Below are 48,146 nucleotides of genomic sequence, written 5' to 3' on the forward strand. Positions count from 1 at the left end.
ACATGGAAGAGCCGCAAGGTTTGGAGTGGACGGGTACTAACCGCCGAGAACTTAACACAACACTACGGCCAGCGAAAGCCGGATAGAACGAGACATTCACGCACGCTATGCGATTCTGAGACAACACGCTCAGGCTCGAACCCTCACCGGGAGCCCTGTCCGGGGTGACTGGTGGTGGTGTTCGCCGAGCAGACCCGTCTCGAGGGTTTGTTTGGTGGTGAGAGCGGAAGTGACACACCCGGTCCCATTCCGAACCCGGTCGTTACGGCTTCCAGCGCCGATGGTACTGCACCCGAGGGGGTGTGGGAGAGCAGGACACCGCCAAACATGAACATGAGAGAGAAGGCCCCCACCGCAAGGCGGGGGCCTTCTCCGTGCGCCCTGAATTCGTATTGCGCGATAGGATTCGGCCTGTGGTTGACCAGAGTGCCCGTCGTATCGGGGTGTTCGGCGGGACTTTCGATCCGCCGCACCTCGGGCATCTCGTCGCCGCCAGTGAAGCCGCATTCGAGTGCCGATTGGACGAAGTGGTGTTCGTCCCGGCCGGCGACCCGTGGCAGAAAGCCCATATCAAGGTCACCGATGCGGCTGCGCGGCTGGAGATGACGCGGCTCGCGATCGGATCCGATCCATTGTTCCGGGTGAGCACTTGCGACATCGACCGCGAGGGCGCCACGTACGCAGTGGACACGGTCGCCGATGTGCGCGCGGAATACGAAGGGGCGGTCGAGCTGTTCTTCATCATCGGCGCCGACTCCCTGGAGAACCTCCACACCTGGCACCGGGTCGAGGAGCTCGTGAAGGCCGTGAAGTTCATCGCGTTGAACCGGCCGGGGCATTCGCGGCGAGAGGTGGACACCTCGTTCGGCATCGACGTCGAGTTCATCGACATGCCGGCCGTGGACCTGTCCTCGACCGAATGCCGGCAGCGGGTTCGGGACGGGCAGCCGGTGCGGTATCTGGTGCCGGAGGCGGTCGCGGCGTTCATCGAGGACCGCGGGATGTACCTCGGCTGAAGGCTGGGACGTGTTGCACAGCGACCGGCGTGAAACAGGGAGGTCGGCGTCGGACCTCACGTGTAAAACTAGAGCTGAACCGGTGCACTGCCGGTGCAGATCCGTCGACAGGAGCGTTCGTGACCGCAAGCGAAACCGCCAAGACCCTGGCCTTCTCAGCAGCCCAGGCGGCGGCCGACAAGAAGGCCTTCGCCATCAACCTCCGGGACGTCACCTCGAAGATCGCGCTCACCGACGTCTTCGTGATCGTCTCGGCCTCGAACGAGCGGCAGGTTCACGCGGTCGTCGACGCGGTCGAGGAGCGGCTCATCAAGGAGCACGACACGCGCCCCCTGCGCCGTGAAGGCAAGGGCGGGGAGCAGTGGGTGCTCCTGGACTACAACGAGATCGTCGTGCACGTCTTCCACCAGGAGGCCCGGGTATTCTACGGCCTGGACGGCCTGTGGAAGGACTGCCCCGAGATCGAGTTCGTCGACCAGGCCGAGGCCGAGCGGGAGCGCCGTACCGACACTGGCGGGGACGAAGGCGGGGAAGCGCGGTGAACCGGCTCCTCGTCGTACGCCACGGGCAGACCGAATGGAACGTCGCGGGTCGCATCCAGGGCTCTTCGGACATCGACCTCGACGAGACGGGCCGGAAGCAGGCGGTCGAGGCCGGTCCCGAGCTGGCCCGGTACGAGCCGTCGCGGATCATCTCCTCGGACCTCCGGCGCGCCGTGGACACGGCCCGGCCGGTCGCGGAGATCACCGGGATCGAGATCGAGCTCGACAAGCGGCTCCAGGAGCGCGGTTACGGGCCCTGGGAGGGGCTGACGGGCTCGGAGATCGCTGAGCAGTTCCCCGAGGACCACCGGCGGTGGCGGGCCGGGGAGCCGTTGCAGCACCCCGAGATCGAGACCTGGACGGAACTGCACCGGCGCACGGCCGAAGCGGTGCGCGACATCATCGAGTCGGACGTGGAGGGGACCGCGATCGTGGTCTGCCACGGCGGCTCGGCGCGGCAGATCGTCGGCGGCATCCTCGGCTGGGACCAGGCGCCGACCAGCAGCCTCTCGGGCATGGACAACGCGCACTGGGCCGACCTGCGGCGGATGCGGTCGGGGAAGTGGCGCATGTTCGGCTACAACCTGGGCGTTCCGGCCCCGCACACCATCGGCGCGAGCCCGCTCGCGAAAGGCCAGCTGGCCCGGTAGCGCGGGGGTTTCGCGGCCGACTCCTGGACCCGGGCCCGCCCGGGGATTTACGCTTCGGTCGTGGTGCAACCGCGCCGGGACCGGAGGCGTCGAACCGTCATGGACACGCATACATCCCGAATCAGACGAATCGCGAGCGGCGCCGGGCTGGTGGCCGGCGGGCTGCTGCTGGCGCTGCTCACTGCGTGCGGTGCAGGCGGGGGCGGCTCCGAGGACGACGCCTCGGCCACACCCACGACCAGTCCCAGCGAGTCGCCGACCGGCGCAACGACCGAGGAGACCTCCGTGCCAGAGAACAGCCCGTCCCTGCCGCCGCTCGACGAATCCTCCAAGCCCGGGTCGACCTCGGAGCTGACGATCACCGGCACGGTCCAGTCGGGGGTCGAGTCCGGCTGCCTGATCCTCGAGCATGAGGGCACCGTGTACGGGATCTACGGCAGCTATGACTCGTCGATCGTGTACGCGGGAGCCGAGGTCACGCTCCACGGCGTGATCGACGAGGGCATGATGACGACCTGCCAGCAGGGCACCCCGTTCGTGGTCTCGGAGGCCGAGACCGCGGGTTAGGTACTGTGACCGGGTGACCGTCGTCGTCGTAACCGATTCCACTTCGGCCCTGCCTGCGGAGCTGCGCGCTTCGCACCGGGGCCTGACGGTGCTCGGCATCCCGGTCCTGATCGGCGGCGTCGAGCACCGCGAAGGCGTGGACGTCACCGGCGAGGCGATCCTGCGCGCGATGCGCGAGAGCCAGACGGTGACCACCTCCGGCCTGCCGCCCGAGGAGTTGAAGGCCACGTACACGCGGCTGCTCGACGAGGGCGCCGGCGGGATCGTCTCCGTGCACCTGTCCGGTCGGCTCTCCGGGACCGTCGCGGCCGCCGAGGCCGCCGCCGCCGGGTTCGGCGGCCGGGTCGCGGTCGTCGACTCGCTCGGGGCGGGCATGGGCGTCGGCTATCCGGCGCTCGCCGCGCTGGAGGCGGCCGAGAAGGGCCTTGACCTGCTGTCGGCCGCCGCGGCCGCGCAGGAGGCGATCGGGCGGACGACGACGTATTTCTACCTGGACACCCTCGAGTACCTGCGCCGCGGCGGCCGGATCAGCACCGCGAGGGCGATCGTCGGGACCGCGCTCTCGGTGAAACCCATTCTGGGCGTTGAGGACGGGCGCATCGACGTGGTCGAGAAGGTCCGGACTCCCACGCGCGGTCTGCAGCGCCTCGCGGCGCTCGCGGTGGCCGATGCGGGCGAGGCCGAGGTCGAGATGACCGTGCACCACTTGGGCGCCGAGCGGCGCGCGGAGGCGCTCGCGGGCTGGCTCAAGGAGCGATTCGAAGGCCGCCTGCGGCGGATGGACGTCACCGAGGTCGGCGCGGCCGTCGGCGCGCACTGCGGGCCGGGGCTGGTCGGCGTCATCACCCGCCGCCGGCCCCGGGTGATCTGACCCCTGCGAGGTGCGGCAGGCATTGTGCCAGGGCCGGAACCGCTCCGTCCACACTTCCCGGGGTTGTCCACAGGTGTCTCTGCGTTATCCACAGGCCGGAAAAATCGCAGTCACGGCCGTGACCATCGCTCGTTGACCCGGGTATGGAACGCGAACGACCACCCGAATCAGAGGCCCTTGCTGCGCGGCTGCGCCTCAAGCTCCATGCGACCGGCGACGGGGTCTGCAAGGAGACCGTCGACGCCGACAGCGGCGAGAGCCGGCCCGAACCGGTACCCGGGGCGCCGCCGGCGCGCCGGTTCGAGGACCGGCTCGAGCGCCTCCAGAACCGCTTCGGCCTCTCGCACCTGAACCGGTGGGTCCTGGCGATCGTCGGTGTCCTCGTCGCGGTCGTCGGCCTCTCGGTGACGATCCTGTCCTGGCCCGAATCCGAACCGGCCGCGACAGCTCCGGCGGCGGTGCCCGAGGCGGCGGAGCCGTCGCCGGAGACGATCGTCGTGTCGGTCGCCGGCGCGGTCAACAGGCCCGGGATCGTCGAGCTCGAACCGGGCTCGCGGGTCGCCGACGCCATCGAGGCCGCGGGCGGCCTCACCGAAGGCGCCGATCCCGGGTACCTCAACCTCGCCCGCGTGGTGGCCGACGGCGACCTCGTCGCGGTGCCCGACGCCTCGGCGTCAGGAGCACCACCGGCTCCCGGTGCCGACGGCAGCAGCGGCGGCGCGGGCGGGCTGGTCAACATCAATGTCGCCGACGCGCAGGAGCTCGACGCCCTCAACGGGATCGGCCCGGTGCTCGCCGAGCGGATCATCGAGTACCGGGAGTCCAACGGCAGTTTTCAATCCGTGGACGAGCTGTCCGAGGTCTCCGGCATCGGATCGGCGCTGCTCGAGCAGCTTCGCGAGCAGGTGACCCTGTGAGGCGCGCGGCGCGGACCGGGGCCGAGCGGGCAGGGGCCCGGTCGTGAGCGCCGAGTTCATGCTGCGGCCCGCGCCTTCCGAAGTGGTGCGGCGGGACTGGCGGCTGCCGCTCGTAGCCGCCGGCGTGTGGGCGGCGGCGCTGGCCGGCCTGTACGGCGGTGCCGTCAGCGGTCTGCTCACCATGGCCGGGTGCATGGCGCTGGCGGCGTTGGGGTTCAAGCACGATCACGGGTTCGGGGCGGCCGTCGCCACGGTCGCGTTCGGGGCCGTGCTCGGCGCGGGAGTGACGGCTGCGCATGTCGCCGTCCGCGACCATGCCGGGCTCGCCGCGCTGACCGCGTCCGAAGCGCACGGGGAAGCGGAACTGGTGGTGCACACGGTGCCGAAGCAGTCGACGCGTCGACCGGAGACGGTCACCGCGACCGCCCGGCTGCGTTCCTTCAGCGCCGACGCCGGGACCGTCGAAGGGAACTGGCAGGTCCTGCTCGTGGCGAGCGGCGGCGAGTGGCTGGAGGTCGACGCCGGGCAGCGCGTCACCGTCCCCGCGGTGCTTCGGGAAGCGGAGCCCGGTCGGCTCACGGCCGCGGTCGTCGGCGCACGCGGGCCACCCGAACTCGTCGGCGCGCCTACGCTTCCGCACCGGTTCGCCGCCCAGGTGCGCGACCGGCTCGCCGCGGCCGTCGAGGCGGTGCCGCAGCCGGAGGCCGGGCTGATCCCGGCGCTGGCGGTGGGTGACACGTCGATGATGGATCCGGAGCTGGCGGCCGATTTCCGGTCGACCGGGCTGGTGCACCTCGTGGTCGTCTCGGGGTACCACCTGAGCCTGATCGTCGGGGCGGTGCTCGCGGTGGCCGTGGCGTGCCGGGCCGGCCCGCGCGGACGGGTGGCGGCCGGAGCCGTGGCCGCGGCGGCGATCGTGGTCGTCGCGGGACCGCAGCCGAGTGTGCTGCGGGCGGCGGTCATGGCGGGGATGACGCTCCTGGCGCTGGCCGCGGGGCGGCCGCGGGCGGCGATGCCGGCCTTGGCCACCGCGGTCCTGCTGGTGGTGCTGGCGGATCCGGACATGGCCGCGCAGCCGGGGTTCGCGCTGTCGGTGGCCGCCTGTGTCGGGCTGCTGCTGCTGGCGTTCCGGTGGGCCACACCGCTGGAGCACCGCGACTGGCCGCAGCCGGTCGCGCTCGCGGTGACGATTCCCGTGGCGACCCAGGTGGCGGTGACACCGCTGCTGGTGGGGCTCGGCAGCGGGGTGAGCCTGGTGTCGGTGCCGGTGAACCTGCTGGCGGCGCTGGTGGCCGCGCCGGTGGTGGTGCTGTCGGTCGGTGCCGCGGCCGCGGCGGCGGTGTGGGTTCCGGCCGGCGAGGTCGCGGCGCAGTTGGCCGCGCTGCCGGCACGGTGGCTGATCTGGCTGGCGCGCACCGGAGCCGAAGTGCCCGGGGCGCTGCTTCCGGTTCCGGGCGGTGTCCGGTGGGGGATCGGGTCCGCAGTGGTCCTGGCGGGAGTGGTCGGTCTCCTCCATGTGCGGCGGCTGCGGCGTGCGGTGCTGGCGGTGATCGCGGCCGCGGGACTCGGCCTGGTTCCTGCGTGTCTCTTCACCGGCGGCGCGCCCTCCGGTTGGGTCGTCACCATGTGCGATGTGGGCCAAGGGGATGCGCTCGTGCTGCCGGCCGGGGACGCGGCGGTGGTCGTCGACGCCGGACCCGACCCGGCGCTGATCGACGCGTGCCTCGAGGCGCTCGGCGTGGAACGGGTGGCGCTGCTCGTGCTGTCGCACTTCCACATCGACCACACCGCCGGCATCGGCGGCGTGATGGAGGGCCGTGAGGTGGCCGCGATCCTCGCGCCGCCGCCGGGGGAGGCGCGGTACGGCTTCGCGCTCGTCGAGGAGCGGGCCGGTGCCGTGCCGCTGCTGGACGCGGTTCCCGGCGCGGTGTTCGAGTTCGGCTCGACGCGGTTGGAGGTGCTGGGGCCGCCCGCGGAGCCGCTGCGCGGCACGCGGTCGGATCCGAACAACAACTCCGTGGCGCTGCGGGCGGAGGTCGCCGGGACGAGCGTGCTGCTGTCAGGGGACGTGGAACTCGAAGGGCAGCGGGCGCTCCTGGACCGTGCGGCGGCGCTCGACGTGGACGTGCTGAAGGTGCCGCATCACGGGTCGTCGTTCCAGGTGCGCGAGTTCCTGGAGGCGTCCGATCCGGCGGTGGCGCTGGTCGGGGTCGGCGCGGGCAACGAGTACGGGCACCCGGACCCGGGGCCGCTCGGGATCCTGGAGGACCGGGGCGCGCTGGTCTTCCGCACGGACGAGGACGGCCGCATCACGGTGTCGCGGAACGAGGGACGGATCGAGGTGAGGACCGAGGACTGAAGTGAGGGATTGATTACGGGCGACGCCGTTCGGGTGATTGGAAGGAGGACGGGTCGCAGCGATCCGGCACGGGGCGTCATGAAGCGGGCGTTGGGAGGAAGGCGCCGGACCGGTCGCCGCCCTCACCGGGCGGCGCGGCGTGGGAGGATGGTGCCGTGGCTGCACTCGAACCCATCCGCCTGATCCTGGGCGATGACGAATTCCTCGCCGAGCGGGCCGCCGCCGACTACATCAAGGCGGTGCGCGCCGAGATGCCCGGAACCGACCCCGCCCCCGCCGTGAACCGGATCGCGGGCGCCGATCTCACCAGCGGTGCGCTGAACGAGCTCACCAGCCCGACCCTGTTCGGCGGTGCGGTCGTCGGCGTGATCGAGTCCGGCCAGGACGTCGACAAGGACACCATCGCCGCGGTCCTCGCGTACGCGAAGCAGCCCGCGCCGGACATCTACCTGGCGGTGTGCCACAACGGCGGCAACAAGGGCAAGGCGCTGTCGGAGGGGCTCAAGAAGCTCGACGTGCCGATCGTGCGGGTCTCGAAGATCAAGCGGCAGCCCGACCGGGTCGCGTTCGTGCGCGGCGAACTGCGCGACGCGGGCGCGTCGCCGCGGTCGGCCTCCGCGGAGATCGCGGACACGATCATCCAGGCGGTCGGCTCGGACCTGCGCGAACTCGCCTCGGCGTGCGCGCAGCTCGTGGCCGACACCGACGGGAAGATCACCCAGGAGAGCGTCGCCCGGTACTACTCGGGCCGCGCGGAGGTCTCGGGCTTCACCGTCGCCGACGCGACGATCGCCGGCGACGCGTCCGAGGCGCTGGGCGCGCTGCGCTGGGCCATGCAGGTCGGCGTCGACCCGGTGCCGATCGCGGACGCGCTCGCGATGGCGGTGCGGAACCTCTCGCGGGTCGCGGCCGAACGCGGCGGTGCCGCGCAGCTCGCCGGCCAGCTCGGCATGGCGCCGTGGCAGGTCGAGAAGGCCCGCAAGCAGGCCCGCAACTGGACCGCCGACGCCCTCGCGGAGGCGATGCAGGTGTGCGCGCGGCTCAACGGCGAGGTGAAGGGCGGCGCCGACGACCGCGGCTGGGCGCTGGAGCACGCGATCCTGCAGATCACCCAGTTGAGCGCGACGGGGAGGGGCCGTGTCTGAGTACCGCCACGGACGGGTCAGCCGCCCCCGCCGGCCCTGGTACTCGCGGGCGCTGGGAATCAGGCACCTGTACCTGTCGAACGTCATGTGCGTGCTGCTCTTCGAGGGGTCGGTCGCGCTGGCGGTGCTGATGGCGCTGACCGAGCTGGTGTCGTGGTGGGTCGTGCTCATCCTGCCGCTCGCGGTGGCGGCCATGGTGAAACTGAACGACTTCGTCGCCGGGGCCTTGAACCGCCACGGCTGACCGAGCGTCGATGTTCGGGTACGGCGAGAGCGGTACCGGGTCGACCCGGATGCACGGTGCCTCGAAGTGGTGGCCGCGTGGGCTCGGGGATTGGAGTACCACGGGCGGTGTGCGTCCCGGATGGTTTTCGGGCACGGCGAGAGGCAGACGAGGCCGGATCGAGTCGCCCCCGAGTCGATGGTGCCCGGCGGGTGTGACAACGCCGAAGCCTGCACGAGGGCGATTCCGGTGTGGTCGCCATCAGGCAGGGCAGAGCATTCAGGCCCGGTCATGGCGCCCGAATGAAGACTGCGTGCGAGGTGTGAGAGTGCTCCGGTTCGGAGCGGCCCGGCCCCGTGGCGGGATTCGCGGGCAGTGGCGGCGCGCCCGCCGGCGCGGGAAGAGACGTGGCCGTTCGGGATTCGCGGAGACGCCGAAGGCCCGGGGCGATGCCCCGGGCCTTCTGAAGCTTTATCGCCGGTCGGCGCGCGCTCAGGCGTTGGCGGCCAGCTTGTTGTAGGCGGCGGCGAGCTTCGACTTGCGCTGCGCGGCCTGGTTCTTGTGAATGACGCCCTTGGTCGCGGCCTTGTCCAGCTCGCGGCTGGCGGCGCGCAGGTGGGTCTCTGCAGCTGCGACGTCGCCAGTGGCCGACGCCTCACGGAACTTCCGGACGGACGTCTTGAGCGACGACTTCACAGACTTGTTGCGGATACGGCGCTTCTCGTTCGTCAGAATGCGCTTTTCCTTGGACTTGATGTTCGCCACGCGTGAAGCCTCAGTTTCGTGATTGCTTGGTTCCTTAATTGATCGCGTCAGAGGCAGAGGGCACTCCGAGCGCCTGTCAACGTTACCAGGACCCGAGCAACACGCACGCCCTGGGAGCATGACCGCGAGCCAGGTTACACCAGGTCGCGGCCAGCGTCCGCCTCCCGGTCCCCGGCTGTAGCCCCGGTAACTCCCCGGCGCTCGGATCGGCGGTCCCCGGGCGCCGGCGACGGCTCCGGGGCGGGCTCCGCCGCTTCGGCCGGCAGGTTCCTCCTGTAGTGCAGCGCAGGCAGAAAGACCTGGTCGATGATCTCCTCGATCGCCTCGTCGGCGATGGCGCCGGTGATGAGGAACTCATTGCGGGCCAGATCGATCGGCAGGCGCCGGAGCCGGTCGGTGAGCTGGGATTCGGTGATCTCGCCCCGTGCGACGGCGCGGTCGAGCACGGTCTCGTTCATGAGCTCCACCAGCCGGTCGATGAACTTGTGGAGGAACTCCCGGCGGAACGTCGGATAGTGCGTGACCTCGCCGACCAGCGTGACGATGACGATCGGCCCGACCGCGCTCATCCGGTCGCGGAGCTGGGTGAGCAGCTCGACGGCGTCCCCGCGGAGCGACCCGGTGTCGGGGACCGACTCGACGGTGGGCATGCGGCTGACGGCGCAGGCCATGATCAGCTCGGTCCGGTCCGCCCAGCGCCGGTACAGCACCGGCTTGCTCGTGCCGGCCCGCTTCGCCACTCCCTCCATCGTGAGCTTGGTGAAGCCGACCGCTTGGATCTCCTCCCACGTGGCGTCGAGGATCGCCTGCTCGAGGACTTCACCTCGCCGCCGGACGGCGGGCGTGCGTGACATCAGCGACCCTCCTAGATACTGACCGTTTCTTATGGTATATCTAATCCTATCTAAGATACTGGCCGTATCTTACGAAGGATTGGAAACCGTCATGACCACCTCTACACCCGCCACCGCAACGAACACCCCGATCGGGCGCGTGATCGGCCTCAGCGTCGGCCTCGCGCTCATCGTCGGCGTCATCACGCTCGCCTTCGCCTGGCCCTCGGCCGACATGGGCCCCAACGAACTCCCGATCGCCGTCGTCGGCCCCGAAGCGGCCGCCGAGCAGGTCCAGGACCAGCTCGACGAGGCCCAGCCCGACGCCTTCGACGTCACCGCCGCCGCCGACGCCGGCGAGGCCGAGACGCTCATCCGGGAGCGCGAGGTCTACGCCGCCCTCCAGATCGCCCCCGACGGGGTCACCGTCTACACCGCCTCGGCCGCCTCGCCCGTGGTCGCCCGCCTCGCGACGGGCATCGCCGACCAGATCGCCGCCCAGATGGGCCAGGCGAGCGGGCAGACCGTCGAGGTCACCGTCGACGACCTCGTGGCGCTCCCGGCCGACGACCCGAACGGGGCCGGCCTCTCCGCGTCCGCACTGCCGCTCGCCATGGGCGGCATCGTGGTCGCCGCCCTCATCGGACTGACCGTGCGCGGTTCCGGACGCCAGGCCGCGGCCGCGATCCTCGCGCCCCCGGCCGTCGGCGCGGCCGTCGCGGCCGTCCTGCTGTACGTCCTCGAATCGCTCGACGGCGACTTCCTGCCGATCGCCGGCGCGCTCGCGCTCGCGATGGCGGCCACCGCGTGGTCGATCATCGGCCTAGTCAAGCTGCTCGGCCGCGCCGGACTGGCGCTCGGCGCGGTGATCGTGATGCTCGTCGGGAACCCGCTGTCGGGCATGACCAGCGCGCCGGAGATGCTCCCCGCGCCCTGGGGCGAGTTCGGCCAGTACCTGACGCCGGGCGCGGGCGGGACGCTGCTGCGTTCGACCGCGTACTTCGACGGCAACGGCGCCTCGACGGCGGTCTGGGTGCTCGCCGCCTGGCTCGCCGCCGGCGCCGTGCTGTTCGTCATCGGAGCGGTCCGGGCCAAGGTCAGGGCCGTCGGCGCCGACGAACCGGAGCGCGCCGAGGTCGCCGTCTAGCACCGCCGCGGGTCCGGGGCCGCTCCCGCCCGCCGGCGGGGGCGGCCCGAGCGTTCGGCGGGCTCCGGCGCGCCGGTAGTGAGCGGGGCGCCTTTTCCCGCTGGCTGTGCAGGGTGCTCTCGGCCGGTAAGGCAGAATTGGCACGCCCACCCATCCGATCAAGGAAGGTCAACGTGACCAACGCGCCAGGTTCGACCGCGCCGGAGTCGATCCGGAACTTCTGCATCATCGCGCACATCGACCACGGGAAATCCACGCTGGCCGACCGCATGCTGCAGATCACCGAGGTCGTCGACGCCCGCCAGATGCGCGCGCAGTACCTCGACCGGATGGACATCGAGCGCGAGCGCGGCATCACCGTGAAGTCCCAGGCCGTGCGCATGCCCTGGCAGGCCCGCTCCGGCGAGGCCGAGGGGCGGGACTTCGTCCTGAACATGATCGACACCCCCGGGCACGTCGACTTCACCTACGAGGTGTCCCGCTCGCTCGCCGCCTGCGAAGGCGCGATCCTGCTGGTCGACGCCGCGCAGGGCATCGAGGCGCAGACCCTCGCGAACCTGTACCTGGCGATGAGCAACGACCTCACGATCATCCCGGTGCTCAACAAGATCGACCTGCCCTCGGCCGACCCGGACCGGTACGCCGAGGAGCTCGCGAACCTCATCGGCTGCGAGCCCGAGGACGTCTTCCGCGTCTCCGGCAAGACCGGTGCCGGCGTGGCCGAGCTCCTGGACGCGGTCGTCGCGCAGGTCCCGCCGCCGGTGGGCGACGCCGACGCGCCCGCCCGCGCGATGATCTTCGACTCCGTCTACGACGTCTACCGCGGCGTGATCACCTACATCCGGGTCGTCGACGGCAAGCTCAGCGCCCGCGACCGCATCCGCATGATGTCGACCCGCGCCGACCACGAGCTGCTCGAGATCGGCGTCATCAGCCCCGAGCCGGTCGTCTCGAAGGCCCTCGGCGTCGGCGAGGTCGGGTACCTCATCACCGGCGTGAAGGACGTCCGCCAGTCCAAGGTCGGCGACACGGTCACGCTCAACAAGAACCCGGCAACCGAGGCGCTGCCCGGCTATACCGAGGCCAAGCCCATGGTCTACTCGGGGCTGTACCCGATCGACGGCTCCGACTACGGGAACCTGCGCGAGGCCCTCGACAAGCTCCAGCTCAACGACGCCGCGCTCCAGTACGAGCCCGAGACGTCCGCCGCGCTCGGCTTCGGCTTCCGCGTCGGCTTCCTCGGCCTGCTGCACCTGGAGATCATCCAGGAGCGCCTCGAGCGCGAGTTCAACCTCGACCTGATCTCGACCGCGCCGAACGTGGTCTACCAGGTCGTCAAAGAGGACGGCGAGCACGTCGAGGTCACCAACCCCTCGGAGTTCCCCGAGGGCAAGATCTACTCGATCACCGAGCCGATCGCCAAGGCGACCATCCTGACGCCGAAGGAGTACATCGGGACGGTCATGGAGCTGTGCCAGACCAAGCGCGGCGTGCAGCTCGGCATGGACTACCTCTCGACCGACCGGGTCGAGATCCGGTACACGCTGCCGCTCGCCGAGATCGTCTTCGACTTCTTCGACCAGCTCAAGTCGCGCACCAAGGGCTACGCCTCGCTCGACTACGACATCGAGGGCTCCCAGGAGTCCGACCTGGTGAAGGTCGACATCCTGCTCCAAGGCGAGCGGGTCGACGCGTTCGCCGCGATCGTCCACAAGGACCAGGCCTACGCGTACGGGGTGCGGTTGAGCGAGCGGCTCAAGAAGCTCATCCCGCGCCAGCAGTTCGAGGTGCCGATCCAGGCGGCGATCGGCTCGCGCATCATCGCCCGCGAGACCATCCGCGCACTGCGCAAGGACGTCCTCGCCAAGTGCTACGGCGGCGACATCTCCCGCAAGCGCAAGCTCCTCGAGAAGCAGAAGGAGGGCAAGAAGCGCATGAAGAACATCGGCCGCGTCGAAGTCCCCCAGGAGGCGTTCATCGCCGCGCTTCGGACCGACGAGGAGTAGCGGCCGCGAACGACGCGATGAGGCGGCCGCCCCCGGAACCGGGGGCGGCCGCCTCGCTCTCTTCGGGGTCGGTGCCTACAGGTCCACGACGTTGCCGCCGATGGTCACCACGAGCGTCCCGCTGGAGTTGAAGCTCCAGCTCAGGCTGCCGCTGTACGCCGAGCACCGGGATCCGTTCGATCCGGTGTCCCACTGGTTCGAGCCGTCCGAGTTGCCGACGATGCGGTCGTTCGAGCCGCTGTCGCAGGAGGTGTTCCCGCGGAAGACCGAGCTTCCGGCGTCGAAGTTGAAGTTGCGTTCGCCGTTGCGGATGCTCAGGTTGTTCGAGATCGTCATGGAGCCGGGGTTCGAGTTGTAGGTGAATCCGTGCTTGCCGTTCTCGAACGCGATCGTGCGCACGACCGTGTGGTCGACGGCGATGTCCTCGCCGCCCAGCTTGAACCCGTTGCGGTCGCCGGCGCCGGCCTGGCCGCCGTTGGAGAGGGTGCCGTTGTCGTACGCGAGCGAGTCCTCGATGGTCACTTCGCCGATCGGGCCGGTGTCGGACTTGGTGTACAGGTCCCAGCCGTCGTCGATGTTGTTGTGGGCCACGCAGAACCGGAACACGTTGCCGTCGCCGGAGGTCAGCTTCGCGGCGAAGCCGTCGGCGTCCTCGCCGTCGGAGTCGACGTTGTCGTGCGACTCGGCGCTGAGGATGAGGTTGTTCGCCGGCCATTCGCTCGAGGGCGCGCCCGCGGTGTACCGGGCGATCTGGAGTCCGGTGTCGGCGTTGTGCCGGGTCACGACCCGTTCGATGACGTTGTTGCTGCCGCCGACCAGGATGCCGTTGTCGCCGGCGTGCTCGACCACGAAGCCCTTGAAGTGCCACCAGTCGCCGCCGAGCGCGATGCCGCGGTTGGCGGAGTTCTCGGCCTGCGCCGAGAAGTTGAGCACCGGCTTCTCGGTGCCGTAGGCGAACAGCTCGGTGCGGTTGCCCGAGGTGCCGTCCTTGCCCGGCGGGATGTCGATGGTGGTCGACAGGTTGTAGGTGCCGCCGCGCAGGTAGATGGTGCCGCCGGGGTTGATCCGGCTGATCGCCGAGGCGAGCGTGGTCGGGTTGGCGATCGAGCCGTCGGCGCTCGCGGAGCCGTTGGGGGCCGCGTAGAGCGCGTCGGAGGACGGCGGGGGCGTGGTGCCGGGGTCGTCGGGGGTCGTCGGGTCGTCCGGCGTCGTGGGCTCTTCGGTCCCGCCGCCGTCGGGCGTGCCCGCGTAGGTCTCGAACTCGGCGACGCGCGGGGTCGCGCTCGCGCTGGTGATGACGAAGTTGATCTTGGTGAGGGAGGTCGCCGCGAACGTGATGGTGCCCGCGCCCGTGCCGGAGGCGAGCACGGACCCGTTGCCGTTGTAGACGACCTGCCAGTTGCCGATGTTGCCGACCGCGCCCGCGGCCTCCTTGATGACGATGGTGGAGACGGTCTGCGCCGAGCCCCATTTGACGGAGATGCGGCCGGTGGTGCCGCTGGGGGACCAGTAGGTGCTCGCGTTGCCGTCGATGACGTTGCCGTAGCTGGTGCCGCCGGCCTTGCTGGTGCCGTCGGCGCCCGCGCCGAGGCTGAGGTTCGGGCCGAGCGCCTGGGCCGAGTAGGACGGGCTCGCGGCCGGATCCGCCGCGGCCATCGTCATCGACATGGCCGTCCCGGTGATCACCACCGCCGCCGCGGCCAGGGCCGCTCCGATCCGGAGTCTTGCCGTGCGTCGCATTCGCTGACTACCTCTCAGTAGGGGAAGATATTGAGGCATTTGAATGAATCTAAGGCAAGGGCTTTCACGGCGTCAATAGTTTCGGTGCAACCGATTGCCTAAACTTTTCGAGGATCGCTCGCAAGCGCTTCCCGCAGGCGTTGGAGAGGCCCCGGGCATGGCGAAGGGGCGAAACCGAATCGGCTCCGCCCCTTGGGCTTTCGACGTGCTACTGCTGCGGGTAACCGGGCGGCGGCGCCTGGTGGCCGGGAGCCGGAGGCTGCTGTTGCGGGTGCCCCTGGGCCGGGGGCTGCTGCGGGTAGCCCTGCGGGGCCTGCTGCTGGTACCCGGCCGGAGGCTGCTGCTGGTACCCGCCCTGCGGCGGCGCGGCCGGCGGCTTGGGCTGGTTGCCGGGGCGCGAACGCAGGTAGTGCTCGACCTCGGGCTGGGTGAGCAGGTAGAAGCCGGCGCCGACGGCGCCGAGGCGGGCGAGTCCGATCAGGACGCTGAGCGCCGCGAGCCAGCCCCAGCCGCTCCACAGGCCGCCCAGCGAGAACAGGCCGAGGAGGCCGAGCCCGACGTACAGCGGGATGCGCGGGTCCTGGGCGCCGAAGACGCCGAGCTTGTCCTTCGTGATGAACCACGCGATCACGACCGAGAGGGCGTGGAAGACCAGGCCGACGATGCCGGTCACCACCAGGAAGCCGACGCCCATCCACCACGGCGCGGTCGCGACGCCGATGATCGAGAAGACGAGCATGAGCACCGACAGGCCGAAGTAGGCCCACAGGAGCTGCGTGAGCTGATTGACCTTCTTGGGGCGCGCCGGGTGCTCCTTGATGCCCCATTCGGTGGCGAAGTCGCCGGACGGGCCGGGCTGCGGTCCGGGGCCGCCGGGGCCGGGGGCGGCGCCGTACTGATTCGGTTCGTGCGATTGGGGCGGATACGTCATAGTCGCTGCTCCGGGCAAGAGAAGGGTGGTTATCACCGCTCACTGTAGCCGCTGCGCGCCAGGCCCGGGGGCCGCGGTGCCGCTGCGCACGCCCGTCCGACACGGCGATCGGAGGACCGGGCGGCAGGTCCCGTCACCACCTGAATGGACGGTGAAAGGGCGGCGCCGGCGGCGCCGCCCTTTCCATTGCGGGAGGCTAGTTCAGGTAGTCGTCCGCGTTCTCGTCCGAGTTCGCGAACGGGCTCGTGTTCGTCGACATCGCCGCCGCGTCAACCGGGCGGTCGTACGTCTGGTGGAGCGTGCGGTCCCGGTCGGCGACCGTGTACGACCGGCGCGTGTACACCGGCGCGTCCTGCACGGTCACCTGCGGGACGACCTGGAAGTTCACGTCCATCTGCTCGGGCGTGATCACCGTCTCGACGTAACCGCGCTGCGCGTTGCGGAACTTGATGTGCGGGTTGATCTTGAGCACCGAGTTGTCCTCCGGCACCGAGTCGGCGCCGTTGCCGCCGGACGTGATCGACGTGGCCACCAGCTCCACGCCCACCGAGTCCCCCTGCGCGTCCGGGAAGTCCGGGAGGATCTCGCCGGCCCAGTGCGTATGCACGTCGCCGGTGAGCACCACCGGGTTCCGCACCCCCGCCTCGACCCAGCCGTCGATGATCCGCTGCCGCGAGGCCGCGTACCCGTCCCAGCCGTCCATGCTCGTGCGCAGGACGTCGGCGGCGGCGCTGTTGTCGCGCTGCGTGAAGAACACCTGCTGCCCGATCACGTCCCAGCGGGCGCGCGACTCGTGGAAGCCGTCGATGAGCCACTCCTCCTGCGCCGCACCGGTGATCGTGCGGGACTCGTCCCACGCGTCGGCGCAGTTGCTCTGCGTCCCGTCGCCGCACGCCTGGTCGTCGCGGTACTGGCGGGTGTCGAGCATGTGGAAGTTCGCCAGGCGCCCCCACCGGACCCGCCGGTAGAGCTGCATGTCGATGCCGTCGGGCACCGAGGAGCGCCGCAGCGGCATGTTCTCCCAGTACGCCTGGAACGCCGCGGCCCGGCGCGCCAGGAAGTCCTCCGGGTCCGGCGTGTCCGAGCCGGCCTCGGGGACCTCGTCGGCCCAGTTGTTCTCGGTCTCGTGGTCGTCCCACACCACCAGCCAGGGCGCGACGTGGTGCGCCGCCTGGAGATCCGGGTCGGCCTTGTACTGGGCGTGGCGCTGGCGGTAGGTCGCGAGCGTCACCGTCTCGGGCCCTTCGTGGTCGCGCACGTTCCCGTTGGGGGAGTTGTACACGCCGGCCTTGTACTCGTACTGGTAGTCGCCCAGGTGGAGGATGAGGTCGGGGCGGGAATCGGCCATGTGCCGGTAGGCGGTGAAGTAGCCGTGCTCGTACTGCGAGCAGGACGCGAACGACATGCGCAGCTCGTCCGGCATCGCCCAGCGCGAGGGAGCGGTGAGGGTCCGACCGACCGGGGACGTCCACCGGCCGGTCTTGAACCGGTAGTAGTACTCGCGGCCCGAGTCCAGGCCGTCGACTTCGATGTGGACGCTGAAACCGACCTGGGCGGCGGTCTGGACGTGCCCGGAGGCGACGCGGCGGCGGAAGTGCTCGTCCTTGGCGACCTCCCACTTGACGTCGAAGACCGCGTTCGGCATGCCGCCGAAGCCGTCCTCGGCGAGCGGGTCGACCGCGAGGCGGGTCCACAGGACCACGCCGTCGGGCTCGGGGTCGCCCGAGGCGACGCCGAGGGTGAACGGGTCGGATTCGAGGACGGGGTGGATTCTCGTCTCGGCCCAGGCGGCGGTGGGGACCGCGGCGGCGGCGAGACCGGAGGACGCGAGCAGGATTCGGCGCGACAAGCGCATTATGGACCTCGCTTCGGGGGAGTTGAGCGGGTTTGCGACCCCCACAGCCCAGCAAGGTAGCGTGGATTGCCCGGAACGCCCGGTCGACACGTCGGTGAACCGGGGCGGAACTCTGCCGAGCCCGCGCCGGATCAGGCCGCGGCGAAGGTGATGATCACCGCGGAGTGGCTGTCGTTCGCGGTCTGGACCGCGGCCTCTCCGTGCGTCTCCGTCTCCGGCGCGGTCCAGTCGTCTTCCCCTGGGGTCCAGACCATCCCGCCGTACGCGACGCTCGCGACGGCGTGGTCGTACGCGCGCGCCACCGCCCACGCGGCCCGGTTCCAGCCGTCCGCGGCGTCGCTCGGGTCGATCACCACCGTCGAACCGTCCGTTTCGGACACCTCCGCGCCCCACTGGTACGCGTACGCCTCCGCGAGCGCGGCCGGGTCGGCGGCGACCTCGTCGGCGCTGCCCTTCACGCACCCGATGCCGCCCTCCTGGCCCCCGGCGAGCACCGCGGCGATGACGACCGCCTCGTCCTCCCACTGCTTGTACAGGTCCGGGTAGGCGCTCACCTGGACCGCCTGCGCGGCCTGGGCGAGCGTCATGTCCCGCCAGCCGTCGGTGCGCTGCAGCTTCTCGTAGAACTTGAACGAGGCGTAGACCGGGTCCATGAGCTCTTCCTCGCTGCCCCAGCCCATGCTCGGGCGCTGCTGGAACAGGCCCAGGGAGTCGTCGTGCCCGTAGTTCACGTTCACCAGCTCCGACTCCTGCATGGCCGTGGTGATCGCCACGGCCACGGCCCGCTCGTCCATGCCGTCGCGCAGGCCGACCGCGGCGATCGTCGCCGCGTTCGCCGCCTGCTCGGCCGTCAGGTGCGCGGACGCGCCGCCCGACGTGAAGTAGCAGCCGGTCCGGCTGGGGCGCAGGGCGTCCCGCGCGTCCTCGGTGCAGCCCGCGAGGATCAGGGCCGCGAGGAGCGCGGACAGGGCCAGGAGTGCGCGCAAGGGTGACTCCGATCTGGTCGGTCGGCGGCTGGTAAGCCTACCCAAGAAGGGGTGCGTTTCTCAATGAACGAACGGACCCCTTCCCTCCCCTCTTCGGAGAAGAAGTATTCGGCCGTAAGGGCGGCCGCCTCGCGCAGCCGCTCACGCAGATCCGGTGCGGCCGTAAGCGCTTTGATTCCGGCCTGGGCCGACGGGCCGCCCGCGAGCAGGCGCTCCACCAGATCGCGCTGCCGCTCCTCGACCGAGCCCGCGTCGACCGCGACCGTCACCAGCTCCCATGTTCCGGCCCGCACCGCGTCGAAGGACTCGCCGGTCAGGAACAGCCGGCGCATCAGCCCCGGGCTCAGCTTCCGCGCCACCACCGGCGCGATCACGGCCGGGACCACGCCCAGCCGCACCTCGCTGAACGACATCGGCGCATCGTGGATCGCGACGACCAGGTCCGCCGCGGCGATGAGGCCCATGCCGCCGCCCTTCGCGCCGCCCCTCGCCACCACGACCACCGGCTTCGGGGCCTCGCACATGTCCGCGAGCAGCTCGGCCAGGTGCGCCGCCGGCAGCTCCTCGAGGCCCGCGGCCGCGGCCGACTCCTTCAGGTCCGCGCCCGCGCAGAACACGGGCCCGGTGTGGTCGATCACGATGACCCGCACCTGCGGGTCGGCCACCGCTGCCGCGACGGCCTCGCGAAGCTCGCCGATCATGCGGGTCGAGAGCGCGTTGCGCCGCTGCGGGGCGTCGAGGGTAATCGAGGCCACGTTCACGTCGGCGCGGTACTTGACGAGAGCTGGGTTGCCGTTCACGCAAGTACCGTAGACAGCGTGTCCACCATGCCCGCAACCGGCGCCGCGACTTCGCCCGCCGCCGACATCGCCGCGGCCGCCGCCGACCCCGCCACCGGAACCGCCGGCTTCGGGTTCTACGTCCACGTGCCCTTCTGCGTCTCCCGCTGCGGCTACTGCGACTTCAACACCTACACCGCCGCCGAACTCGGCGGCGGCGTCTCCCGCGACACCTACGCCGCGGTCGTCCGCAGCGAGATCCGCGCCGCCGCGGCGCAGTTCGGCACCAGGCCGAAGGTCGACACCGTCTTCTTCGGCGGCGGCACCCCCACCCTCCTGCCCGCAGCCGAACTCGCCGCGATCCTCGCCGAGATCGACCGCGAGTTCGGTCTCGCCGACGGCTACGAGGCCACCACCGAAGCCAACCCCGAATCCGTCGACGCCGACTACCTCGCCGCCCTCCACGACGGCGGCTTCACCCGGCTTTCTATCGGCATGCAGTCCACCGCCTCCCACGTCCTCAAGGTCCTCGACCGCGAGCACTCCCCGCAGAAGGCCCTCGACGCCGTCGCACACGCCCGCACCGCCGGGTTCCACCACGTCAGCCTCGACCTCATCTACGGCACCCCCGGCGAACGCGCCGCCGACTTCGCGAACAGCCTCGCCGCCGCCGTCGACACCGGCGTCGACCACGTCTCCGCGTACGCCCTCATCGTCGAAGACGGCACCGCGCTGGCCCGCCGCATCCGCGCCGGCCGGGTGCCCCAGCCCTCCGACGACGTCGCCGCCGACCGCTACCTCGCCGCCGAGGCCGCGCTGACCGCCGCCGGCTTCTCCTGGTACGAGGTCTCGAACTGGGCCAAGGACGACGCCGCCCGCTGCCGCCACAACCTCCTCTACTGGGAAGGCGGCCACTGGTGGGGCGCCGGCCCCGGCGCCCACTCCCACCTGCCCGGCGTCCGCTGGTGGAACCACAAGCACCCCGCCACGTACGGCACCGCGCTCGCGGCGGGCCTGCCCGTCGCCGGCCACGAACGCCTCACCGACGACGACCGCTACCTTGAACGCGTGCTCCTGCTCACCCGCCTCGCCGACGGCCTTCCGCTGGCCGAACTGCGCCCCGACGGCGCGGCCGCCGCCGAACGCGTTGCCGCCGAAGGGCTCGCGGTCATCGAGGCCGGACGGCTCGTGCTCACGCTCCGCGGCCGACTCCTCGCCGACGCCGTAGTGAGAGACCTCACCGCCTGACGACGACCAAGCGGGCGCCCCGTAGATTTGAGCCGTCACCGACGAGCCTGCGACCCCGCAGACCCGTCCCGGCGGCCCGGTCCCGACCGGCCGCCGCGGGCCGCGCCGACCCCTCGGCACCCCCGGCCCCGACCCCCCGTCCTCGACACCGGAGCCCGAACCACCCATGCAGACGCCTTCCCCCGCCGCCACCCGCCGCGGCGTCCTCGCCGCCTCCTTCGCCGGCCTCGCCCTGGCCGCGTGCTCCGAGGAGGAGCCGCCCCCGGCCGACGACGGCGGCGCCGGCGCCGCCGAGGAGTCCCCGTCCGCGTCCCCCTCGCCCGAACCGCCCCGCGAGTTCACCCTCACCGCCGTCGGCGACACCATGCCCGGCTCCTACCCGAACCAGATGGCCTCCGACGACGGCGCCAGCTTCTTCGACGGCGTCCGCGACAACCTCACCGGCGACATCGTCCTCGGCAACCTCGAAGGCGCCCTGTCGACCCTCGAGTTCGACAAGTGCGGCGGCGGCGAGTGCACCTACTTCCGCCTCCCCTCCGACTACGCCCAGGTCTTCGCCGACGCCGGCTTCCACGTCCTCAACCAGGCCAACAACCACGGCTGGGACGCCGGACCCGACGGCGCCACCGAGACCCAGGAGGCCATCCGCGCCGCCGGCATGGAGATCTGCGGCATCAAGGACGAGGTCTGCCTCGTCGAGACCCCCAGCGGCCTCACCGTCGGCTTCGTCGGCTTCGCGCCGTACACCTTCTACACCGACCTGCGCGACCTCGACGCCGTCGCCGCCCTCGTCTCCGCCGCCAAGGAGCAGGCCGACATCGTCGTCGCCACCGCCCACGTCGGCGCCGAAGGCACCGACAACCGGCACGTCCCCGAAGGCGTCGAATACCACATGGGCGAGGACCGCGGCGACACCCGCGCCTTCACCCGCACCTGCATCGACAGCGGCGCCGACATCTTCATCGGCCACGGCCCCCACGTCCTGCGCGCCATCGAGCTCTACAACGGCAAGCTCATCGTCCACTCCCTCGGGAACTTCGGCGGCGGCCAGAACCTCTTCGCCATGGACGGCGCCCTCGGCCGGTCGGCGATCCTCTCGGTCACCATCCGCGAAGACGGCACCCTCGTCGCCGCGAAAGCCCAGGCCAGCCGCATGAACGGCGACGGCTACCCGGTCATGGACGACGACCTCGGCGCCTTCGACGACTTCAACGAGCTCGCCGAGGACTTCGGCGAGAACGGCGTGACCGTCGACGACGACGGCACGCTCGTCATCCCGGCCGTCTGACCCCCCACGTACACTGGCACTCCTGGACGAGGAGTGCCAGACTTGAGTCCGGCAGACTGAGCTTCCGCCCGGCCGCGGGCCGCACCGAAACGAACCGGTGCCCGCCCCGCCGAGCGGCACCGCCCGGCCTGCCGGACCGACGGCATCGAGACTGAGGGGACGTGGCGCCGATGGACGATCGCAAGCTCGAAGTTCTGCGCGCCATCGTCGAGGACTACGTCTCGACGCAGGAGCCCGTCGGCTCCAAGGCCGTCGCCCAGCGCCACTCCCTCGGCGTCTCCGCCGCCACCGTCCGCAACGACATGGCCTACCTCGAAGAGGCCGGCTACATTCAGCAGCCGCACACCTCCGCCGGCCGCATCCCGACGGCGAAGGGCTACCGCCTCTTCGTCGACCGCCTCGGCAAGATCAAGCCGCTCTCGGCCGCCGAGCGCCGCGCCGTGCACCGCTTCCTCTCCGAGGCCATCGACCTCGACGACGTCGTCACCCGCACCGTGCGCCTGCTCGCCCAGCTCACCCACCAGGTCGCCGTCGTCCAGTACCCGAGCCTCAACCGCTCCTCGGTGCGCCACCTCGAACTCGTCTCGCTCACCCCGACCCGGCTCATGCTCGTCATGATCACCGACACCGGACGCGTCGAGCAGCGCTACGTCGAGACCCCCGCCGAACTCACCGAGGACGACGTCCTCGACCTGCGCCGCCTCGTCAACGAGCAGCTCCAGGGCAAGGCCCTCGCCGACGCCCCCCGCATCATCGCCGGACTCGACGGACTCGCCCGGCCCGAACTGCGCGCCACCGCCTCCGCGCTGGCCCGCGTCCTCCTCGAGTCCGTCGTCGCCCGCACGGAGGAGCGCGTCGCCGTCGCCGGCGCCGCGAACCTCACCCGCAACGGCAACTTCTTCGCCGGATCCCTCCGGCCCATCCTCGAGGCCCTCGAGGAGGAGGTCGTGCTCATGCAGCTCCTCGGCCGGGCCGACTCGAACGCGCTCCTGACGGTGCGCATCGGCGACGAGAACGAGATCGACGACTTCCGCGAGGCGACCGTCGTCACCGCCGGGTACGGGCCCGGTTCCGTCGTCGGGCACATGGGCGTGCTCGGGCCGACCCGCATGGACTACCCGGGCACGATCGCGGCCGTCCGCGCCGTCGCCCGCTACGTATCAGAGATTTTGGAACAGAACCGCTGACAGGACGATGAGAACCCACGTGGCAAAGGACTACTACGGCATCCTCGGTGTCGAGCGCAACGCGACCGAGGACGAGCTGAAGAAGGCGTACCGGAAGCTGGCGCGCAAGTACCACCCCGACGTCAGCGACGAGCCCGACGCGCAGGAGCGCCTCCAGGAGATCAACGCCGCCTTCGAGGTCCTCATGGACCCGCAGAAGCGGGCGATCGTCGACGCCGGCGGCGACCCGTTCGCGCGCGGCGGCGCCGGCGGCGCGGGCGCGCCGTTCATGGGCTTCGAGGACATCATGGACGCCTTCTTCGGCGGCTCCATGGGCGGCTTCGGCCGCCGCGGCCCCCGGTCGCGCACCCGCCCCGGCAACGACGCGCTGCTGCGCCTCGACCTCGACCTCGAAGAGGTCGCGTTCGGCACCGAGTCGACCCTGACCGTGGACACCGCGATCCTGTGCGACGCCTGCAACGGCTCGTGCACCGAAGGCAGCACCGAGCCGCAGACGTGCTCGACCTGCGGCGGCTCCGGCGAGGTCCAGGTCGTGCAGCGCACGATCCTCGGCCAGGTCCGCACCGCGCGCCCCTGCTCGGCGTGCTCGGGCTACGGCACGATCATCACCGACCCGTGCCGCAAGTGCGGCGGCGAAGGCCGCGTGCGCTCGCGCCGGCGCATCACCGTCAAGGTCCCCGCGGGCGTCGAGGACGGCATGCGCATCCGCCTCTCCGGCGAAGGCGAGGTCGGCCCCGGCGGCGGCCCCGCCGGCGACCTGTACGTCGAGGTCCACGAAAAGCCCCACGAGGTCTTCACCCGCGAGGGCTCGGACCTGCGCTGCCGCGTCCGCGTCCCGATGACCCAGGCCGCCTTGGGCACCAAGCTCAACATCCACACCCTCGACGACCAGGTCGAGGTCGACGTCACCCCGGGCACGCAGCCCGGCACGATCAAGAAGGTCCGCGGCCACGGCGTCCCCAAACTCCGCGGCGGCGGCACCCGCGGCGACCTGTACGTCGAGCTCGACGTCCGCACGCCCACCAAGATCGACGCCGAGCAGGAAGAGCTCCTCCGCAAGCTCGCGACCCTCCGCGACGAGGAGATCAAAGAGGTCAAGGGCGGCAGCGGGTTTTTTAGCCGCATGCGCGACGCGTTCAACGGGCACGCGTAGCGGGGGGGAGCAAGGCCGAAGCGGAAAGCCCGAAGACCGCCGACTGACGGCATCCCTGACCGCTTCGAGCGGAGCGGCGAGTGTCGGCGTCGGTCCTCGGGCTTCGATCGGCCTGGCGAACCGGCCATAGGATGTGACTCGTCCCTCATTCCTTTACAAGGACGACATTCGTGGAACCAGACTCCTCTGAGGCCGGAGGCTTTTACTTCCTGGTCTTCATCATCATCCTGATCGTGCTCCTCGTGACGTTCGTCAAGACGGTGATCCGCGGCCGCCCCGCCAGCCCGAACGACTTCTGGGTCCAGGAGGGCCTCCGGAACCGATGGCACGCGGACCAGCCGCCGCCACTGCTTCCCGCCCCGCCGGGCGGCCCCCAACCGCGGGAACGTTGGTACGCCAAGTTCCCGTTCGAGGAGGACCCCAGCCAGACGAAGGACCGCCCCTGCCTTGTCATCGGATACTCCGGCAAGGGGTACTGGGTCCTCAAATGCACGACCCAGGGGCCTCGCCACCCGGGTCGGCGTGTGCCGGTGGCGGCAGGGTGGTGGGCTCCGCCCGCCAACAAGGACGGGTTCGTAGACCTCGTGCCCCAGCATCTGCCCCGCAGACTTCTGCAGCACCGGTTCGGCAGACTCGCCGGGACGCCCCTGTACCGGCAGATCACCGATCGCGTCCAATGGGACGCCGCCCTGGACTTCATCGACTGACTAAGCTGTCGAGGTGAGCGATCCGGTCTTCCTCGTCGACGCCGTCCCCGGCCCCGGCGCCGGCGGGTTCACCCTCGACGGCCCCGAAGGGCACCACGCCGCCGACGTGCAGCGCCTCCAGCCCGGCGAGACGCTGCTCCTGTCGGACGGCGCCGGCACCGTCGCCTCCGCGCGCGTCACGCACGCCGAGCGCGGGCTCCTGCGCCTCGAGATCCTCGACCGCCGCACCCTCCCGGCCCCCGACCCGAAGCTCACCGTCGTCCAGGCCCTCCCCAAAGGCGACCGCGGCGAGCGCGCCGTGCAGATGCTCACCGAGATCGGCGTCGACGAGGTGATCCCCTGGGCCGCCTCGCGCTCCATCGTCCAGTGGAAGGGCCCGCGCGGCGACAAGGCCCGCGCGAAATGGGAGGCCACCGCCCGCGAGGCGTCCAAGCAGGCCCGCCGCGCCCACCTCGCGCGCGTCGCCGAGCTCCACACGACCAAGCAGCTCGTCCAGCGCCTGCGCGAGGCGGCGCAGGTCGTCGTCCTCCACGAGGAGGCGACGCTCCCGCTCTCCCAGATCGAGCCCGCCGCCTCCGGCGAGATCGCCCTGGTGATCGGCCCCGAAGGCTCCATCAGCCCCGACGAGCTCGCGGCCCTCGCCGAGTTCGGCGAGCCGGTCCGCCTCGGCGACACGGTCCTGCGCACCTCCACCGCGGGCCCCGCCGCCCTCGCGGTGCTCCAGGCGCGCCTCGGCCGCTGGTGACCCGGCGCCCCTCTTAAGATCAGCGGATGACCGACTGCATCTTCTGCAAGATCGTCGCCGGGGACATCCCCTCGACCAAGGTCCTGGAGACCGAGCGGGTCCTCGCCTTCCGCGACCTCTACCCCAAGGCCCCCACCCACGTGCTGGTCATCCCCAAGGACCATTACGCGAACGCCGCCGAGCTCGCGAAGGCCGACCCGGCCCTGACCGGCGAGGTCGTCGCCGCCGCGGGCGAGGCCGCCGCCGCCGAAGGCGTCGCCGGCACCGGGTGGCGGCTCATCGCCAACACCGGCCCGCACAGCGGCCAAGACGTGTTCCACGTCCACTTCCACGTCCTCGGCGGGAAACCGCTCGGACCGATGGTTTCCGCCTGAAATCACACCGGCGCATCGATTACTCGTTGTCCCTTGTCGCAGGCAGGAACTACCATTGGGGCATGGAACCAGCGGCCGCACGGGCCGCTTGAACTCTCTTTGAGGAAGCAGGTGGCGAACAGCCCTCGCGGCGAAGCCTATGACCGACCGCTCTGACAACGGCAGCAACGCATCGACGATCACGTCCACGATCACCGTCGGCGACCAGAGCTCGCTCATGGCTTTGCTGGGCCGCGCCGACGAGAACCTGCGCTACATCGAGCGCCGCCACCCCGGCGTCGACCTCCACGTGCGCGGCGACACCATCACGCTCACCGGCCTCAACGGCGCGCTGCACGCCGCCGAACGACTCGTGAAGGAGCTGCTCGCCTTGATCGAGAACGGCGAGAACGTCGATCCCGACATCATCCGGCGCACCGAGAACATGCTCAAGTCCGCGCCCGGCGAGCGCCCCGTGGACGTGCTCACACAGAACATCGTCTCCAAGCGCGGCAAGGCGATCCGCCCCAAGACCATCGGGCAGAAGCGCTACGTCGAGGCGATCGACGCGAACACGATCGTGTTCGGCATCGGCCCGGCCGGCACCGGCAAGACCTACCTCGCCATGGCCAAGGCCGTGCAGGCGCTCCAGTCGAAGGAGATCAACCGGATCATCCTCACCCGCCCCGCGGTGGAGGCCGGCGAGCGGCTCGGGTTCCTGCCCGGCACGCTGTTCGAGAAGATCGACCCGTACCTGCGCCCGCTCTACGACGCGCTGCACGACATGATCGACCCCGGCTCCATCCCGAAGCTCATGGAATCGGGCACGATCGAGGTCGCGCCGCTGGCCTTCATGAGGGGCCGCGCCCATCCGGTATTCACCAATGTCCTGACTCCGGACGGCTGGCGCCCCATCGGCGAACTCGAAGTCGGCGACCTCGTGGTCGGTTCGAACGGCGAACCGACACCGGTGCTCGGCGTCTTCCCGCAGGGGAAGAAGGAGATGTACCGGGTCACCGCTCAAGACGGCGCCTCGGTCCTCGCCTGCGCCGAACACCTGTGGGCGGTGAAGACCGCGTCCGACAAGCGTCGCGGAAAGCCGTACCGGATCCTCGAGACCCAGGAGATGATCGACGACCTCCGGGTCCATCACCAGCGCAAATACGAGTTGCCGCTCGTGAGCAAGCCTGTCGAGTTCCCCGAGCGCGAGGTTCCGATGGATCCTTACGCACTCGGTCTGCTGCTCGGCGACGGATGCCTGACCGGTTCGACGACGCCCTCGTTCAGCACGGGTGATCCGGAGCTTGCGGCAGCGCTTGAGTCGGCGCTTCCGGGAATCGAAGTGCGGCACAAGTCGGGGCCGGACTACATCCTGAACCGCATAGCCGCGCCCGGCGACGTCATCACGATCGCCAACCCGGTGACCGCAGCCCTGCGTGAGCTCGAGCTCTTGGGAACGATGTCGCACAACAAGGACATCCCCGAGCGCTACCGCTTCAACACGGCCGAAGTTCGCCTGGCGCTGCTCCAAGGCCTCCTGGATTCCGATGGCGGACCGGTCACGCAGTCCGGTCGCACCTGCCGGATCCAATACACGACCACCTCGATCGTCCTTCGCGACCACGTGATCGAACTCGTGCAATCGCTCGGCGGCATCGCTTACAGCCGTCGCCGACCCGCTGCCGGGCGTAAGCCGGGCAGCGCACGCGGTCGAGACGTCGCGCACCGACAGGACTCGCACGTCATCGACATCCGCCTGCCCGAAGGCATCGAGCCGTTCCGGCTCAAGCGGAAGGCCGACAAGTACCGCGAGTTCGGCGGTGGCGGTCGTCCGATGCGCTTCATCGATTCGATCGAGTACGCGGGCGAGGAGGAAGCCGTGTGCATCCAGGTCGCTGCGGAGGACTCGCTCTACGTCACCGAGGACTACCTGGTCACGCACAACACGTTGAACGACGCGTTCATCATCCTCGACGAGGCGCAGAACACCACGCCCGAGCAGATGAAGATGTTCCTCACGCGCCTCGGTTTCGGGTCGAAGATCGTCGTCACCGGCGACGTCACCCAGGTCGACCTGCCCGGCGGCACCACCTCCGGGCTGCGCGTGGTCCGCGACATCCTCGAAGGCGTCGAGGACGTGCACTTCGCCACGCTCCGCGCCGAAGACGTCGTCCGTCACCAGCTGGTCAGCGATATCGTGAACGCCTACGAGAAGTGGGACGCCGCAGCGGAGAACCACCGCGGCAATGCCGGGAAAGGGCACCGAGGGAACCGTGGGCATCGAGATCATCAATGAGTCCGGCCGCGAGGTCGACGAGTCGGGCATCCGCGCCGTCTCCGAGTTCGCGCTGCTCGAGATGGGCGTCAACCCGCTCGCCGAACTCTCGGTCCTCATCGTCGACATCGAGCACATGACCGAGCTCAACCGCCGCTGGATGGGCGGCACCGGGCCCACCGACGTCCTCTCGTTCCCGATGGACGACGCGATGCCCGGCCGCCCCGACTCCTCCGAGCCGGGCACGCCCATCCTCGGCGACCTCGTCCTCTCCCCGGAGGTGGCCGAGGCCCAGGCCAAGGACGCCGGCCACTCGACCGCGGACGAGCTGCACATGCTCACCGTCCACGGGGTGCTCCACATCCTCGGCTACGACCACGCCGAACCGGAGCAGGCCAAGGAGATGTTCGGCCTGCAGAACCGGCTGCTCGACTCCTGGCGCGCCAAACGCGCCGCCGCAGCGGCGGAGAGTTAGGCCCCGATGTACACCCTGCTGGCAGCCGCCGTCGCGCTCATCATCGTCGCCGGCGCCGCCGCCATGGTCGACTCGGCGCTCACCGCGGTCTCGCCGGCGCGCGCCGCCGAACTGGCCGAGCAGCGCCACCGCGGCGCCGCGTCGCTCGTGAAGATCACCGAGGACCTGCCCAGGCACCTCAACCTGCTGATCCTGCTGCGCCTCGCGTGCGAGGCCGCCGCGATCTCGATCGTCGCCGTCCTCGCGTTCCACACGTGGGACGACTCGTGGACCGCGGTCGCCGTCTCCGCCGCGGTCATGACCGTGGTGTCGTTCGTCGCGATCGGGGTCAACCCGCGCACGCTCGGCCGACAGCACGCCTACCCGATCGCGCTCGCGGTCGCGGGCTCCGTCGCGATGCTCGGCACCGCGCTCGGACCGCTCGCGAAGGTCCTCATCCTCCTCGGCAACGCGCTCACGCCCGGCAAGGGCTTCCGCGAGGGGCCGTTCGCGACCTCGGAGATCGAGATCCGCGAGATGGTCGACGCCGCCGAGGCCCAGGGCACCGTCGACCACGACGAGCGCGACATGATCGCGTCCGTGTTCGCCTTGGGCGACACCGTGGTCCGCGAGGTCATGGTGCCGCGCACGGCGATGGTGTGGGTCAGCGTCGAGACCGCCGCGGACGAGGCCAAGCAGGTCGCGCTCCGCTCCGGTTTCTCGCGCATCCCCGTGATCGGCGAGGACCTCGACGACCTGCGCGGTGTCGTCTACCTCAAGGACCTCGTGCGATTGGACGACGACGCGAATCCGCCCGTCGGCGAGGTCATGCGCGCCGTCTCGATCGTCCCGGACTCGAAGCCCGTCGACGACCTGCTGCGCGAGATGCAGACCGCCCGGATCCACATCGCGGGCGTTGTGGACGAGTACGGCGGCACCGCCGGGCTGGTCACCATCGAGGACATCCTGGAGGAGATCGTCGGCGAGATCACCGACGAGTACGACCAGGAGCTCCCGCCCGTCGCCTGGCTCGACGACCGCACCGCGCGCGTCACCGCCCGGCTCTCGGTCGAGGACCTCGCCGAGCTCTTCGCGGTGGACCTGCCCGAGGTCGACGTCGACACCGTCGCCGGCCTCCTGGCCGCCGAGCTCGGAAAGGTCCCGCTCGCCGGGGACCGGGCCCGCATCGTCGGCCTGGAGCTCACCGCCGAAGGCACCGTGGGCCGGCGCAACCGCATCGAGACGGTCCGCGTCGCGCGCCTTCCCGAAGCCGACGACGAGACTCCGGAAGCCGCGACCGCACCTGACGAAAGGCACGAAATCAATGTCTGACCTGCACGTCGACGACCTCGACGCCGAGGACGCGAAACTCGTCACGCTGGCCCGCGGGGCCGCCGGACGGGTCCAGCGCACCACCGGCGCGGCCGTCCGCGACGGCATCGGCCGCACCTACGCCTCGGCGGCGGTGGACCTGCCGTCCCTGCAGCTCACGGCCCTCCAGGCCGCGGTCGCGCAGGCGTTCGCGGCGGGCGCCGACACGCTCGAAGCGGCGGTGGTCTTCGGCGCCGAGTCCGACGACGACGGCCTCAAGGCCGCCCGCGAGATCGGCGCCGGCGTCGCCGCCTACGCCGTCGTCGGCAAGGCGGTGACCCGTCTTGCCTAGCAGCAAGGAGTTCCACGCCGGCTTCGCCTGCTTCGTCGGCCGCCCGAACGCCGGCAAGTCCACGCTCACGAACGCGATCATGGGCCAGAAGATCGCGATCACCTCGAACCGGCCGCAGACGACCCGGCACGTCGTCCGCGCGATCCTGCACCGGCCCGACTCCCAGCTCATCCTCGTGGACACGCCCGGCCTCCACCGGCCCCGCACGCTCCTGGGCGAGCGCCTGAACGACCTGGTCCGCCAGACCTGGTCGGAGGTCGACGTCATCGGCCTGTGCCTGCCCGCCAACGAGAAGCCCGGCCCCGGCGACAAGTTCATCACCGGCGAGATCGCCAAGCTCGGCGCCAAGGTCGTCGCGGTCGTCACCAAGATCGACCTCGTGTCCAAGGACGCCCTGGTGCGCCACCTGACGAACGTGGCGGCCCTCGGCGAGTTCGCCGACATCGTCCCGGTCTCGGCCAAGACCGGCGAGAACCTCGACGAGCTCGTCGACGTCCTCTCGGGCCACCTGCCCGAGTCGCCGCAGCTCTACCCCGACGGCATGATCTCCGAGGAGCCCGAGCGGGTCATGATGGCCGAGCTCATCCGCGAGGCCGCCCTCGAAGGCGTCCGCGACGAGCTCCCGCACTCCCTCGCCGTCGTCATCGAGGACGTCGAGGACGAGGAGTCCGAAGGCGGCCCCCGCAAGAAGATCTGGGCCGAGATCTACGTCGAGCGCGACTCCCAGAAGGGCATCGTCATCGGCAAGGGCGGCGAGCGCCTCAAGCGGGTCGGCACCAAGGCCCGCAAGGGCATCGCCCAGCTCATCGGCGGCCGCGTCTACCTCGACCTCCACGTGCGCGTCGCCAAGGACTGGCAGCGCGACCCGAAGATGCTCGAACGCCTCGGCTTCTAGCGCCCACCGGCCCGGCCCCGTCGGGGCCGGGCCTTGCTCTCGTTCCCCACCTGCGTCGACATCCCCGTGAACACCGGGTGACGGCCCTCACCGAACCCGCTGTGGCAGGTGGTTTCCGGGATGATGTACTCTTTACATACCGACGCGGGATAGAGCAGCTCGGTAGCTCGCCAGGCTCATAACCTGGAGGTCGGTGGTTCAAATCCGCCTCCCGCTACCACGTCAAGCCAGTGGGCCGGATTCTTCGGAATCCGGCCCACTGGCGTTTCGCCTCCTGTACGCGGGTGGAACTCCGGTCGGCCGGCGCTCGCCGGCCCGGACATCGGTCGAAGGTGCGCCGGTCCTCGACGGCGGCCATGGCGGCGAATCGGCATGCCCGGGGATCCTCCTGTGCCCCATGCGCCTCCTTTGTGCATGCAGCGAAGATTCGCGGCATTGCAGAAGGTCTGAACCCTGTTACCCTGAGGTACGGCACCCTCAATTCCAAGGATCAGCGCCTCTTGATCGTCGGCATTGTCTCGAGCGTGGCGGCCACGATGATCGTCTGGGCCGCCGCCGTCGCCTGGAACCACCGCGGGCACCTGGTCGCGTGGTCGTATTCAGTGCTCTTGCGGTCGAGGGTCAGGGTCTCGGTCGCCGCGCTGATCCGGCTCGAGATCGATGGGCGCTTCGTCCTGTTCCACACCAAGCGGCATCCCGGCACATACGGGCCTCCCGGTGGGGTGTTCAAGTTCAGGGAGTCGGCGAGACCGGTCCTGGACCGGATCCAGTTCGAGGAGGAGCAGCAGCCACGGGAACCGAAGTCGGCGTATCGCGACATCCGCGGGTACATCCCCGCCGTCGCGATCGGCGGATTTCTCCGATGGATCGCCTCAGGGGAGGGCCGCGAGTCCGCGGTCGAGTGCCTCAGGCGGGAACTCGGCGAGGAGCTGGGGGAAATCGGCCTGCCGGAGCTCCGCGAGTACGTGCCGCAGTTGTGCTTCCGGTCGGTGCGGCGGATCGTCGAGACACCCCGAAAGGTCCCCGGCTGGGCGTACCGGCAGCTCCGCCACATCGAAGTTCACGACCTCGATCTGGAGAGCGAGGGCGCTTCGGCATTCGTCGAGGCGCTCCGCTCCGCCGAGGCGGCCGGACGTGGGGAGATGCTGCTGGTCACGGCCGAGGACATCAATCACGGCCGTGACGGACTCGCGATCCTCGGCTCGCAGAGCTGCTATCTGATCCGGAACCGCAAGCTCCGGCAGGACATCCCGAGAATGTCGCGCTGAATCCATTGCGTCACGGGAACCGCATCTGACGCCGATAGTGCAGGCGCTCAACGGCAATCGCATTCGCCTCATCGCGAAACGCGGTCTGCCGCATGGCGAATATCTATGCGACAATGGGCATTCCGCTCGACCCCCCTCGGGCATGGGAGGCTCCAATGCGCATCACCGGCAGCCATGAATCCGTCGCCAACGGCGATATCAGATACGTGATCACGCAGACGCTGCAGCACAAGGTCGAACTCGACGACCTCAACGTGCGCCTTTTCGACAAGGGCTTCAGCGGCGCCATTTCGGCCCTTTGTGCGGTGAACGGGCTCGACCAGGTGGTGATCAAGGCGGGTCCGACGGACGAGATCGAGCGCGAGCACAAGAACCGTCTTGAATACGTCGGAGAAGACCCGTGGCTGCGCGAACACGACCTCCACCGGGTCCACGGTCCGATCGAGATCGACTTCGACAGCCGAAAGGCGCAGTGGTCCGCAATCGTCTACCGGTACATCGGCGGCCGCACCTTCGCGGAATTGACGCATTTCGGCGACTTCGAGAAATTCCTCGGCGACTACCTGTGGGACACCGATCGCGACTCCACGCCCGCGGACGACACGGTGAGCGAGTGCTTCAGGGAGACCGCCAGGATACTCGGAAAGGAGCGGAACCTCATCGAGCAGGGCCAGGGGCGCGCGCTCTCCGACTTCGTCCCACCGGTGCCGTGGGAATCCGGCGTTGCCGCGGTCATCGACACCGCGCAGTCGTTCGTGCCCGACCTCCAAGAGCTCCGCGGATTCCGAGAATGGTGGGAGGAGTGGATAGAGAAGGTCACGGTCGCCCCCGTAGCCGATGGCCGGCAGCTCCACGGCGACGCGCGGTTCGCCAACATCATCGTCGACCGGGTCCATTCCAAAGTAGAGGTCATTGACTTCGCGAACGGACGCCACGGGCACGTCTTCGAGGACTTCGCCCGATTCGAGCTCGATCTGCTCCTCCAGACCGTCCCCAACGTCGCCGGGACCGATGAGATCGACCTCGCACGGCTGCTCCAGATCGTCGGCTACCTGCTCAAGGACGAGCTGAGCCTCGGCAGTGAACCGGTGGAGGACCGCAGCCTCAAATGCCTCAAGCTGTGGCGCCAGGCCATGGCGCAGTCGCTCCCGCAGATCCTCCAACCGGGAGCCCTGGTCATGTACCGGTGGTTCCTGCTCCGGGAGTGCCTGCGGCGCACCCTCTGGACCAACGCCCACAAGCCCGCGCTGATCTACACCATCTGCGCGCTCCGCCAGCGGCTCTCGGGGACAGCGGTCCTGGACTCCTCGCTGATCTCCACCGCACCGCAGATCCTGGTCTCCTCCCTGAACTGCCGCGCGGTCTACGTGCCGACCCGCGGCTCCGAGCCGCTGGTCAACGAAGCCCGCAACAACGCCAAGAAAGCGGCGCTCGCGATCGACCGCGACCGCATCTCCACCGTCCGGCTCATGGCCGAGACCGGCCACTCCTTCCTGAACTCGAGGGGCGAGTTCAGGAACGAGATCCGGAGCCTGCTCGAGCACGGCGGCAGCTTCCGGGCGGTCATCTACAACCCGCTGCTGCCGGAGTACCTCGGGCTCTCCGCGAGCTATAACCGGGTCGACGACGGGCGGTACGTCGTCAGCGACGTCCTGTCACAGAAGACCCTCGAGAGCATTCGCGGCTACAGGCTCCTCAAGACGGAGTTCCCCGATCGGATCGAACTCCGCCTGGCGCGATTCGGGTTCGACGCGACGGTCCTGCTCACCAGCGAGAACCTGTTCTACGAGCCGTACTTCAGAACGCCTCGGCTGGAGCGGGAGCGCTACCTCTTCGACTCCTTCGAAATGGAGTTCGGCGCGTCGGGCGCCCACAGCGGCAGGCTCCTCGACGAGACGTTCGACTTCGTGTGGCGAAACTCCGACGACGTCTCGATCCTCGACACCCGGAAGGACGCCCTCGAAGCGGTCAGCGGGGCGTTCGCGGCACTCTGGAGGCGCGATGCCGACTCATGACGCACGGTTCGGCGAACCGCACATGGTGGCGGAACACGACACCTGGATAAGTCTCGATCCCGTCATCGGCTGCCCCGCCGATTGCGCATACTGCTACCTCGGGCCCCTGCGACTGAAGGCGAGGCGGCCGATGCAGCGAGTCGACACGGCGAGCGCCGGGGGCCTGCTGCGAGCCTACCTCTACGGCAGAAGATCCGAGCTCATCGATCCGGACACCGATACGACGCCGATCTGCCTGGGCAATTACACCGACATGTTGATGACCCGGGACAACCGCCGGGCGCTGCTCGGCATTCTGGCCGAGATCACCAGTATCCTCTCGCCGCGATTGCTCGTTCTCATCACGAAGTCCGCGCTCGACAAGGAGACGGTCAACGCCATCGACGGATTCGGCTGGCCGGTGCTCTGGTTCTTCAGCCAGTCGTTCGCATTCCTGAAGCAGGGCCGGCTCGAACTCGGCCGCGTCGCGGACTTCGACACCACGATCGGCAACGCCGAACTGGTCACAACCACAACGAATCAGCGCGCCGCCCACTTCTGGCGTCCTTTCGTGCGGGAACTCATTCCCCCCTTAGCCGAGCGGCATCGCATCGTCGAACGGCTCAAGGGCTCCGGAATGCAGTGCTCGGTGGTCCTCGGCATGGCACGGGGCCCCGGCACCCCCGCGGAGGATCGGCGTCTCCATGAGGCGATGCCGTCGGCGTTCGAATCGGATCCGGTCGGCAGCGAAGTCATCGACCGCGAGGCATGGCGCGAGATCAGCACTGTGGCGCGCCGAGCGGGGTACCCGATGTACCGGCACTCCTCGTGCGCCATCGCGTTGGCGCAGTCGCGTCCCGAGCAGCTCGGCACCTGGGGCGGCGTCGCCGCATCGGAACGCTGCCTCCCGTGCCAGTGCCCGAGCGTCCAGCGCCGCCGATGCGGCTCTAGGAAAGAGCAGGCGGCCGACCAGGTCCATATGCGCAGCTTCGCGGACGAAGTCGCCAAGTTCCTGGAACTCGAAAGCGGCGAAATCACATACGACGTCGCAAAAGGACTGATACATATACACGCAAGTGTGGCCGAGTTCGACTACAACACGATCCTCCATGCCGCTTCGGGCCGCTATCTGATCAGCGCGCGCTCGATCGCGACGCAGAAGGCATGGCAGGGATCCTTCGCCACCGTCTATTCCAAGCAGAAGGATTGAGCAGATGTCGTACATTCAGTCTGTCGAGGCCACCTGGGCCCCGCAGTCCGCCCGATTGTCCCGGCGGGTATCGCGATTGCGCAACATCACCGGCTTCGTGACCGTCTTCGACCAGGCCGGCGACGGACGGACCGCGCTCTTCGCCCGATTCGGCCACGTGCAGCGCGTCGCCGCCGTCGCCGGGCTGCTGGCCGAGCAGGACCGGGACCTCGACACCGGGGCCATCAGACGGCTCGTCTGGACCCATGACCTCAACCGCTGGCCCTTCGCCCACAACAGCGAGCGCGACCGCTTCGACCAGATCGCGAACCTGGACGAGTACTTCCGGCACGAAGACGAAGTCTCCGACACGGATGTGGCGGATTTGAAGGGCATCAACCGCAAAGACCCGCGCGGCATCTCCGACGAGGCGAAGGTCGTGCTGCTCGCCGACGCCGTCACCGGCATGGTCGAGGACCCGCTCTTCGCGGTTGTGGGCCTGAACGTCAGCCCGCACTGCATTCCCGGGCCCGTCGACGAGCTCGTCGGGTACTCGCTTGCGGGCGAACCGAGGCTGTTCGACAACTGCAGAGAACTCACCGAGGAGTTCCACCGCTCCGGCGCCTCCCTCGCCGCCGACTTCCACCGGCGGATCGGGGACCTCTTCCACGAACTCGTGGAGCGCTTCCTGAAGGAACGCTGCCAAGCCGACCTCTGGACGAGCTACGGCGGCCTGCTGGACGTCTCCAAGCTCGTCAAGGAGTCGTTCATGCGCAAGACCATCTTCCCGATCAACAACAACCTGGTCTGCCACGCCGACTGGTTGCAGTCGACGGTGATGCCCTGGTTCTTCGCGAACCGCGACGACGCCTCCGACCGCCTCCTGGAGCTCGACGAGGACGCGTTCGTGGCCGAGGCGACCGCGCCCGGCGCCCCCTTCAGCAGCGACCAGTTCCGGCCGGACCTGGAGGTCGTCGCCCGCGAGATGCCGCAGGACGCGTTCATCCGCGTCTGATCCGCTCCCCTCCCAGGACGCGTTCCGGGGATCAGGGGCGGCAGTATCATGGCGGGGGCCTCGGATCCGCGGGCCGGAGCGACGGGAAGACGTGCCCAGCCGTCCCGATCGACGTCCGCCGGGTCGAGGTCTTCGCCGTGTCCGCCCGTTTCATGCCCGAGGTCGCCCGAGATGCAGCAGTACGCCATGTTGATCGCCCCTTCCGCGAACCGGGTGTACTCGCAGCAGGCGACCCGCATGGTCGCCAACGAGATCGCCGTGCTCGCCCTCGGTGCGTTGAGCGGTGCGGTGGAGGACCTCGACGAGGCGGTGTTCGGCGGGGTGCCGTACCTGACGTTCCGGTCGGCGACCTTGAGCGGGCGGGACCTGCGGCTGCTGTCGAACGTGTCGAGCCTGTTCGCGCTGTTCGAGGTGCACGGGACGATGCTGGAGCCGGTCCCGGTGCAGCGCATGGACCGGTACGACGACGACCTGGTGTCGATCCTCAAGTACGTCGGGAAGACGAACGAGCAGTTCACGAAACTGCTGCTGAACGTGACCGCGGCGAGCGCGTTCGACGCGGAGCGGATCCTCGCCGGGGGCCTGAAGGTGCTCGACCCGATGTGCGGGCGGGGGACCACGCTCAACCAGGCCGCGATGTACGGGTTCGACGGGTACGGCGTCGAGGTCGACAAGCGGGACTTCGAGGCGTACGGGGCGTTCATCCAGCGCTGGCTGAAAGACAAGCGGCTCAAGCACAAGGCGCTGACGAGCCGGGTGAAGCGGGACGGGCGGGGCGTGGGGCAGCGGACCCGGGTCGAGTTCTCCGCCACGAAGGAGTTGCACCGCGCCGGCGAGACGCAGGTGCTGGAGATCGTCAACGCCGACACGCTGCGCAGCGGCGAGGTGTACAAGAAGCGGAGTTTCGACCTGATCGTGACCGACGCGCCCTACGGCGTCCAGCATGCCGCGGTGCGCGACTCGCGGTCGCTCTCGCGCCGCCCGACCGAGCTGCTGGAGGCGGCGATACCGGTCTGGGCCGAGCTGCTGCGCCCCGGCGGGGCGATGGGCGTCTCCTGGAACACGTACACGACCGAGCGGTCGGCGATCGCCGGGATGCTCGAGGCGGCGGGCCTGGCGGTGATGGACGCCGGGCCCTATCTCGACTTCGAGCACCGCGTCGACCACGCGATCAACCGCGACCTGATCGTGGCGCGCCTGCCGAAGGAGCGCTGAGCCGCCGGGCGGGCGCCCGGCGGCCCTGCCGTTCCGCTAGCGGCGGCCGCAGTCGGTGCGGAGGTCGAGGCCGCTGTGCTCGGCCACGTCCTCCCAGGCGAGGTATTTGAAGTTGGTGCTGGACTCGTCGGCGCCTTCGGGGGTGTTGTCGCCGTCCTGGACGACGAGGAGGCCGCCTTCGTAGCCGGGGAGGCTCGCGTTGACGACGTCGGCGCCGTCGCTGTGCTGGGTGGAGTCGACCGCGCCCGCTTCGATGGTGAAGCCGCCGAGGTAGGGGTTGGCGCCGCGGAGGTCGTAGACGGCGAAGCTGTCGTCGCCCTGGGAGGAGGCGAGGAGGTAGCCGGAGCCGCGGCCGGTGGCGTAGATCGTCAGGCCCTCGATGTCGGTGTGGAGGACGTCGCCGCCGTAGCCGGGGTCGGGGCCGTACGTGCACTCGTCGGTCTCGGGGTCGTACGTGCCGGGGAGGCCGAACTCGACGGCGGTGTCGACGAGTTCGGGTTCGCCGGTGAGGTCGGCGGCGATCTTCCAGATGCCGACGAGTTCCTGGCCGAGGTAGGCGGTGCCGGTGGCCTCGTCGACGACCATGCCTTCGACCTGCGGGTCCTGGCCGGTGTCGTCGCACGGCTTCCAGGTGTCGCCGTTGGGGAGGTCGAATTCGGCGGGGAGGTGCAGCGTCCGGACCTTGTCCCAGGTGACGTGCTCGCCGTCGGCTCGCAGTTTGAGCAGGGCCACTTCGGATTCGGCGTTGCGGCTGACGAGGGCGTAGGCGCCGGAGCGGTTCTGGAAGGTCGCGAGGCCGTACGCGGTGTGCTCGCCGTTGACCTCCTCCTGGGAGGCGGTGAAGATCGTGCCGGCGTCGGGGTCGGTGACGTCGACGAGTTCGCCGTCCTCGATCGCGAAGATCCCGAGGTCGTCCATGCCCCGGTCGGAGGCCACGGCGAGGTCGACGCGTTCGCCGTCGAGGCGGAAGCCGGTGACGAGGTCCACGTTGTTGTACCGGCCGGGGGCGTCGTCCTCGCCGGGCGCCGGGCGCGGTTCGATGTGCTGGACTTCGTCGCCTTCGAGGTCGTAGACGTAGATGCCGGCCTCTTTGGCGGTGGTGATGACGAGGCTGTCCTCGGGGTCCTCCTCGTCGATCCAGATCGCGGGGTCGTCGGCGTCGGCGTCGTCCTCGTCGTAGAGGGCCGGGGTCTCGAGGATCGCGGTCAGCGGCTCCTCGCCGGCCGCTCCGGCCGCGGAGGCGGTGAGCAGGACGGCGATGGAGCCGAAGGCGGTGAGGGTGAGCAGGCGGGGCGGCACGGAGCCTCCAAGGGGGAGGGGGTTCATCGGTCGGATCGATCCTCGACCCCGCCGATGAACCCCAGGTGAATCCCGCTCGTCCTGTGCCCCAACGCTCTCGCGGCCGCCTCAACGCTTCGGCGACCGCTTCGACCTCAGGCGGTCCTGGTGCGGGTCCGCCACAGCAGCCACACGAAGTACGGCGTCCCGATCAGTGCGCACACGAGCCCGGCCGGGAGCTGCGCCGGCGCGATCACCGTGCGGCCCAGCGTGTCCGAGAGGCTCACGAGGAGCACGCCCAGGAGCACCGACACCGGCAGCACCCGCGCGTGGCGGCTGCCGACGAGTCCTCGGGCGAGGTGCGGCGCGACGAGGCCGACGAACCCGATGACGCCGACGACGGCGACGGCGGCAGCCGTGAGCACGGCGGCCGCGCACAGCAGGAGCAGCCGGGTCCGCTCGAGCCGCACCCCGAGGGTGCGCGGCGTGTCGTCGTCGAGCGAGAGGAGGTCGATCTCCTTGCGGTGGGCGATGATCAGCGGCAGCACGACCACGAGTGCGGCGACGAGCGGGATGAGCCGGTCGGCGGTGCGTCCGTAGGTCGTCCCCGACAGCCAGGTCATGGCCTTCGGCGTGTTCCACGGGTCCGACGCCAGGATGAGCAGCGTGATCGCGGCCATGCCGAGTGACCACACGCCGATCCCGATGAGGACCAGGCGGGACGTGTCGAGTCCGCCGCGCCACGCCGTCGCGTACACGAGCGCGAACGCGCCGAGCCCGCCCGCGGCCGCGACGCCGGTGACCGCCCAGGGACCCGCGGAAGGGGCCCAGGTGATGAGGGCGACCGCGCCGATGCCGGCGCCGGCGGTGACGCCGAGCAGGCCCGGTTCGGCGAGCGGGTTCCGCAGGATCCCCTGCGTCACGGTGCCGGCGCACGCGAGCGCCGCGCCGGCGAGGACCGCGGCGAGGACGCGCGGGTAGCGCTGCTCGATGATCCACGTGTAGCTCGCGCCGGTCCTCCCGGCGACCCAGTTGACGAGGTCGCCGCCGAGGAGCATGGTGTCGCCCGAGAGCATCCCGGCGAACAGGGCCCCGACCGAGGCGGCGGCGAGGCCGCCGACGACGGCCAGGAACGCGAGCCGGCTCCGGTTCGCCGCGCCGTGCAGGATCGCGGGCCGGTCCTCCGAGCCGGCGCTGGTGACCGAGCGCGCCAGCCACACCATGACGCCGGCGCCGAGGATCGTGGTGGTGACGCCGACGGGGATCTCGATGCTCTTGTCGGCGCCCAGGATCGCGCGGACGGCGAGGTCGGCGCCGACGATGACGAGCGCGCCGCACAGGGCGCTGAACGGGATCAGGGCCCGGTGGGCGAGCAGGACCGGGAAGCGCCGCGCGACCTGGCGCGCGATGACCGGGGCCGCGAGGCCGACGAAGCCGATCGGCCCGGCGACGGTGACCGCGCACGAGGCCAGCAGCAGCGAGCAGACGACGGCGACCGTGCGGGTGCGCCGGACGTGCACGCCCAGGCTCGCGGCGGTGTCGTCGCCCAGCCGCAGCAGGTCCAGGCGCGGGGCCGCGAGCATCGCCACGGCGATCGCGAGGAGCACCAGCGGCGCGGCCTGCCCGGTCGAGTCGAACCCGGCCAGGTTGAGACTGCCCGAGCCCCAGGCGAACAGGCCGGTCGTCTCCTCCTGGAACAGCAGGATGAGCAGCGACACGAGCGAGTTCCCGGCCATGGCGGCCGCCGACCCGGCGAGGATCAGCCGGGTGGTGGCCGATTCGCCGCCGCCCGCCGACAGGGCGAGCACCAGGCCCGCGGTCAGGAGCGCGCCGGTGAAGGCGACGCCGACCCCTGACAGCAGCGGCAGCGTGATCCCGAAGGCCGCCACGGCGGTCACGGCCAGGTACGCCCCGGCGTTCACCGCGAGCGTGTCGGGGCTCGCGAGCGGGTTGCGCGCCACCGACTGGAGCAGCACGCCGGAGGCGCCGAGGGCGATCCCGACGAGGACCGCCCCGGCGAGGCGCGGCAGCCGCGAGCCTTCGAGGACGTTGAGGACGCCCTCGTCGGCGGTGCCGGCGACCAGCCGCAGCAGGTCGCCGGCGTCCACTTCGGACGTTCCTTGGGTGAGGTGGAGGGCCGCCAGCACGACCAGCGCCCCGACCGTGCCGGCGAGGACCGCCGCGGCCGGGAGGAGGCGCGGGGCCCGCCGGGCCCGGGCCTCCGGTCGCGCCGGCGGGCTCAGCGTGCTCAACTCGCGTAGACCTCGGCGAAGTAGTCGAGGATGGCCTCGGAGGACTTGGGGCCGCCGAAGGTCCAGGTGCCGGCGGGCAGCTCGTACACGTCGCCGTTCTTGACGAACGTCAGGTTCTCCCAGATGGCGTTGCCGGCGACGCCCGTGGTGAAGATGTCGCTGCCGTCGGCGTTGTTGTTGATGAACTTCAGTTCGGTGTCGGTGTACTGGGCCATGCCTTCGACGTCGGTGCCGCCCAGGCCCCACATGCCGTCGGTCTCGCCGGTCCAGGCGTTCTCGAGGCCCGCGGCGGTGCCGAGGGAGCCGACGAGGGACCCGGCGCCGAAGGGGCGGATGGCGACGGCGTCGCCCTCGATCCAGCCGTCGGCGAACAGGTAGGGGATGTCGCCGGTGCCGGCGGCCTCGATGGCGGCCTTCGTGTCCGCGACCTTGGCCTCGAAGTCGGCCCAGAGGGCGTCGGCCTCGTCGGTCTTGCCGAGGAGCTCGGCGATCATGTCGACGTCGCGCTGCATGCGCGCGAGGTTGTCGGTCTCGTTGGAGCCCTCGGTGACCAGGACCGGCACGAACTCCTCGATCGAGGCGATGAGGGCCTCGTCGTCGGTCTCCATGACCACCAGGTCGGCGTTCAGGCCCGCGATGGCGTCGACGGACGGCTCGGAGCGGGTGCCGACGTCGGCGACGGTGTCGTCGAGGGGCACGGTCCCGCCGACCCACGTGTTGTAGCCCTCGAGGTCGGCGACGCCGACGGGCATGACCCCGAGGCTCGCGACGATCTCGACCTCGGCCCATTCGAGCGCCACGACGTTCTCGGCGGGGGCGTCGAGTTCCACGGTGCGGCCGAGGAAGTCGGTGACCGAGACCGGGCCGGCCTCGGTGTCGGCGCCGCCGGAGTCCTGGCCGTCCTCGGTGGTGCCGCACGCGGCGGCGGCGAGGACGGCGGCCAGTGCCGCGGGCACGGCGAAGGTCTTGAGGTTGGGGAGTCGCATCGGGTTCCTTCTATTCGGTGGTGGTGGCCGCGAACCTGCGGGTATGGCGGCCGATCGGCCTGGCCGTGAGCAGGCCGGTCGCGGGGTCGGCGTCGACGCGGATGTCGATGCCGTATGCGGCGGTGAGGTTCTCGGCGGTGAGGACCTCGGCCGGGGTTCCGGCGGCCGTGACGCGGCCGTCGTGGAGGAGGACGGCGTGGTCGGCGACCGCGGCGGCCTGGTCGAGGTCGTGGAGGACGACGCCGACGGCGGTGCCGTGCTCGTCGGCGAGATCGCGGACGAGGTCGAGGATCTCGACCTGGTAGCGCAGGTCGAGGTGGTTCGTGGGCTCGTCGAGGAGCAGCACGGCGGTGTCCTGTGCGAGGCAGGAGGCGAGCCAGACGCGCTGGCGCTCGCCGCCGGACAGGGCCTCCATGCCGCGTTCGGCCATGTGCTCGACGCCGCAGATCTCCATGGCGCGCTGGATCTTCGCGGGGCCGTCGTCGTCGCCGTGGCGCCAGCGGCCGCGGTGCGGGTGGCGCCCGTACCCGACGACGTCGAGGACGCGGATGCCGCCGGGGACGGGCCGGGACTGGGAGAGGAGCGCGACGCGGCGCGCGAACTCCTTGGGGCTCAAGGCGGCCGCGTCGGTGCCGTCGGGGAAGCCGACGCCGCCGGACTCTGGCCGGTGGAGCCGCGCGAGGGAGCGCAGGAGGGTGGACTTGCCGGACCCGTTGGGGCCCAGGAGGGCGGTCACCTCGCCGCCGCGCATGACGATGTCGGCGTCGTGGACGACGGTGTCGCCGAAGTAGGCGAGTCGGAGGGCGCGGCCGTTCAAGCCTGCGTCATCTGGCATGTAGGTAAGGCTAACCTATGCCGATCTCGATTGCATCTCGCAAGGTCACAGAGTGGGAACACTCCGCCGGAGTGGCGCGTTCCGGCTTTGCGGCATTCGATCGGGTTCGCCCCCAATCGATTGCTCATCCGGTGAGGACGCGCACACCACGCGTACGAGTGAATACCGGCGGGTCGCTCTTTACTCGGACGTGCCGCGTGGGGTCGACTGGTCCTTGGCAGCGTCGCGCCGATGCACCCCGTGTCGGCGCGGGACGCCGGAAAGGACGAACATGACACCGAATGCGAAGGTGGGGCCTTCGAGTGTCGCCACCATCGACGACATCTGGACGGTCGAACGCGTCAAGTCGCTCGGCGTGATGACGAATGTCGAGACCGCCGCGCAGATCCTGGGGATCGGGCGGACGGTCGCGTACCGGCTGGCGAAGGACGGCGACTTCCCCGTCCAGGTCCTGCGGATCGGCCACAGCTACCGGGTGCCGGTGCTGCGGCTGCTGGAGGTGCTCGGCGCCGACGGCGACCGGATCGACTGAGCGGCAGGGGACCCGGTCGGCGACGACCGCATAGGTGAACGCGACGCGGCGGCGCAACCCACGGGGAGGAAGGTTGCGCCGCCGTCTGCATCCATCATCGCTTGCGATGCTTGTCCTTGTGCTGGAAATGCACGAAAAGTCTGCCGAAGTTCTTGGAGTCCTTGTCGACCCGGTGGTACAGGGCCTTGATCTCCTTCTGGTCCAGGAACCTCAGGACCTTCTTCTTGAGCTGGCCCGATCCCTTGCCGGGGATGATCTCGACGAGGTCGATCCGCTTCGCGACCGCCTCCTCGATGACGTCCCGAAGCGCCTTCTCGATCTGGTCGCCCTTGTTGAAGATGTCGTGGAGGTCCAGCACCAGTTTCGCCATGACCGCAGCCTATTCCGCCGCGCCCCCGGCCGCCGGGGCGTCGGTGCCGACGGCCTCCGGCGAGCGGTGGATGTCCGGCTCGATGTAGATGAGCTTCGCCTTGGGGACGGCGGCGCGGATGCGCGCCTCGGCGGCGTCGATCTCGGCGGCGACCTGCTCGCCGGTCTCGCTCCGGTCGATGCCGACCTTGGCGGCCACCAGCAGCTCGTCGGGGCCGACGTGGAGGGTCTTGAGGTGGATGAGGGTGCTGGTGCCGTCCTGCTTGATCGCGCCCTCGATGGCCGCGATGTCCTCGTGCGTCGCCGATTCGCCGATGAGCATCGAGCGGATCTCGATCGCCAGGACGATCGCGATGAGGACGAGGAGCACGCCGATGCACATGGTGCCCAACGCGTCGAAGATGACGTTGCCGGTGATCCACGACAGGCCGACGCCGAACAGGGCCAGGATGAGGCCGACGAGCGCGCCGATGTCCTCCAGGAGGATCACGGGCAGCTCGGGCGAGCGCGAGCCCTTGATGAACTGCACCCAGGTCTGCTTGCCGCGCACCGCGTTCGACTCCTTGACGGCCGTCCGCAGCGAGAACGACTCGAGGACGATCGCCACGACGAGGACGATGACGGCCACGAGCGGCGTCTCCAGGCCGTGCCCGTGGTCGGTGAGCTTGTGGTAGCCCTCGTACAGGGCGTAGACGCCGCCGATGGAGAACAGCACGATCGAGACGATGAACGCGTAGATGTAGCGTTCGCGCCCGTACCCGAACGGGTGGGCCGGGCTCGCGGCCTTGCGCGACGCCTTCCCGCCGATCAGGAGCAGGACCTGGTTCGACGCGTCTGCGACCGAGTGCACGCCCTCGGCCAGCATCGAGGCCGAGTTGGTGATGCCCGCCGCCACGAACTTGCTGATCGCGATGCCGGTGTTGGCCAAGAGGGCCGCGACGATCGCCTTGGTGCCGCCTTCTGCTGACATGCCCCGGTGTTTCCTTCCATCAAGCGTGCGCGCGCATTCTGCGGCGCAGCCACGAGTCTGTCATGGCGCCGCAACCCGGCGACGAGCGCTCGGTTCGCGTCCCGGATGGTCGGGAACGCTACAGGCGTTCGTCCCGGCGGCGCTTCCCCCGGCGCTGCTATCCTTGGGGCAGGCGACGCCCCGGGAGCACTCCCGGTCAGGGCCGACGCTCGTACACCGCCAAGGGGACCTCCGATCCCCGGCCGACCGCCTTCCGAGGCTCTGGGCCCCTGTACGCGCGAAGCCCGTGCCGCCCACGCGCGGACCGAGTGGTGGACCGGTTCCGGCATTGAAGACCCGCAAGGGTCCTGCCGAGAACTCTCTGATCGCTTGGAGCGCCGCCGTGACCACCCTCGACCGACCCGCCCGCACCGCCGACGCCGCCGTCCGCGACCCGTCCGCCGCGCCCGAGCGCGCCACCCCGAAGCAATGGCTCGCCGTGGCCGCCGTCTCCCTCGGCGTCTTCGTCGTCATGACCTCCGAAGTCCTCCCTGTGGGCCTTCTCACGCCGATCAGCGGCGAGCTGGGCGTCAGCGAGGGCACCGCCGGGCTCATGGTCACCGTCCCCGGGCTGGTCGCCGCGGCCGCGGCGCCCCTGAGCATCGTCCTCACCCGCAGGCTCGACCGGCGCCTGGTGCTCATCGCCCTCGCCGTGCTCGTCGCGGGCGCGAACCTCGGCGCCGCCACCGCGACGGGCTTCGGGCCCCTGCTGGCCGCCCGCGTCCTCGTCGGCATCGCGATCGGCGCGTTCTGGGCCGTCGCCGGCGGCATCGCACTGCGCCTGGTCCCCGCCCGGGACGTGCCCCGCGCGACCGCCGCCGTCTACGGCGGCATCGGCGCCGCCACGGTGCTCGGCGTCCCGGCCGGGACGCTCATCGGCGACCACTTCGGCTGGCGCGCGGCCCTCGTCGCACTCATGGCCCTCGCGCTGGCCGCGACCGCCGCGATCGCGCTGCTGGTGCCGAGACTCCCGTCGCACACGTCGGTCTCGTTCGCGTCGCTCCCGAAACTGGTGCGCCGCAACAAGGCCGTGCGCACCGGTCTGGCCCTGACGTTCTTCATCGTCACCGGCCACTTCATCGCGTACACGTTCATCAGCCCGATCCTCCAGGCCAACGGCCTGCCCGCCTCCCAGGTGAGCGGCCTGCTGCTCGCGTTCGGCGCGGCCGCGCTCGCCGCGACCGTCGCCTCGGGCTCGCTCATCGGCCGACACCTGCGCGGCACCCTCGTCGCGCTCGGCGTGACGATGGCGCTCGGCATGGCGCTCATGGCGTTCGCGGTCGGCGACCTGTTCTCGGCCACCGCGGTGCTGGTGCTGTGGGGCGCCGGCTACGGCCTGGTCTCCCCGGCCGTCCAGACCTGGTACATGAACGCCGCCGAGCCCGGCGAGGTCGAGATCGCGACCTCCTTGAACACGGTCATGTTCAACCTGTCGATCGCCGCGGGCTCCTTCGCGGGCGGCTTCGCGGTGGACCGGACCGGCCCGACCGCGGTCCTGTGGATCGGTGCGGTCCTGCTCGTCCCGGTGGTCGCGATCGCCGCCAGGTCCGCCCGGAACGCGCGGCGCTAGACCGCGACCGGTTCGCGCCGGAACGGTTCGGCGGCCGGCTCGCAGGCCGGGACCTGCCTCCGGAACTGGCCGGGCGGCAGTCCGAAGTCGCGCTTGAAGGCCGCCGCGAACGCGAACTCCGACGCGTACCCGACCTGCCTGGCCACCACCGCGAGCGGCGCGTCGGTGTCGGCGAGGAGGCGCGCGGCCACCGTCAGCCGCCACGACGTCAGGTACGCGAGCGGCGGCTGGCCGACCAGCTCGGTGAACCGCCGCGAGAACGCCGAGCGCGACAGGCCCGCGACCGCGCCCAGCGACGCGACCGTCCACTGCCGGGCCGGCTCGGCGTGGACGGCCTCCAGTGCGGCCGCGATCGACCGGTCGGCGAGCGCGGCCGCCCATCCGGCGAAGCCGCACTCGGCGGTCCGCTCGCCCAGGAGCGCGCGCAGCAGGTACATCAGGATCGCGTCCAGCAGGGCCGGGACGAGCGTGTCGCCGCCGCGCAGTTCGGCGGCGAGTTCGTTGTCGAGCATGGCGATCGCGCCGGCCAGTTCGGGCCGCGCGGCCGGGTCGGCCGGGAGGTGCACGAACTCGGGGAGCGTGCCGATGATCGGGTGGGTGCGGTTCGGTGCGAGCTCGTACGCCATGCACAGCATGACGTGGGTGGCATCGGGGTCGTCGGCGCGGATCACCGCGCCCGGGAACTCGCTGCCGGGTTCGCACCGCGGCCCCGGCGGGGTGTCGGGGGAGTCGGCGACGAGGTGGGCGCCGCCGTGGGGGACGAGCAGCACGTCGCCGGGCCCGAGCCGGAACGTCTCGCCGCCCTCGGCGGTCGCGACCGCGCTGCCGCGCACCATGATCTGCACGCCGAACCCGTTGGGCCGGCCGCTGCGGTGGTCCGACCAGGGCGCGGTCCGGGCGAATCGGGCGGCGAAGGGCCGACCGGTCCGCAGCACCGCCATGACATCGCTGAGCACGTCCATATGCCGAGCTTAGAGTCAGTGCCGTTCAGGCGGCGAGTGCCGAGGAGGACGATTGCGGTTTCCGGGTGAGCGTGGCCGGCCCGGCATTCTGGTCAGTGCGTCGACGATTACGCAATGAGCGGGCGGGCGGGGTCGACCGTCCGGCGACGGCCGGGTGAGTGCGCGGTTTGCGGGTGCGCTCCGGGGACCCGGGTAGCGATGCGCGCCGGGTCCGGAGGGCACCGACGGCGGGGCGAGCAGCACGTGTCGAAGGCGTGTCGCCGTGGCCGGGTCCGCTGCGCCCGGTGTCCAACCGCAGCAACGGCCTGCGAACCGGAGCGCGGTCACGCTCCGGTCTGGTCGTGGCCGGTGTTCGATCAGGCAGCGACGAAC

44 protein-coding genes, 1 tRNA gene and 1 rRNA gene are annotated in these 48,146 nt (G+C 70.4%); 32 read left to right on the forward strand and 14 right to left on the reverse strand.

Annotation, left to right across the window (positions count from 1 at the left end):
* The first annotated feature begins 210 nt into the window (after nucleotides 1-210).
* The 10 genes from rrf (at nucleotide 211) to GFD30_RS21840 (ending at nucleotide 8,311) form a co-directional block, all read left to right on the forward strand.
* A 5S ribosomal RNA gene (rrf, locus tag GFD30_RS21795) occupies nucleotides 211-327 on the forward strand.
* Nucleotides 328-374: 47 nt separating this feature from the next.
* Nucleotides 375-1,016 carry a nicotinate-nucleotide adenylyltransferase gene (gene nadD / locus GFD30_RS21800; RefSeq protein WP_322633488.1) on the forward strand — a complete coding sequence of 214 codons (642 nt, stop codon included), beginning with the start codon at nucleotides 375-377 and terminating at the stop codon, nucleotides 1,014-1,016.
* Nucleotides 1,017-1,135: 119 nt separating this feature from the next.
* Complete coding sequence (rsfS, locus tag GFD30_RS27250) at nucleotides 1,136-1,558, forward strand: ribosome silencing factor (protein ID WP_322633489.1); 423 nt, start codon at nucleotides 1,136-1,138, stop codon at nucleotides 1,556-1,558.
* The gene (locus GFD30_RS21810; RefSeq protein WP_194202065.1) at nucleotides 1,555-2,208 is read left to right on the forward strand and encodes a histidine phosphatase family protein; all 654 of its coding nucleotides are present in this window, start codon (nucleotides 1,555-1,557) and stop codon (nucleotides 2,206-2,208) included. Before rsfS ends, GFD30_RS21810 begins: the two co-directional genes overlap by 4 nt.
* Before the next feature lie 285 nt (nucleotides 2,209-2,493).
* The gene (locus tag GFD30_RS21815; RefSeq protein ID WP_227996828.1) at nucleotides 2,494-2,775 is read left to right on the forward strand and encodes a hypothetical protein; all 282 of its coding nucleotides are present in this window, start codon (nucleotides 2,494-2,496) and stop codon (nucleotides 2,773-2,775) included.
* A 13-nt stretch (nucleotides 2,776-2,788) separates the two neighbouring features.
* Entirely contained in the window at nucleotides 2,789-3,646 is an 858-nt protein-coding gene (locus GFD30_RS21820) for a DegV family protein (RefSeq protein WP_322633490.1), read from the forward strand.
* Nucleotides 3,647-3,789: 143 nt separating this feature from the next.
* Nucleotides 3,790-4,563, forward strand: a complete 774-nt coding sequence (locus GFD30_RS21825) for a helix-hairpin-helix domain-containing protein (RefSeq protein WP_153027284.1) — start codon at nucleotides 3,790-3,792, stop codon at nucleotides 4,561-4,563.
* A gap of 43 nt (nucleotides 4,564-4,606) precedes the next feature.
* Nucleotides 4,607-6,922, forward strand: coding sequence for a ComEC/Rec2 family competence protein (locus tag GFD30_RS21830; RefSeq protein ID WP_153027285.1), 2,316 nt, complete (start codon nucleotides 4,607-4,609; stop codon nucleotides 6,920-6,922).
* A 155-nt stretch (nucleotides 6,923-7,077) separates the two neighbouring features.
* Entirely contained in the window at nucleotides 7,078-8,067 is a 990-nt protein-coding gene (gene holA / locus GFD30_RS21835; RefSeq protein ID WP_322633491.1) for a DNA polymerase III subunit delta, read from the forward strand.
* The gene (locus GFD30_RS21840) at nucleotides 8,060-8,311 is read left to right on the forward strand and encodes a hypothetical protein (protein ID WP_153027286.1); all 252 of its coding nucleotides are present in this window, start codon (nucleotides 8,060-8,062) and stop codon (nucleotides 8,309-8,311) included. Before holA ends, GFD30_RS21840 begins: the two co-directional genes overlap by 8 nt.
* A gap of 471 nt (nucleotides 8,312-8,782) precedes the next feature.
* Here GFD30_RS21840 and rpsT read toward each other — a convergent pair whose 3' ends face one another.
* Entirely contained in the window at nucleotides 8,783-9,055 is a 273-nt protein-coding gene (rpsT, locus tag GFD30_RS27630) for a 30S ribosomal protein S20 (protein ID WP_322633492.1), read from the reverse strand.
* A gap of 134 nt (nucleotides 9,056-9,189) precedes the next feature.
* Nucleotides 9,190-9,909, reverse strand: coding sequence for a TetR/AcrR family transcriptional regulator (locus GFD30_RS21850; RefSeq protein ID WP_153027288.1), 720 nt, complete (start codon nucleotides 9,907-9,909; stop codon nucleotides 9,190-9,192).
* 91 nt (nucleotides 9,910-10,000) lie between these two features.
* On the opposite strand from GFD30_RS21850, the gene GFD30_RS21855 reads away from it, so the two are divergent.
* Nucleotides 10,001-11,035, forward strand: coding sequence for a YhgE/Pip domain-containing protein (locus GFD30_RS21855; RefSeq protein ID WP_194202066.1), 1,035 nt, complete (start codon nucleotides 10,001-10,003; stop codon nucleotides 11,033-11,035).
* A gap of 173 nt (nucleotides 11,036-11,208) precedes the next feature.
* On the forward strand, nucleotides 11,209-13,041 hold the full coding sequence (gene lepA, locus GFD30_RS21860) for a translation elongation factor 4 (protein ID WP_322633493.1): 1,833 nt from the start codon (nucleotides 11,209-11,211) through the stop codon (nucleotides 13,039-13,041).
* Between the two features lie 75 nt (nucleotides 13,042-13,116).
* Here the strand turns inward: lepA and GFD30_RS21865 are convergent, their stop codons facing one another.
* From GFD30_RS21865 to GFD30_RS21885, 5 genes are all read right to left on the reverse strand, one after another.
* A complete protein-coding gene (locus GFD30_RS21865) occupies nucleotides 13,117-14,781 on the reverse strand; it encodes a right-handed parallel beta-helix repeat-containing protein (protein WP_227996830.1) in 1,665 nt (554 codons plus the stop codon).
* 208 nt (nucleotides 14,782-14,989) lie between these two features.
* Nucleotides 14,990-15,712 (reverse strand): hypothetical protein, encoded by a 723-nt coding sequence (locus GFD30_RS21870; protein ID WP_194202067.1) that lies wholly within the window; start codon nucleotides 15,710-15,712, stop codon nucleotides 14,990-14,992.
* 196 nt (nucleotides 15,713-15,908) lie between these two features.
* Nucleotides 15,909-17,567 (reverse strand): alkaline phosphatase D family protein, encoded by a 1,659-nt coding sequence (locus tag GFD30_RS21875; protein ID WP_153027290.1) that lies wholly within the window; start codon nucleotides 17,565-17,567, stop codon nucleotides 15,909-15,911.
* 131 nt (nucleotides 17,568-17,698) lie between these two features.
* Complete coding sequence (locus tag GFD30_RS21880; RefSeq protein WP_153027291.1) at nucleotides 17,699-18,553, reverse strand: hypothetical protein; 855 nt, start codon at nucleotides 18,551-18,553, stop codon at nucleotides 17,699-17,701.
* Complete coding sequence (locus GFD30_RS21885; RefSeq protein ID WP_322633494.1) at nucleotides 18,511-19,353, reverse strand: enoyl-CoA hydratase-related protein; 843 nt, start codon at nucleotides 19,351-19,353, stop codon at nucleotides 18,511-18,513. Before GFD30_RS21885 ends, GFD30_RS21880 begins: the two co-directional genes overlap by 43 nt.
* A 27-nt stretch (nucleotides 19,354-19,380) precedes the next feature.
* On the opposite strand from GFD30_RS21885, the gene hemW reads away from it, so the two are divergent.
* From hemW to GFD30_RS21975, 18 genes are all read left to right on the forward strand, one after another.
* A complete protein-coding gene (gene hemW / locus GFD30_RS21890) occupies nucleotides 19,381-20,580 on the forward strand; it encodes a radical SAM family heme chaperone HemW (RefSeq protein ID WP_153027320.1) in 1,200 nt (399 codons plus the stop codon).
* Nucleotides 20,581-20,746: 166 nt separating this feature from the next.
* Nucleotides 20,747-21,868, forward strand: a complete 1,122-nt coding sequence (locus GFD30_RS21895; RefSeq protein ID WP_153027292.1) for a CapA family protein — start codon at nucleotides 20,747-20,749, stop codon at nucleotides 21,866-21,868.
* Between the two features lie 170 nt (nucleotides 21,869-22,038).
* On the forward strand, nucleotides 22,039-23,055 hold the full coding sequence (hrcA, locus tag GFD30_RS21900; protein ID WP_153027293.1) for a heat-inducible transcriptional repressor HrcA: 1,017 nt from the start codon (nucleotides 22,039-22,041) through the stop codon (nucleotides 23,053-23,055).
* Nucleotides 23,056-23,074: 19 nt separating this feature from the next.
* On the forward strand, nucleotides 23,075-24,208 hold the full coding sequence (dnaJ, locus tag GFD30_RS21905) for a molecular chaperone DnaJ (RefSeq protein WP_322633495.1): 1,134 nt from the start codon (nucleotides 23,075-23,077) through the stop codon (nucleotides 24,206-24,208).
* A gap of 170 nt (nucleotides 24,209-24,378) precedes the next feature.
* The gene (locus GFD30_RS21910) at nucleotides 24,379-24,915 is read left to right on the forward strand and encodes a hypothetical protein (RefSeq protein WP_153027295.1); all 537 of its coding nucleotides are present in this window, start codon (nucleotides 24,379-24,381) and stop codon (nucleotides 24,913-24,915) included.
* Between the two features lie 13 nt (nucleotides 24,916-24,928).
* Nucleotides 24,929-25,660 (forward strand): 16S rRNA (uracil(1498)-N(3))-methyltransferase, encoded by a 732-nt coding sequence (locus GFD30_RS21915; protein WP_322633496.1) that lies wholly within the window; start codon nucleotides 24,929-24,931, stop codon nucleotides 25,658-25,660.
* Nucleotides 25,661-25,686: 26 nt separating this feature from the next.
* The gene (locus tag GFD30_RS21920; protein WP_153027296.1) at nucleotides 25,687-26,034 is read left to right on the forward strand and encodes an HIT domain-containing protein; all 348 of its coding nucleotides are present in this window, start codon (nucleotides 25,687-25,689) and stop codon (nucleotides 26,032-26,034) included.
* Nucleotides 26,035-26,173: 139 nt separating this feature from the next.
* Nucleotides 26,174-28,309 carry a PhoH family protein gene (locus GFD30_RS28315; RefSeq protein WP_153027297.1) on the forward strand — a complete coding sequence of 712 codons (2,136 nt, stop codon included), beginning with the start codon at nucleotides 26,174-26,176 and terminating at the stop codon, nucleotides 28,307-28,309.
* Nucleotides 28,287-28,763 (forward strand): rRNA maturation RNase YbeY, encoded by a 477-nt coding sequence (ybeY, locus tag GFD30_RS21930; protein WP_322633497.1) that lies wholly within the window; start codon nucleotides 28,287-28,289, stop codon nucleotides 28,761-28,763. Before GFD30_RS28315 ends, ybeY begins: the two co-directional genes overlap by 23 nt.
* Before the next feature lie 6 nt (nucleotides 28,764-28,769).
* Nucleotides 28,770-30,074, forward strand: a complete 1,305-nt coding sequence (locus GFD30_RS21935; protein WP_153027299.1) for a hemolysin family protein — start codon at nucleotides 28,770-28,772, stop codon at nucleotides 30,072-30,074.
* Nucleotides 30,067-30,405 carry a cytidine deaminase gene (locus GFD30_RS21940; protein ID WP_153027300.1) on the forward strand — a complete coding sequence of 113 codons (339 nt, stop codon included), beginning with the start codon at nucleotides 30,067-30,069 and terminating at the stop codon, nucleotides 30,403-30,405. Before GFD30_RS21935 ends, GFD30_RS21940 begins: the two co-directional genes overlap by 8 nt.
* Complete coding sequence (gene era, locus GFD30_RS21945) at nucleotides 30,398-31,300, forward strand: GTPase Era (RefSeq protein WP_153027301.1); 903 nt, start codon at nucleotides 30,398-30,400, stop codon at nucleotides 31,298-31,300. The genes GFD30_RS21940 and era overlap by 8 nt, the downstream gene beginning before the upstream one ends.
* Nucleotides 31,301-31,443: 143 nt before the next feature.
* Nucleotides 31,444-31,520 (forward strand) — tRNA-Met (locus tag GFD30_RS21950).
* 280 nt (nucleotides 31,521-31,800) lie between these two features.
* On the forward strand, nucleotides 31,801-32,568 hold the full coding sequence (locus tag GFD30_RS21955; protein WP_153027302.1) for an SMODS-associated NUDIX domain-containing protein: 768 nt from the start codon (nucleotides 31,801-31,803) through the stop codon (nucleotides 32,566-32,568).
* A 155-nt stretch (nucleotides 32,569-32,723) separates the two neighbouring features.
* On the forward strand, nucleotides 32,724-34,583 hold the full coding sequence (locus GFD30_RS21960; RefSeq protein WP_153027303.1) for a phosphotransferase family protein: 1,860 nt from the start codon (nucleotides 32,724-32,726) through the stop codon (nucleotides 34,581-34,583).
* Complete coding sequence (locus GFD30_RS21965; protein WP_153027304.1) at nucleotides 34,570-35,772, forward strand: radical SAM family protein; 1,203 nt, start codon at nucleotides 34,570-34,572, stop codon at nucleotides 35,770-35,772. Before GFD30_RS21960 ends, GFD30_RS21965 begins: the two co-directional genes overlap by 14 nt.
* A gap of 4 nt (nucleotides 35,773-35,776) precedes the next feature.
* A complete protein-coding gene (locus GFD30_RS21970; protein WP_153027305.1) occupies nucleotides 35,777-36,766 on the forward strand; it encodes a hypothetical protein in 990 nt (329 codons plus the stop codon).
* A gap of 171 nt (nucleotides 36,767-36,937) precedes the next feature.
* Nucleotides 36,938-37,981 (forward strand): TRM11 family SAM-dependent methyltransferase, encoded by a 1,044-nt coding sequence (locus GFD30_RS21975; RefSeq protein WP_153027306.1) that lies wholly within the window; start codon nucleotides 36,938-36,940, stop codon nucleotides 37,979-37,981.
* Between the two features lie 36 nt (nucleotides 37,982-38,017).
* On the opposite strand, the gene GFD30_RS21980 is transcribed toward GFD30_RS21975, so the two are convergent.
* The 4 genes from GFD30_RS21980 to GFD30_RS21995 all read right to left on the reverse strand — a co-directional run bounded on the left by GFD30_RS21980 (nucleotide 38,018) and on the right by GFD30_RS21995 (nucleotide 43,332).
* Entirely contained in the window at nucleotides 38,018-39,307 is a 1,290-nt protein-coding gene (locus GFD30_RS21980) for a phytase (RefSeq protein ID WP_153027307.1), read from the reverse strand.
* A gap of 107 nt (nucleotides 39,308-39,414) precedes the next feature.
* Nucleotides 39,415-41,511 (reverse strand): iron ABC transporter permease, encoded by a 2,097-nt coding sequence (locus GFD30_RS21985; protein WP_227996834.1) that lies wholly within the window; start codon nucleotides 41,509-41,511, stop codon nucleotides 39,415-39,417.
* Nucleotides 41,508-42,497, reverse strand: a complete 990-nt coding sequence (locus GFD30_RS21990; protein ID WP_153027308.1) for an ABC transporter substrate-binding protein — start codon at nucleotides 42,495-42,497, stop codon at nucleotides 41,508-41,510. Before GFD30_RS21990 ends, GFD30_RS21985 begins: the two co-directional genes overlap by 4 nt.
* Before the next feature lie 10 nt (nucleotides 42,498-42,507).
* A complete protein-coding gene (locus GFD30_RS21995) occupies nucleotides 42,508-43,332 on the reverse strand; it encodes an ABC transporter ATP-binding protein (protein ID WP_153027309.1) in 825 nt (274 codons plus the stop codon).
* A gap of 271 nt (nucleotides 43,333-43,603) precedes the next feature.
* Here GFD30_RS21995 and GFD30_RS22000 point away from each other — a divergent pair, with 271 nt between their 5' ends.
* The gene (locus GFD30_RS22000; protein ID WP_091053485.1) at nucleotides 43,604-43,864 is read left to right on the forward strand and encodes a helix-turn-helix domain-containing protein; all 261 of its coding nucleotides are present in this window, start codon (nucleotides 43,604-43,606) and stop codon (nucleotides 43,862-43,864) included.
* A gap of 94 nt (nucleotides 43,865-43,958) precedes the next feature.
* On the opposite strand, the gene GFD30_RS22005 is transcribed toward GFD30_RS22000, so the two are convergent.
* Both GFD30_RS22005 and GFD30_RS22010 read right to left on the reverse strand, forming a co-directional pair.
* The gene (locus GFD30_RS22005; RefSeq protein ID WP_153027310.1) at nucleotides 43,959-44,234 is read right to left on the reverse strand and encodes a Smr/MutS family protein; all 276 of its coding nucleotides are present in this window, start codon (nucleotides 44,232-44,234) and stop codon (nucleotides 43,959-43,961) included.
* A 9-nt stretch (nucleotides 44,235-44,243) separates the two neighbouring features.
* The gene (locus GFD30_RS22010; protein ID WP_153027311.1) at nucleotides 44,244-45,203 is read right to left on the reverse strand and encodes a cation diffusion facilitator family transporter; all 960 of its coding nucleotides are present in this window, start codon (nucleotides 45,201-45,203) and stop codon (nucleotides 44,244-44,246) included.
* A gap of 382 nt (nucleotides 45,204-45,585) precedes the next feature.
* On the opposite strand from GFD30_RS22010, the gene GFD30_RS22015 reads away from it, so the two are divergent.
* A complete protein-coding gene (locus GFD30_RS22015) occupies nucleotides 45,586-46,812 on the forward strand; it encodes an MFS transporter (protein WP_322633498.1) in 1,227 nt (408 codons plus the stop codon).
* Here the strand turns inward: GFD30_RS22015 and GFD30_RS22020 are convergent.
* On the reverse strand, nucleotides 46,809-47,774 hold the full coding sequence (locus tag GFD30_RS22020) for an AraC family transcriptional regulator (RefSeq protein WP_153027313.1): 966 nt from the start codon (nucleotides 47,772-47,774) through the stop codon (nucleotides 46,809-46,811). The genes GFD30_RS22015 and GFD30_RS22020 overlap by 4 nt on opposite strands.
* Nucleotides 47,775-48,146 lie beyond the last annotated feature (372 nt).

This window comes from Glycomyces albidus (genome assembly GCF_009451885.1).
In the GTDB taxonomy this organism is placed as follows: domain Bacteria; phylum Actinomycetota; class Actinomycetes; order Mycobacteriales; family Micromonosporaceae; genus Glycomyces; species Glycomyces albidus.

What these genes read in the sequence shown, in the direction of transcription:
- GFD30_RS21875 (WP_153027290.1), bottom strand. Translation starts at nt 17,567, where the DNA reads ATGCGCTTGTCGCGCCGAATCCTGCTCGCGTCCTCCGGTCTCGCCGCC.
- GFD30_RS21865 (WP_227996830.1), bottom strand. Translation starts at nt 14,781, where the DNA reads ATGCGACGCACGGCAAGACTCCGGATCGGAGCGGCCCTGGCCGCGGCG.
- GFD30_RS21870 (WP_194202067.1), bottom strand. Translation starts at nt 15,712, where the DNA reads ATGACGTATCCGCCCCAATCGCACGAACCGAATCAGTACGGCGCCGCC.
- GFD30_RS21895 (WP_153027292.1), top strand. Translation starts at nt 20,747, where the DNA reads ATGCAGACGCCTTCCCCCGCCGCCACCCGCCGCGGCGTCCTCGCCGCC.
- GFD30_RS28315 (WP_153027297.1), top strand. Translation starts at nt 26,174, where the DNA reads ATGACCGACCGCTCTGACAACGGCAGCAACGCATCGACGATCACGTCC.
- GFD30_RS22005 (WP_153027310.1), bottom strand. Translation starts at nt 44,234, where the DNA reads ATGGCGAAACTGGTGCTGGACCTCCACGACATCTTCAACAAGGGCGAC.
- GFD30_RS22010 (WP_153027311.1), bottom strand. Translation starts at nt 45,203, where the DNA reads ATGTCAGCAGAAGGCGGCACCAAGGCGATCGTCGCGGCCCTCTTGGCC.
- hrcA (WP_153027293.1), top strand. Translation starts at nt 22,039, where the DNA reads ATGGACGATCGCAAGCTCGAAGTTCTGCGCGCCATCGTCGAGGACTAC.
- GFD30_RS21980 (WP_153027307.1), bottom strand. Translation starts at nt 39,307, where the DNA reads ATGAACCCCCTCCCCCTTGGAGGCTCCGTGCCGCCCCGCCTGCTCACC.
- hemW (WP_153027320.1), top strand. Translation starts at nt 19,381, where the DNA reads ATGCCCGCAACCGGCGCCGCGACTTCGCCCGCCGCCGACATCGCCGCG.
- GFD30_RS21940 (WP_153027300.1), top strand. Translation starts at nt 30,067, where the DNA reads ATGTCTGACCTGCACGTCGACGACCTCGACGCCGAGGACGCGAAACTC.
- GFD30_RS21965 (WP_153027304.1), top strand. Translation starts at nt 34,570, where the DNA reads ATGCCGACTCATGACGCACGGTTCGGCGAACCGCACATGGTGGCGGAA.
- GFD30_RS21995 (WP_153027309.1), bottom strand. Translation starts at nt 43,332, where the DNA reads ATGCCAGATGACGCAGGCTTGAACGGCCGCGCCCTCCGACTCGCCTAC.
- GFD30_RS21975 (WP_153027306.1), top strand. Translation starts at nt 36,938, where the DNA reads ATGCAGCAGTACGCCATGTTGATCGCCCCTTCCGCGAACCGGGTGTAC.
- GFD30_RS21855 (WP_194202066.1), top strand. Translation starts at nt 10,001, where the DNA reads ATGACCACCTCTACACCCGCCACCGCAACGAACACCCCGATCGGGCGC.
- GFD30_RS21990 (WP_153027308.1), bottom strand. Translation starts at nt 42,497, where the DNA reads ATGCGACTCCCCAACCTCAAGACCTTCGCCGTGCCCGCGGCACTGGCC.
- GFD30_RS22000 (WP_091053485.1), top strand. Translation starts at nt 43,604, where the DNA reads ATGACACCGAATGCGAAGGTGGGGCCTTCGAGTGTCGCCACCATCGAC.
- GFD30_RS21850 (WP_153027288.1), bottom strand. Translation starts at nt 9,909, where the DNA reads ATGTCACGCACGCCCGCCGTCCGGCGGCGAGGTGAAGTCCTCGAGCAG.
- GFD30_RS22020 (WP_153027313.1), bottom strand. Translation starts at nt 47,774, where the DNA reads ATGGACGTGCTCAGCGATGTCATGGCGGTGCTGCGGACCGGTCGGCCC.
- GFD30_RS21825 (WP_153027284.1), top strand. Translation starts at nt 3,790, where the DNA reads ATGGAACGCGAACGACCACCCGAATCAGAGGCCCTTGCTGCGCGGCTG.
- GFD30_RS21970 (WP_153027305.1), top strand. Translation starts at nt 35,777, where the DNA reads ATGTCGTACATTCAGTCTGTCGAGGCCACCTGGGCCCCGCAGTCCGCC.
- GFD30_RS21960 (WP_153027303.1), top strand. Translation starts at nt 32,724, where the DNA reads ATGCGCATCACCGGCAGCCATGAATCCGTCGCCAACGGCGATATCAGA.
- GFD30_RS21935 (WP_153027299.1), top strand. Translation starts at nt 28,770, where the DNA reads ATGTACACCCTGCTGGCAGCCGCCGTCGCGCTCATCATCGTCGCCGGC.
- GFD30_RS21920 (WP_153027296.1), top strand. Translation starts at nt 25,687, where the DNA reads ATGACCGACTGCATCTTCTGCAAGATCGTCGCCGGGGACATCCCCTCG.